Annotated in this window: 57 protein-coding genes and 1 tRNA gene (1 of these 58 cut by a window edge); 27 read left to right on the forward strand and 31 right to left on the reverse strand. The window is 65.5% G+C overall.

Annotated features, from left to right (window positions below; genetic code table 11):
* The first annotated feature begins 146 nt into the window (after positions 1–146).
* The 4 genes from E1261_RS02000 (at position 147) to E1261_RS02015 (ending at position 8,853) form a co-directional block, all read left to right on the forward strand.
* Positions 147–509, forward strand: coding sequence for a hypothetical protein (locus E1261_RS02000; protein ID WP_132400832.1), 363 nt, complete (start codon positions 147–149; stop codon positions 507–509).
* A 353-nt stretch (positions 510–862) separates the two neighbouring features.
* Positions 863–7,390 carry an RHS repeat-associated core domain-containing protein gene (locus E1261_RS02005; RefSeq protein WP_238175949.1) on the forward strand — a complete coding sequence of 2,176 codons (6,528 nt, stop codon included), beginning with the start codon at positions 863–865 and terminating at the stop codon, positions 7,388–7,390.
* 6 nt (positions 7,391–7,396) lie between these two features.
* Positions 7,397–7,981 (forward strand): hypothetical protein, encoded by a 585-nt coding sequence (locus tag E1261_RS02010; protein WP_132400838.1) that lies wholly within the window; start codon positions 7,397–7,399, stop codon positions 7,979–7,981.
* Between the two features lie 92 nt (positions 7,982–8,073).
* Positions 8,074–8,853 carry a hypothetical protein gene (locus E1261_RS02015; protein WP_132400841.1) on the forward strand — a complete coding sequence of 260 codons (780 nt, stop codon included), beginning with the start codon at positions 8,074–8,076 and terminating at the stop codon, positions 8,851–8,853.
* Between the two features lie 305 nt (positions 8,854–9,158).
* Here E1261_RS02015 and mobF read toward each other — a convergent pair whose 3' ends face one another.
* Positions 9,159–12,782, reverse strand: a complete 3,624-nt coding sequence (mobF, locus tag E1261_RS02020; protein ID WP_165952318.1) for a MobF family relaxase — start codon at positions 12,780–12,782, stop codon at positions 9,159–9,161.
* Between the two features lie 245 nt (positions 12,783–13,027).
* Between mobF and E1261_RS02025 the strand changes: the two genes are divergently transcribed.
* From E1261_RS02025 to E1261_RS02045, 5 genes are all read left to right on the forward strand, one after another.
* A complete protein-coding gene (locus tag E1261_RS02025; protein WP_132400847.1) occupies positions 13,028–13,366 on the forward strand; it encodes a hypothetical protein in 339 nt (112 codons plus the stop codon).
* Positions 13,350–14,660, forward strand: coding sequence for a hypothetical protein (locus tag E1261_RS02030; RefSeq protein ID WP_132400850.1), 1,311 nt, complete (start codon positions 13,350–13,352; stop codon positions 14,658–14,660). Before E1261_RS02025 ends, E1261_RS02030 begins: the two co-directional genes overlap by 17 nt.
* Positions 14,657–15,178, forward strand: a complete 522-nt coding sequence (locus tag E1261_RS02035) for an ImmA/IrrE family metallo-endopeptidase (protein ID WP_132400853.1) — start codon at positions 14,657–14,659, stop codon at positions 15,176–15,178. The genes E1261_RS02030 and E1261_RS02035 overlap by 4 nt, the downstream gene beginning before the upstream one ends.
* Before the next feature lie 134 nt (positions 15,179–15,312).
* Positions 15,313–15,519: a hypothetical protein gene (locus tag E1261_RS02040; RefSeq protein ID WP_132400856.1), complete on the forward strand. Its 207-nt coding sequence runs from the start codon at positions 15,313–15,315 to the stop codon at positions 15,517–15,519.
* Positions 15,506–15,715, forward strand: a complete 210-nt coding sequence (locus E1261_RS02045; RefSeq protein WP_238175950.1) for a helix-turn-helix transcriptional regulator — start codon at positions 15,506–15,508, stop codon at positions 15,713–15,715. Before E1261_RS02040 ends, E1261_RS02045 begins: the two co-directional genes overlap by 14 nt.
* A gap of 385 nt (positions 15,716–16,100) precedes the next feature.
* Here the strand turns inward: E1261_RS02045 and E1261_RS02050 are convergent, their stop codons facing one another.
* Both E1261_RS02050 and E1261_RS02055 read right to left on the reverse strand, forming a co-directional pair.
* The gene (locus E1261_RS02050; RefSeq protein WP_132400859.1) at positions 16,101–16,385 is read right to left on the reverse strand and encodes a hypothetical protein; all 285 of its coding nucleotides are present in this window, start codon (positions 16,383–16,385) and stop codon (positions 16,101–16,103) included.
* 91 nt (positions 16,386–16,476) lie between these two features.
* Positions 16,477–16,656, reverse strand: coding sequence for a hypothetical protein (locus E1261_RS02055; protein ID WP_132400862.1), 180 nt, complete (start codon positions 16,654–16,656; stop codon positions 16,477–16,479).
* A 225-nt stretch (positions 16,657–16,881) separates the two neighbouring features.
* Between E1261_RS02055 and E1261_RS02060 the strand changes: the two genes are divergently transcribed.
* Entirely contained in the window at positions 16,882–17,523 is a 642-nt protein-coding gene (locus E1261_RS02060; RefSeq protein WP_238175951.1) for an XRE family transcriptional regulator, read from the forward strand.
* Positions 17,524–17,610: 87 nt separating this feature from the next.
* A complete protein-coding gene (locus tag E1261_RS02065; protein WP_132400867.1) occupies positions 17,611–18,153 on the forward strand; it encodes an HD domain-containing protein in 543 nt (180 codons plus the stop codon).
* Here E1261_RS02065 and E1261_RS02070 read toward each other — a convergent pair.
* Both E1261_RS02070 and E1261_RS02075 read right to left on the reverse strand, forming a co-directional pair.
* Positions 18,150–18,626, reverse strand: coding sequence for an NUDIX hydrolase (locus E1261_RS02070; protein WP_132400870.1), 477 nt, complete (start codon positions 18,624–18,626; stop codon positions 18,150–18,152). The two genes, E1261_RS02065 and E1261_RS02070, sit on opposite strands and share 4 nt — an antisense overlap.
* Positions 18,626–19,369 (reverse strand): helix-turn-helix domain-containing protein, encoded by a 744-nt coding sequence (locus E1261_RS02075; RefSeq protein WP_132400873.1) that lies wholly within the window; start codon positions 19,367–19,369, stop codon positions 18,626–18,628. The genes E1261_RS02070 and E1261_RS02075 overlap by 1 nt, the downstream gene beginning before the upstream one ends.
* 128 nt (positions 19,370–19,497) lie before the next feature.
* Here E1261_RS02075 and E1261_RS02080 point away from each other — a divergent pair, with 128 nt between their 5' ends.
* From E1261_RS02080 to E1261_RS02095, 4 genes are all read left to right on the forward strand, one after another.
* Positions 19,498–19,851, forward strand: a complete 354-nt coding sequence (locus tag E1261_RS02080) for a hypothetical protein (RefSeq protein ID WP_132400876.1) — start codon at positions 19,498–19,500, stop codon at positions 19,849–19,851.
* The gene (locus E1261_RS02085) at positions 19,844–21,283 is read left to right on the forward strand and encodes a helix-turn-helix domain-containing protein (protein WP_132400879.1); all 1,440 of its coding nucleotides are present in this window, start codon (positions 19,844–19,846) and stop codon (positions 21,281–21,283) included. Before E1261_RS02080 ends, E1261_RS02085 begins: the two co-directional genes overlap by 8 nt.
* A complete protein-coding gene (locus tag E1261_RS02090; protein ID WP_132400882.1) occupies positions 21,270–21,758 on the forward strand; it encodes a PPC domain-containing DNA-binding protein in 489 nt (162 codons plus the stop codon). The genes E1261_RS02085 and E1261_RS02090 overlap by 14 nt, the downstream gene beginning before the upstream one ends.
* A gap of 137 nt (positions 21,759–21,895) precedes the next feature.
* Positions 21,896–22,789 (forward strand): hypothetical protein, encoded by an 894-nt coding sequence (locus tag E1261_RS02095; protein WP_165952319.1) that lies wholly within the window; start codon positions 21,896–21,898, stop codon positions 22,787–22,789.
* Positions 22,790–23,342: 553 nt separating this feature from the next.
* Here E1261_RS02095 and E1261_RS02100 read toward each other — a convergent pair.
* The gene (locus tag E1261_RS02100) at positions 23,343–24,095 is read right to left on the reverse strand and encodes a hypothetical protein (RefSeq protein ID WP_132400888.1); all 753 of its coding nucleotides are present in this window, start codon (positions 24,093–24,095) and stop codon (positions 23,343–23,345) included.
* A 152-nt stretch (positions 24,096–24,247) separates the two neighbouring features.
* On the opposite strand from E1261_RS02100, the gene E1261_RS45050 reads away from it, so the two are divergent.
* A tRNA-Thr gene (locus E1261_RS45050) sits at positions 24,248–24,341 on the forward strand.
* A gap of 583 nt (positions 24,342–24,924) precedes the next feature.
* Here E1261_RS45050 and E1261_RS02105 read toward each other — a convergent pair.
* Together E1261_RS02105 and E1261_RS02110 are read right to left on the reverse strand one after the other, a co-directional pair.
* On the reverse strand, positions 24,925–25,530 hold the full coding sequence (locus E1261_RS02105; protein ID WP_132400891.1) for a TetR/AcrR family transcriptional regulator: 606 nt from the start codon (positions 25,528–25,530) through the stop codon (positions 24,925–24,927).
* A gap of 32 nt (positions 25,531–25,562) precedes the next feature.
* Positions 25,563–27,008 (reverse strand): MFS transporter, encoded by a 1,446-nt coding sequence (locus E1261_RS02110; protein WP_238175953.1) that lies wholly within the window; start codon positions 27,006–27,008, stop codon positions 25,563–25,565.
* A 103-nt stretch (positions 27,009–27,111) separates the two neighbouring features.
* Between E1261_RS02110 and E1261_RS02115 the strand changes: the two genes are divergently transcribed.
* From E1261_RS02115 to E1261_RS02125, 3 genes are read left to right on the forward strand one after another with little or no spacing between them, the layout of a single operon-like run.
* On the forward strand, positions 27,112–27,951 hold the full coding sequence (locus tag E1261_RS02115; RefSeq protein ID WP_165952320.1) for an alpha/beta fold hydrolase: 840 nt from the start codon (positions 27,112–27,114) through the stop codon (positions 27,949–27,951).
* Positions 27,948–28,373, forward strand: coding sequence for a hypothetical protein (locus E1261_RS02120; protein ID WP_132400897.1), 426 nt, complete (start codon positions 27,948–27,950; stop codon positions 28,371–28,373). Before E1261_RS02115 ends, E1261_RS02120 begins: the two co-directional genes overlap by 4 nt.
* Positions 28,374–28,422: 49 nt before the next feature.
* Complete coding sequence (locus tag E1261_RS02125; protein ID WP_132400900.1) at positions 28,423–29,556, forward strand: FAD-dependent monooxygenase; 1,134 nt, start codon at positions 28,423–28,425, stop codon at positions 29,554–29,556.
* A gap of 7 nt (positions 29,557–29,563) precedes the next feature.
* Here E1261_RS02125 and E1261_RS02130 read toward each other — a convergent pair whose 3' ends face one another.
* The gene (locus tag E1261_RS02130) at positions 29,564–30,046 is read right to left on the reverse strand and encodes a hypothetical protein (RefSeq protein WP_132400903.1); all 483 of its coding nucleotides are present in this window, start codon (positions 30,044–30,046) and stop codon (positions 29,564–29,566) included.
* Positions 30,034–30,714 carry a hypothetical protein gene (locus E1261_RS02135; protein ID WP_132400906.1) on the reverse strand — a complete coding sequence of 227 codons (681 nt, stop codon included), beginning with the start codon at positions 30,712–30,714 and terminating at the stop codon, positions 30,034–30,036. The genes E1261_RS02130 and E1261_RS02135 overlap by 13 nt, the downstream gene beginning before the upstream one ends.
* 289 nt (positions 30,715–31,003) lie before the next feature.
* Between E1261_RS02135 and E1261_RS02140 the strand changes: the two genes are divergently transcribed.
* Together E1261_RS02140 and E1261_RS02145 are read left to right on the forward strand one after the other, a co-directional pair.
* Positions 31,004–31,387: a BlaI/MecI/CopY family transcriptional regulator gene (locus E1261_RS02140; protein ID WP_132400909.1), complete on the forward strand. Its 384-nt coding sequence runs from the start codon at positions 31,004–31,006 to the stop codon at positions 31,385–31,387.
* On the forward strand, positions 31,384–32,322 hold the full coding sequence (locus tag E1261_RS02145) for a M56 family metallopeptidase (protein ID WP_132400912.1): 939 nt from the start codon (positions 31,384–31,386) through the stop codon (positions 32,320–32,322). The genes E1261_RS02140 and E1261_RS02145 overlap by 4 nt, the downstream gene beginning before the upstream one ends.
* 43 nt (positions 32,323–32,365) lie before the next feature.
* On the opposite strand, the gene E1261_RS02150 is transcribed toward E1261_RS02145, so the two are convergent.
* The 3 genes from E1261_RS02150 to E1261_RS45055 all read right to left on the reverse strand — a co-directional run bounded on the left by E1261_RS02150 (position 32,366) and on the right by E1261_RS45055 (position 33,540).
* Entirely contained in the window at positions 32,366–32,767 is a 402-nt protein-coding gene (locus tag E1261_RS02150) for a four-helix bundle copper-binding protein (RefSeq protein WP_132400915.1), read from the reverse strand.
* A gap of 63 nt (positions 32,768–32,830) precedes the next feature.
* Complete coding sequence (locus E1261_RS02155) at positions 32,831–33,367, reverse strand: DUF2269 domain-containing protein (protein ID WP_132400918.1); 537 nt, start codon at positions 33,365–33,367, stop codon at positions 32,831–32,833.
* Between the two features lie 2 nt (positions 33,368–33,369).
* Positions 33,370–33,540: a hypothetical protein gene (locus tag E1261_RS45055; protein WP_165952317.1), complete on the reverse strand. Its 171-nt coding sequence runs from the start codon at positions 33,538–33,540 to the stop codon at positions 33,370–33,372.
* Between the two features lie 167 nt (positions 33,541–33,707).
* Between E1261_RS45055 and E1261_RS02160 the strand changes: the two genes are divergently transcribed.
* Entirely contained in the window at positions 33,708–34,295 is a 588-nt protein-coding gene (locus E1261_RS02160; RefSeq protein WP_132400921.1) for a TetR/AcrR family transcriptional regulator, read from the forward strand.
* A 38-nt stretch (positions 34,296–34,333) separates the two neighbouring features.
* Here E1261_RS02160 and E1261_RS02165 read toward each other — a convergent pair whose 3' ends face one another.
* Together E1261_RS02165 and E1261_RS02170 are read right to left on the reverse strand one after the other, a co-directional pair.
* On the reverse strand, positions 34,334–35,518 hold the full coding sequence (locus tag E1261_RS02165) for an MFS transporter (RefSeq protein ID WP_132400924.1): 1,185 nt from the start codon (positions 35,516–35,518) through the stop codon (positions 34,334–34,336).
* Position 35,519: 1 nt separating this feature from the next.
* Positions 35,520–36,956 (reverse strand): MFS transporter, encoded by a 1,437-nt coding sequence (locus E1261_RS02170; protein ID WP_238175954.1) that lies wholly within the window; start codon positions 36,954–36,956, stop codon positions 35,520–35,522.
* A 54-nt stretch (positions 36,957–37,010) separates the two neighbouring features.
* Between E1261_RS02170 and E1261_RS02175 the strand changes: the two genes are divergently transcribed.
* Positions 37,011–37,592 (forward strand): TetR/AcrR family transcriptional regulator, encoded by a 582-nt coding sequence (locus E1261_RS02175; protein ID WP_238175955.1) that lies wholly within the window; start codon positions 37,011–37,013, stop codon positions 37,590–37,592.
* 6 nt (positions 37,593–37,598) lie between these two features.
* Here E1261_RS02175 and E1261_RS02180 read toward each other — a convergent pair whose 3' ends face one another.
* The 6 genes from E1261_RS02180 to E1261_RS02205 all read right to left on the reverse strand — a co-directional run bounded on the left by E1261_RS02180 (position 37,599) and on the right by E1261_RS02205 (position 43,493).
* Complete coding sequence (locus E1261_RS02180; RefSeq protein ID WP_132400927.1) at positions 37,599–38,237, reverse strand: VOC family protein; 639 nt, start codon at positions 38,235–38,237, stop codon at positions 37,599–37,601.
* A gap of 140 nt (positions 38,238–38,377) precedes the next feature.
* Positions 38,378–38,596 (reverse strand): heavy-metal-associated domain-containing protein, encoded by a 219-nt coding sequence (locus E1261_RS02185; RefSeq protein WP_165952321.1) that lies wholly within the window; start codon positions 38,594–38,596, stop codon positions 38,378–38,380.
* Positions 38,597–38,601: 5 nt separating this feature from the next.
* Positions 38,602–39,627 (reverse strand): urease accessory protein UreH domain-containing protein, encoded by a 1,026-nt coding sequence (locus E1261_RS02190; protein WP_238175956.1) that lies wholly within the window; start codon positions 39,625–39,627, stop codon positions 38,602–38,604.
* A gap of 548 nt (positions 39,628–40,175) precedes the next feature.
* A complete protein-coding gene (locus E1261_RS02195) occupies positions 40,176–40,961 on the reverse strand; it encodes an alpha/beta fold hydrolase (RefSeq protein ID WP_132400932.1) in 786 nt (261 codons plus the stop codon).
* Between the two features lie 86 nt (positions 40,962–41,047).
* The gene (locus E1261_RS02200; RefSeq protein WP_132400935.1) at positions 41,048–41,317 is read right to left on the reverse strand and encodes a heavy-metal-associated domain-containing protein; all 270 of its coding nucleotides are present in this window, start codon (positions 41,315–41,317) and stop codon (positions 41,048–41,050) included.
* Positions 41,318–41,354: 37 nt separating this feature from the next.
* Positions 41,355–43,493 carry a heavy metal translocating P-type ATPase gene (locus tag E1261_RS02205; RefSeq protein WP_132400938.1) on the reverse strand — a complete coding sequence of 713 codons (2,139 nt, stop codon included), beginning with the start codon at positions 43,491–43,493 and terminating at the stop codon, positions 41,355–41,357.
* 239 nt (positions 43,494–43,732) lie between these two features.
* Between E1261_RS02205 and E1261_RS02210 the strand changes: the two genes are divergently transcribed.
* Positions 43,733–44,029, forward strand: coding sequence for a metal-sensitive transcriptional regulator (locus E1261_RS02210; protein WP_132400941.1), 297 nt, complete (start codon positions 43,733–43,735; stop codon positions 44,027–44,029).
* Positions 44,030–44,046: 17 nt separating this feature from the next.
* On the opposite strand, the gene E1261_RS02215 is transcribed toward E1261_RS02210, so the two are convergent.
* The 3 genes from E1261_RS02215 to E1261_RS02225 form a co-directional block, all read right to left on the reverse strand.
* Positions 44,047–44,790 (reverse strand): M28 family metallopeptidase, encoded by a 744-nt coding sequence (locus E1261_RS02215; protein ID WP_238175957.1) that lies wholly within the window; start codon positions 44,788–44,790, stop codon positions 44,047–44,049.
* Between the two features lie 299 nt (positions 44,791–45,089).
* The gene (gene murJ / locus E1261_RS02220) at positions 45,090–46,727 is read right to left on the reverse strand and encodes a murein biosynthesis integral membrane protein MurJ (RefSeq protein WP_132400947.1); all 1,638 of its coding nucleotides are present in this window, start codon (positions 46,725–46,727) and stop codon (positions 45,090–45,092) included.
* Entirely contained in the window at positions 46,724–48,007 is a 1,284-nt protein-coding gene (locus tag E1261_RS02225) for a lipid II:glycine glycyltransferase FemX (RefSeq protein WP_238175958.1), read from the reverse strand. The genes murJ and E1261_RS02225 overlap by 4 nt, the downstream gene beginning before the upstream one ends.
* A 737-nt stretch (positions 48,008–48,744) precedes the next feature.
* Between E1261_RS02225 and E1261_RS02230 the strand changes: the two genes are divergently transcribed.
* Positions 48,745–49,812: a hypothetical protein gene (locus tag E1261_RS02230; protein ID WP_132400950.1), complete on the forward strand. Its 1,068-nt coding sequence runs from the start codon at positions 48,745–48,747 to the stop codon at positions 49,810–49,812.
* A 34-nt stretch (positions 49,813–49,846) separates the two neighbouring features.
* Here the strand turns inward: E1261_RS02230 and E1261_RS02235 are convergent, their stop codons facing one another.
* From E1261_RS02235 to E1261_RS02255, 5 genes are all read right to left on the reverse strand, one after another.
* Positions 49,847–50,791, reverse strand: coding sequence for a M56 family metallopeptidase (locus tag E1261_RS02235; RefSeq protein WP_132400953.1), 945 nt, complete (start codon positions 50,789–50,791; stop codon positions 49,847–49,849).
* Positions 50,788–51,168, reverse strand: coding sequence for a BlaI/MecI/CopY family transcriptional regulator (locus E1261_RS02240; RefSeq protein ID WP_132400956.1), 381 nt, complete (start codon positions 51,166–51,168; stop codon positions 50,788–50,790). Before E1261_RS02240 ends, E1261_RS02235 begins: the two co-directional genes overlap by 4 nt.
* 54 nt (positions 51,169–51,222) lie before the next feature.
* Positions 51,223–52,131 (reverse strand): WD40/YVTN/BNR-like repeat-containing protein, encoded by a 909-nt coding sequence (locus tag E1261_RS02245; RefSeq protein WP_238175959.1) that lies wholly within the window; start codon positions 52,129–52,131, stop codon positions 51,223–51,225.
* A gap of 130 nt (positions 52,132–52,261) precedes the next feature.
* Complete coding sequence (locus tag E1261_RS02250; RefSeq protein ID WP_132400962.1) at positions 52,262–52,732, reverse strand: DUF2752 domain-containing protein; 471 nt, start codon at positions 52,730–52,732, stop codon at positions 52,262–52,264.
* Between the two features lie 90 nt (positions 52,733–52,822).
* A complete protein-coding gene (locus E1261_RS02255) occupies positions 52,823–53,506 on the reverse strand; it encodes a methyltransferase domain-containing protein (RefSeq protein WP_238175960.1) in 684 nt (227 codons plus the stop codon).
* A 224-nt stretch (positions 53,507–53,730) separates the two neighbouring features.
* On the opposite strand from E1261_RS02255, the gene E1261_RS02260 reads away from it, so the two are divergent.
* Positions 53,731–54,300 (forward strand): DUF6153 family protein, encoded by a 570-nt coding sequence (locus E1261_RS02260; protein WP_132400968.1) that lies wholly within the window; start codon positions 53,731–53,733, stop codon positions 54,298–54,300.
* A gap of 98 nt (positions 54,301–54,398) precedes the next feature.
* Positions 54,399–55,043 carry a DUF305 domain-containing protein gene (locus E1261_RS02265; protein WP_132400971.1) on the forward strand — a complete coding sequence of 215 codons (645 nt, stop codon included), beginning with the start codon at positions 54,399–54,401 and terminating at the stop codon, positions 55,041–55,043.
* 82 nt (positions 55,044–55,125) lie between these two features.
* Here the strand turns inward: E1261_RS02265 and E1261_RS02270 are convergent, their stop codons facing one another.
* Together E1261_RS02270 and E1261_RS02275 are read right to left on the reverse strand one after the other, a co-directional pair.
* Positions 55,126–56,403 (reverse strand): MFS transporter, encoded by a 1,278-nt coding sequence (locus E1261_RS02270; RefSeq protein ID WP_165952323.1) that lies wholly within the window; start codon positions 56,401–56,403, stop codon positions 55,126–55,128.
* Positions 56,400–56,470, reverse strand: partial view of a PLP-dependent cysteine synthase family protein gene (locus E1261_RS02275; RefSeq protein ID WP_132400973.1) — the 3' end only. 1,111 nt of this gene lie beyond the right edge of the window; only the last 71 of its 1,182 coding nucleotides appear in the window; its start codon lies beyond the right edge, outside the window; it ends in the stop codon at positions 56,400–56,402. The genes E1261_RS02270 and E1261_RS02275 overlap by 4 nt, the downstream gene beginning before the upstream one ends.

Raw genomic sequence — 56,470 nt, forward strand, 5'->3', positions numbered from 1 at the left:
CCCGACATCATCCGCACCCTCCCCTTCGGCACAGGCATCCTCCTAGCTCGCACAGCCCCACCCATCCTCCTCAACATGACCCCTTGGACCGCCCGCGCCGACGCCGACGCCATCCGCCTCAGCATCGCCCGAGCTACCGACCTGCCATGAGCCGAGACGATGAACTCGGCCGCGCCTTCGGGCTCCCAGCAACAGACCCGTACGTCATCTGCTGGCGTGATCTTGACGAAAGCAGCACGGCCGAAGAGCTGGATCGGCTCAAAGACTGGGTCGACTGGGTGACGAGTCGGTACGACCTCGACCACAAGGTCGTCCCGCCATGCTGGGCTGCTCACGGTGCCGTGGTCGAGGAACTCTCCGCGCTCCGCACGCTCTGGGAGTCTTGCTACCAAGACGACGCTGCGCCAACCGATCCCGTCGCATTCCACCGCGACCTGACGTTGGCGATGCGGCGCCTGAGGGACTGGACGTCAATGCTTGGTTGCACCAGGACCGTCCACCGTGGGTAGCCGAGCCCTCACAGCAGTTGCTGTCGGGTGGGTGTCTGTGTAGGGCAACAGGTATGGCGTTACGGAGGGGCGATTGCAGCTTGATGCAATTTCTGTAACGTGGCGCGGTCGCTTCGCGATGGTGGGGTTGCTGGCCGCCCTTCGGATGTCCCTCCGCGGGTGCTGTCCCTCTCGGCCGGCGTGAGGTGGGTCTGCCCATGTATGTCCTGGATCGTTCTCAGCGTGCCCGAGTTCAGCGTTTCCCGCGGGTTGTCGCAGCATTCGTGGCTCTTTCGCTACTGGTGACTGGCTTGGAAGCCGAGCAGCCGGCCCAGGCCGTGCCTGTGGCCGATCCGGTGCCGCCTGCTACGAAGGTGGCATCTCGACCGGACCTGGTGTCTGCGGTGGTGACTGCGCGGTCGCAGGGCGCGAAGGTCGAGGTCGAGTCGATGCGCACCGAGACGGCGACGACCTGGGCGAATCCGGACGGCACGATGACGACCGAGGCGCACATGGCGCCGGTCCGATTCAAGAACGCGTCAGGGCAGTGGCGGTCGGTCAACCTGGAACTGGCCAAGGGCACGGACGGGACGGTCGCGCCCAAGGGACATCAGTTGGGGTTGCGGCTGGGGAAGCGGACGACGGGGACCGGTGGGGTGTTCGCGTCGGCTGCTTCGGCTAACGGTGGGTTGATGGAGTGGCTGGCACCGTTCGGTCTGCCGGAACCGTCGGTCGGCGGGACGAAGGCGACGTACGCGGATGTCCAGCCTGGTGTGGACTTGGCGTTGGATGCCCGGCGTAGCGGGTTCGAGGCTGACTTCGTCGTGAAGTCGCGGCCGGAGTCGGCGCCGGTGTGGCGGCTCCCGTTGCGGACGAAGGGTTTGACCGCCCGTACGGCGAAGTCGGGTGTGATCGAGTTCGTTGACGCGGGCAACGTCGTCCGGGGCCGGATCCCGGTGGCCTACATGTGGGACGCGGCGAAGAACCCGGTGACGGGTGAGCCGGCCACGAAGACCGTCGTGAGCGTGTCGGTGGAGCACGTGTCGCCGGGTAAGGCGACGCTGGTGGTCGCGCCGGACCAGGCGTGGTTCATGGACCCGGCGCGGGTGTTCCCGGTGACGGTCGATCCGACGTACGTGGCGGGGACAGCGTCGCCGTCGTTCGACACGTTCGTGCAGACGAGTGTGGGCACGGATTTGTCGTCGACGACGGATCTGCGGGTGGGGAAGAACGGGACGCATCAGGAGCGGACGTTCTTCAACTTCGGCACGGGGCCGTTCCAGGGCAAGGACATTGTGTCGGCGACGTTGTCGCTGTATCAGGACGGCGCGACGACCTGTACGCCGACCGCGGTGAACCTGTACGGCGCTGGGGTCGCCTCGAGTTCGACGACGTGGGCGAATCAGCCGACGATCTCGTCGACCCTGTCGGGTACGGCGTCATTCGCAAAGGGCTTCTCGGGTTCCTGTGTGGCCGGCCGGGTCGGGATTCCGATGACGAGCTTGGCGCAATACTGGGCCACGACCCAGGCTGGCACAGTCGGTGTCGCGCTGAAGGCAGCCAGTGAGTCGGATGCCAGTTACTGGAAGCGCTTCAGGTCGATGGAGTCGTCGACCGATCCGTTCGTGTCGTTCACCTGGAACCGCAAGCCGAACGCTCCCGCGACGGTCGAGCCCAGTGAAGCCGTCGCATACGCCGCTCCTGGCGAAACCAGCTCATCGCTCTATTCTGCGTCCCTGCGACCATGGGTACGTACCAAGGCCACGGACCCGGACGGAAACACGGTCAAGTACATCTTCGAGTTCTACACCGGCTCGGGCTCGACGCTGAGCGTTAAGGGCACCTGTACGTCGTCGGTGTACGCCTCGGGTACGACGGCCGGCTGCCGACCGGCGACCGACCTGCCCGACAACACGCTGCTGTACATCCGGGCCAAGGCCAACGACGGCCGACTCGATGGTCCGTGGGTGAGCTACAACCAGCGGCTGCGGACCGGTGCGCAGACCCCGGCACAACCTGCCATTTCCTGCCCTGCGCCGCACGGCAACAACACTTGGCAGGACACCGCACCGACCGTCGACGTCAAGTGCACGATCACCGCGACCGGCACCGGCTACAACGCCCCCGGCTACTTGCGCGTGATCATCGATGGCAAGCGTCCGGCCGCTAACCCCGCCGGGGGAGCGGAAGGCCAGATCAAGATCACACCATCTAGCGACCCGACGGTCGCGAAGTGGGACGTGACCTTCCCGAAGGACAAAGCGGGTCTGCACACGATCGTGACCCAGGCCGAGACCCCGGCCGGACGGTTCTCGACGCCGAACAAGACCCACGCTTTCGGCTGGGGCGGCACGGCGCTCACGTCACCGACCGCCGATCCGCGCATCACGACCGCAGACAACATCCGGGTCACCGCTGCCGGCCCGCCCAAGGGGACCGCCTCAAACGTCTCGGCGCGGGTCAAGTGGCGCATCTCCGGGTACGGCGGTGCCGACGACCTGGTGGGCTGGAATGAGGACGCCACCGACCTGCCGGTGACCGACAACGGCACGGGTGGTGTCACGGTCAACACGCTGTGGGACACGAAGAAAGCGACCTCGGACGCGAACCTGGACTCCGACCCTGACGCGGCTGGCGTGCAGCCGACTGTGCTGAACGAACGGGTCCCGGTGAAGCTCGACATCCAGGTCTGCTTCAAGTACGGCTCAACTGAACAGTGCACCTGGTCGCAAACTCCCGACACCACTATCCAGCGTGTACCGCATGCCTTCGGCAACGGCTATCCGACGGCCGAGGCAGGACCAGGCCAGGTCGCCTTGTCTACAGGTGAGTTCAACATGTCGGCGACCGACATCTCGGTCCCTGGCTACACCGGTGACCTGTCGATCTCGCGGTCACACATGACGTACGAGACGCCGCGAACTCCGCTCGAGAACCTCTTCGGTGATGGCTGGAGCACACAGTTCGACGGCGCCGACGCTGGCGCTGCCGGCATGCAGGTGGTCGACTCCACCAGGACCGACGGCACTCTCGTTTTGATGGACGGTGACGGAACGACGCTGGTCTTCGAGACGCCCAACGCCCAGCGTCGCACCACGGCCGCTTTCGCGACCGGCAACTGGGTTCCGGTGGATGAGGACACGCAACTCGACGGGTCACGCCTGACCGTGTCCGGTTCGGGTGCGTCGACACTGCTGTCCTACACCGAGGACGACGGCACCATCACGACCTGGACGCTCCCCGCCGCGCCGACGGCCAACGCCGACGCCCAGTTCCGCCCGGCCGGGATTGCCGAGCCAGGGATTGCTGGCAAGACGACCTTTTCCTACGACGGGACCGGGCGGGTGGCCCGGGTGATCGCACCCGCGCCGCCCGGTGTCACCTGTGGCGCCTTCAACCCATCGGCGCCCCTGACGGGTCTGAACCCTGGTTGCCGGGCGCTCCGGCTTGCCTACGACACCGTCGGTTCGTCCATGGTCCGGATCGGCGAGGCGTGGCTGGACATCTACAATCCGGACAAGTCCGGTGGCGCCGGGATGGACTCCATCAAGGTCTCTACCTATAGCTACGACACGCTGGGGCGCCTGATCAGGGTCACCGACCCGCGGTCGAACCTGTCCACGGAGTACGGCTACAACGAAGGCAACGATCTCATCTCGGTGAAGCCCGCCGGCCAGATCGCGTACCAGCTGAACTATCTCACCGTCGACCAGCGCCAGAAGCTTGACTCCGTCAAGCGTGACCGCCCTGCCGGCGACCCGACGGGCGGTACTGCGACTCTCGGGAAGTTCGTCTACGACGTGCCGTTGTCCGGCCCGGGCCTCCCCGACCTGTCGGCAACCTCGGTCGCACGCTGGAACCAGAAAAGCAGCCCGGCCAACGGTTATGCGGTCTTCGGGCCTGACCGCCTAATCTCCGGCACACCAACTACTGACGACTGGCAGTACGCCGACCTTCAATACACCGACGCCGCCAACTACACCGTCAACACGTCCCAGTACGGCGCCGGAGACTGGCAGTACACCTCGACCGACTACAACGAGGAGGGCAACATCGTCCGAGCACTCGACGAACGCGCCCTGCGGTCGGTGATCGACGGGTCCATGCCGCCCGGTGCGTCGGTCGATCAACTGGCTTCGCTGACGGTCTACAACGCCGACATCAAGAACGCCGCCGGCGACACCATCACACCTGCAGGCTCCATGGTTACCGACGCCTATGGCCCTGCGCGCTATGCCGCCCTGAAGGACGGCACTGTCACCTGGATCCGCCCGCACTCCCGCACCACCTACGACCAGGACGCGCCAAACGCGGGCATCAACCCCGACACATCGCTGCCCTACCGGCTGGCCACCAGCGAAACCTCCTATGCCCACGACCCCGGTACGGGCACCGACCTCGAGATCACAGGCCGAACCCTTACTGACTACGCAGCGCCCATCGCTGGCGATACCGACGGCTGGGCACAGAGCCGGCCGAGCAAGACCATCGCTGATCTAGATCTCGACGGCATCAACAGTGCCGGCGACATTGCCAAGACCACGCGGTACGACGCGGAGGGTCGTGTCGTCGAGACCCGGCAACCGGCCTCAAATGGTTCTGATGCCGGTACGACGAAAACCGTCTACTACACCACGGTCGCCAACAGTCAGTTCGCCGAGTGTGGAGGAAAGCCACAATGGGCCGGGCTGGTCTGCAAGACGTATCCGGCTGCCCAGCCGAACTCTGCCGCAGGATCGACGCCGACCCTGCCCTCCACCACGACGAGTGCGTTTACCTACCTGCTCGCGCCGAAGACCGTCACCGAAACCTCAGGGCCGGTAACACGCACCAGCACCACGTCGTTCCTCCTCGACGGCCGCACCGCCTCCACCAAGACGACCGTCGACGGCCTGACTGGGTCGAAGGCGATCACGGAAAAGATCCCGACCTACGACACAGCCACTGGGCAGGCGATCCTGACGACCGCGAAGAACTCGAGCGGTGAAACCGTCGGCACCGTCACGACTGGCTATGACACCTGGGGCCGGCAGACCACATACCAGCCATCCGGCGAAACTGCCTCCACTACGGTTTACGACGCAGCAGGCCGAACCAAGACGGTTACCGACGCCAACGGCTCCACCACTTACACCTACGACGGCACTGATGCCGTCGGCAACTCTGAGCACCGCGGCCTGCCGACCAAGGTCGAGGTCACGACGGCCGGATCCACTTGGACATCGGTGGGCGCTTACGACGCCGACGGTGCCCAGACGATCCAGAAGCTGCCGGGCGGCATCACGCAGTACAACGACATCGACAACGCAGGCGAAGCGGGCGGCCGACGCTACACCGGGCAGGTCACCTCGCTGAACGCGGACGGTTCGACCACCGTTGACCCGAACGGCCCCTGGCTGTCCTGGTCAATCGAAAACGATGTCGATGGCCGTGTCGTCCGCGAGTGGACCCCCGACGGCGCTGCGTTCACCGGCCCAGCCGGCGATGCCCCGGGCGATGCCATCCCCTACGACCGTGCCTACACCTACGACAACGCCGGCCGCCTGACCCAGGTCCGCGACCGCACTGCCGCGGCCACCGGCATCGACGTCACAGACCCGTCCGAAATACCGTCTTGCATCACCCGCAGCTACGGCTTCGACCGCAACGACAATCGCCTCACAAAGGCCACCGCCCCAGCTGCAACTGACGGCGCCTGCACCACGACAGGCGCCACGACAGTCACTCATGCCTTCGATACCGCAGACCGCCCAACCACCGGTGCCAACGGCATCGGAACCTACAGCTACGACGCCCTGGGCCGCACCACGAATCTGCCAGCCGCGGATGCTCCACATCCGACCGACGGCGACATAACCCTGTCCTACTACGACAATGACCTGCCAGAGTCCATCAGCCAGGGCGGTACCACGACGTCGTTCACCTTGGATGCGGCTGACCGACGCTCCACAGAATCAGTCACTGACGCAACCGGCACCAAGCAGACAGTCCGTCACTATGCAGACAGCTCCGACAACCCCACCTGGGTAACCCAGGGCAGCGTCACCACCCGCTACGCTGAACTCATCGGTGACGACCTCAACCTCACCGTGGACCAGACGGGCGCCGCCGACCTCACGATCGCCAATCCTCACGGCGACGTGGTCACCTCTGTCGAGTTGCCCGCCGCAGGCACAGCGGCAACCTCGATCGGCGGCTGGAACGGCTATGACGAGTACGGCAACGCGGCCGCAGCCAATGCCAACCACACCGGCACTGTCAACTACGGATGGGTAGGCGCCAAGCAGCGAGCAACCTCAGGCGCAGGCCTGGTCCTGATGGGGGTTCGCCTCTACAACGCAGCGACCGGGCTCTTCACCTCGCTGGATCCGGTCGCGGGCGGCAACGCCAACGCCTACATCTACCCGGCCGACCCGATCAACAGCTCCGACCTCGACGGCCAGTGGAAGAGGCCCAAGTGGCTCAACTGGAAGAACGTCGCCAGGGTCGCCACCGTCGCTGCGTTCGGCGCCTGCATCGTCGTCTCGGCCGGCGCCTGCCTGGCCGCCGGAGTTGTCGCAGCCGGTCTCTCCGCCCGCGCGAAAACCGGCACCTTCAAAAGCAGGAGGTTCCTGAAGGCATGGGGCGTCGGCTCGCTGTGGGCCCTGGGAGGCGGCGTCGTAGGCAAGGGCATCGGTAAGATGTACGGCGAGCGAGGCGTCCGGTACGCCAAGCACATGCGGATCGGGAAGTGGCGATCGCGCTGGCTGCGGAGGGTACGAGGGTTCAACGGCAGGCCGACCACACCACGCCGGGGAATGTACTACGTGCACCAGGCAATGACCGGTGGCTACATGAGCGCCGCACAGGCAGTCAATTGGAAGAAGAAGCCGCGGCGCAGCCGCGCCCAGTACATCGATTAAAGGTTGATGAACCTCACCATGAACACCTCCGGAGCGGAGCCGACCGTCTTTCGTAACAAGACCAACCGTTTTTGGGGTGCCGGGCTGATCGGCATCTTCGCGGTCGGCTGGCTCCTGAGTGATCCGTTAATGCTTCGCGGTGTGCCGCTTGATGTGCCGCCTGCGGATCGCATTACGTCTCAAGATGCCGCAGTCTTCTCGTGGGTGCTGGCAGTTGTTTCTGGTCTGGTTCTGGCGCTGCTCTGGTACCCATGCGTGGAAGTGTCGGATGAAGAGGTGGTCATCAAGAATCCATTGCTGACAACGAGCATCCCGAAAGAAACCATCACGGCCGTGGACGAGTCGAAGACCTACCTGCGAGTCATTGCAGCCGGCAAATCCTACATCTGCATCGGCTTGGAAAAATCTCTGGCCATGGCAGTCCGGGATGCCTCCGACTCGTCCACAGCATTGGCGACTGCCGCCATACCTGAAACACCGACGCCAACTAGCGAGGAGCCGAGCAGGTCTTTGCGGCGGCCGACAGTTGTTGAAATCGTCGTCATCTTGGTTTGGTTCTCCCTCGGTGCGATAGCGCTGGTCAAAGGGTAAACATCCCGTCACCGGCTGCCTTGAGGCTAGCGCCATGCTATTGCTCGGCCTGTGCACCGTGGGTGTTTCCGCAAGAGTTTCTAGGGATTGTCATGCGACGAATGTTCGGCACTTTCGTACCGGAATATAGAAAGATCGATGGCGTCAGGTACCGTGTCACGTATCGGCCCGAGATCCCAGTCGGCGTCCGGGCGATACAGGTTGACGAATTCGATAGCGGCCATGCTGAAGACTCTCTTGACTTCCTCGAACCAGCTCAAGGCACCCTCACGCACCTCATCGTCACCAACGGCCAAATCCGAGATGTCTCTGTCCTGGAGCGTTTGCCAGCTCTCCGCAACGTGACGTTGAATACCGGAAAGATTCGCAAAGGGGTGGAGGCTCCGATACCTGGACTCGAGGAAGTGGGTCTTGGATGGTCGGAGCGAGTCCGGGCACTGCTGGCAGGCCCTCGGCTAACCAAGGTCGTGCTGGACTCCCCTCCTAAGGAGGTGCCGGTCGCGGGGATGAGTCTGGAGAAGTTGAGGCTGACCGGCGTGGGGCATACATGTCTGCCGTCAGTCCGGGTGCGCGACCTATGGATTGCTAGCGGGATCCGTCGCGGCACTATTGAAGGCCTGCGACAGGTCGCCGGACTCCGCGAACTCTGGCTGGACAATGTCGTCCCTACAGATCTGGGAACAAGCCCAGACCCCGCTTTCTCGCAACTGCGGAGCCTGGCGCTGGAAGATTGCCGGAACATCCCGAGCCTGCTGCCTTTCGCCGAGACTCAGCTTGATGAGCTGATCGTGATCGGCGATGTTTCGGTGCAAGATGGCACGCTCGCTGGTCTGAACGCCAGGAAGCGGCGATTCCCGCCGGGCTGGGCGTAGCGGTTCCAGAGCGGAAGGGTTTCGCTGTGGGGCCTGCGCCCACAGCGCCGAGGATCCAAAGAACAATATTCATGCCCGCCCCAGGCAGGACGAGGAGGTAGCCCGGGAGCTGAAGGGGTCGTTGGTGGCGCCGGCATTGTCGCGAACTGGCCGGGCTCCGCACGGGCGGCCTGCTCGCCCCTGGCGTCAGTTGGTAATACCGGCGTCGAGGACGGCCAGCGTCATGAGGATCGATGTTCTCCCAGGCGCTGGAAATCCATCCGGCACGCTCCAGCCAGGCAAGAACTGGGGTGCAACCTCCCGCCTCAGCCCCGCGTGAGCGGCGGACTCGCAGCAGGGTCATCGACTCCGGCGCCGTCATGGTGCTGGATCGCGAACCCCTGGCCGGACTCGGGGGGAGCGAGGTGGAGTGCGGTGGTGAGGCGGCTGTAGGCGGCGTACTGGGCGGCAGCGGTTGGCTGCGGAGGTTCACCAAGTGGGTCGGCAGTGTGGATGCCGTACCGCTCGCGATAGGCCACGATCTGGCGAAGCCATTCGGTGCGCTGTGAGGCGGATTGGTCAGAGACGAAACGGTCGAAGGCTTGGTACCAGGGAGGCGCCTCGTGAATCGCCTGCTCTGTCAGCCAATCAACGCGTTGCACGATTTGGTTCTCGATCTCGCGGAGCGGTGCAACCAACAGGGGGTCGCTGGTCTGACGAGCCGGACTGACCATCCCGGCGATCAGGATCGGCTGGCGACCTGTCTGGCGAGCGGATCTGTGGAGTAGGCGCAGCGCCCTGGTGTGGAGGACTGCGGCCAGGTCATGCGCATCCGTCAGGGGCGCCTGGTTGACGGCCATGCGAAGGAAGTCTGCGACGTTGAAACCGACGCTCTCGGCACGTCGCAGCGCCGCGGTCAAGGCGCCATACGCCGCAGATGCCTGAAGTGCGGCCTGGTCGGCAGAGTCCAATCCGCTGGTGGCGATGGCACCCGCGTAGCGGGTGCGGGCGTCTAGTTGGCAGAGGTGTTCGTGGATGGGGACTAGGCGGTCGAGGCGGGTGGCGTTGTCTAGCTCTTGACGCATGACTTCGTGGGCGGAGAGTTCTACGCCGGGGTTGTCGAGGACGGCTTCCAGGACGTCCTGCATCGTTTGCTCGAGCTGGGGTTCGTGGAGGTCTGGGGTGGGTTGGTGGGTGGTGATGTAGGCGTGGTTGGAGTGGCGGCCGCGGGTTAGGCCTACGTAGAGGAGGGCTCGGGTGAGGTGGTCGGTGACTACTAGGTGGGCGGTGTCGACTGTGGCGCCTTGGGCTCGGTGGGCTGTGGTGGCGTAGGCGAGTTCTACGGATTCTTGGACGTAGGTGGTGGGGAGGGTGACGGTGTCGTTGTTGTGGTTTTGGACGGTGAGGGAGCCGTCGGGCCAGCGGTGGATGACGGTCCAGTGGTCGCCGTTTTGGACGAAGCCGGTTTGGCCGTAGCGGAGGCGGCGGTTGTTGAGGCGGGTGACGATGTGGTCGCCGAGGCCTACGGCGGTGCCGTCGTGGAGTTCGACACCGTCGGGTTCGACTTCGCCGGTGGTGATGCGGTCCAGGCGGGCTCGGGCGTTGAGGCGGGCGACGGTGGCGTTGTCGGCGGCGATGAGGAGGCTGATTTTGCCGGTATGGATGTCGGCTCGCCAGGCTTGGTAAGCGGCGTCTTCCATTTCGTCTGCGGGGCCGGCTGCCAGGCGATCGTGCTCGTCATACGCGTCGATGACATCGAAGTGGCCGGCGCGGAGGGCGAGACTGGCATCGCGTTCCCAAGGGTTGGTGAAACGCCAGACATCGCTGAGTTCAGCGGCGTCGGTGTCGTTGGCGACGAGGCGGAAGGCGCCGCCGGTGTCGGCCGCTCCGAGTTGGGCGTCGTCGCCGATGAGAAGGAGTTTTGCTCCAGCCGCATCGGTTGCGCGGGCGAGGGTGGCGAGTTCCATGGTGCCGGCCATGGAGGCTTCGTCGATGATGACGAGTTGGTTCTTGTGGAAGGTCCATCGGTCGTCTTCGGCGCGGAGGCCGGCCAGCTGCGTGATGAGGGAATGGTGGCGGAGTCGGCGCCGACTGCGGTGGGCGAGGTGGGCGGCGTGCTCGGTTTCTTGGATGCGTTGTCGGCGGATCTCAGCGCCGAGGCCGGCGGATTCGTAGATCCATTTGGCGATGTTCTCGGTTGGAGCTCCGATGGCGTCCGAGAGGATGGTGGAGGCGGCTGATGACGGAGCTAGGGCGATGATCGAGCCTTCGCCGTGGGCTCTCTGCCATGTGGAGCTCAGGGCGGACAGGAGGCTTGTCTTGCCGGTTCCGGCTGGTCCGCGGAGAGCTTCGACCTTCTGTCCGCTGGTGGCGATGCGGTGAAGTGCCCGGACCTTATCGGCGCTCAGGTTGTCTGCCTGGACGAGTCGATAGCTGATCTTCGGGCCGGCTGCGTCACGTGCCAGATCGAGGAGCACGGCCTCGGCGCCGAGGATGACGGGTGAGGTGTAGATCTGGCCATTGTGGATGGTGAAGACGCTCTCGCCGCTGGCGCGAGCTATCGGGACGGCGACCAGCTCTGGTGCGGTGAGACTGATGGAGTGCTGTTCGGCGCGCTCGACAATTGCCTGGAGTACGTCGAAGCGATCAGTCGACGAGATCAACCGAAGTAGCCGGGTTTGGCGGGCTGCCTCGGCCATCAGGTTCCAGCGGGTCCATGTGGCGCGCTTGTTCTGGAGGGTCAGAACGGTGGCCGCGCCGTACGCGTCGATCGTCTCCGGGCTGAGATCTGCGGCGGCGAGTGGTCGCTCACCTTGGTGTTCGAGAGACTGCTGAATCGTGGCCAGGACGTCGGCACCGACGGCTCGATGCGCGCGGTTCTTCCACTCGGCCATCATGGCTGCGAGCGGTCGCGCCTGGTGCTTCGGTGGCCGGTTCAGGAGTGTTGCCTGCTGTCTGAGGACGTACATCTCGCGGCGGCTGGGCGGGTGGGACCGGTCGCTCCGTTGTTCGAGCAGGGTGGCGAGGTTGGCCTCGATTTGCTCCGTTCTGGCTGAGAACTCGTTGATCAGTTCGTCTGGGATCACGTCGATCTCGAAGGCTGGATTCCGACTGGATCCGCGCTCGCGCAGCTCCCATCCGACGCCGAGTCGGCGGGTCAGATTGTCGGCCAGGAGGACGTTGTGGATCTCGGACATCGCTACAGTCGCGCGATGGAGTACGCGGCTGTCGAGCGTCCGCCAGACGCCGTCCTCGCGGCCCTGAACGCGGTTGGCGACGACCACATGTGTGTGAAGTTGTGGGTCGCCACTCCGCGTGTCCCAGTGGTCGAACGTTGCCGCGATGACGCCGCGGATGTCGAGTTGCGCGATGCCGTGTTCGCCGGACCGGGTGAAGGCTGCGTGCTGTTCGATCAAGGTGACTACGTCGTGGACGGCCTCGTGATGGGCGGCGACGATCTGCTCCTGGACGCCGACATCGGTCGTCGCCCAGAGGGCTGATACCGACTTGACGGGGGAGAACGTGAAGTCGAAGCCGGCCACGGCATGTTTCGTCTTCTTACGCATCTCGGTCTTGCGGATCTGCGCAATAGCGGCTTGTCGCTGCACGTCATCCAGGCTTGGTGAGAGGCGGCGGATCTCAGCTCGAATCCGCTCGGACGGGGACGGATATGTCGGATACGGGCGCCCGAGAATTCGACCGTTGAGCGGGTCCTCGCCGCGGCCGAACAGAGCTGCCATCGAGTCTTCTGTCACCTCGGTTCCGGGCAGGAGCAGGCCGTCGCCGAGGCCGGGTAAGCCGCTTCCGATCCACCGGCCAGGTGGGTATCCGGTGGACGTGTAGTAGGCCGTCAGAGGGGTTGCCATCCTGCGGTCGAGGTCGCCGGACGCGATGTGCTGCAAGAGGTATTTGTAGCCGTCTCCAGCTGTCAGTCGATGGATCGTCAGCATCCGGAGCCGCCCTGTGAACGGCCTGCAGGACGTTGTCGGGTTCGCGTCATAACCACTCAACGGCGCAAGCGCCGTACCTCTGATTCCTGCCGTGCAGGCAAGGCCTGCTCCTTGCGTGCCAGATGTGTGACGGTGCTTGCCCTTGCCGCGAAGGGCAAAAAGTTGTCCTCGGCATCCGTTGAGTGGCGGTGAACCCATCGGCCAGTCCTGAAGGCGGCACTCAGGACTCCAACGGAAGGACGCAGATGAACACACACGATGATCCGGTACGACGACGTCTCGTTGACCTGGTCACGCGCGCCGAGGCGATCGTCGAGGCGATGGAGTCGACCACACTGGATGGCCGGTGGGCGATGACAGCGTTCGGTCGCTACCGGCTATGCGCTCTGCTCGGAATCGCGCCGTACGGAATCTACGAGGGCGACCTTGAGGCGGATCCCGTCGCGCTCATCGAGGAGGCGGCCGGACTCGCAGACGTGCTGGAGGTCTCCCTCGAGGAAGTCAGTTGGCGGCTGGCGCTTGGCGATGCACTTCGTACTGCGGCCACGGACATCCGGATGGTGCGCGATGCGCACGACGTATGAGGACCTCTTGCGCGCCGCTCGCCGGTCCGCGGTCGAAGCGGCACAGAGTCGATACAAGAATCGGTCTGAGGCCGTAGACGACTGGAGGGCCGTGGTCGCGGCGTCTGCGGTCCATCTCCGCTGGCTGCGGCATCGATTCCGCGCGGCTGACCTGTACGACGAGCCCGCCGTACAGTCTGATCGCCCGCTGGGGCGCTTAGCTCAAGCGATCGGCGCTGGCAGCGATCTTCTGGCACTCCAGGACGCATCGAACGCCAGCCTCCTTGATGATCCTTGGCGCCTTCGGGCTGCGCGAGCAGAAGTCGCGGCCATCGCTCTGACCGGCGCTGACTGTGTCATCGGCCATACCCGAAGTCGGACACCCGAGCGGCGTTTGGCGGAACTGGCCAGTGGAGAGCTCGAGAAACTCGCCAGACACGGCGAGCCCAGCAGCGGACTGGGGGAGCTCGGGTTGCTCTCAGCTGGCGGACCTGTCAGCTCCGACGACGAGCTCTCGATGTTGCCACGGCGCGCCTCGCGCTGGGAACGCGCCGACGACGACATCGCTGTGGAATCACTGCTAACCCGCGATCTGCGATCTACAACAGCGCAGATCCGATGCGTCTGCGGATACGTCTGGCATTTGGCATGCCACCTGCTCGCATCCTCTCAGGCTGAGCTGAGCGCCGTACGACGCCTGGAGCTCGGCGTACTCAAGCAGGCCGTGCGATCAGCCGAGGCAGGAGCCCTGCGCACCGCGGAGTCCTGGAGACGACGACTCTCCGATCTGGACGGGCACACCGGTACGCCGAGCGAGGTGATGTTCCTGGATCTGAGAGCTGCCTTGGATCAGTTCGTGCGTCCGGAAGGCCGGCTACTCGAACCTGATGTGCTGGTGCCGGATCACGCGACTGCTGTGCGGGTCCTGGAGGTCGTCGACGAGATCGTTTGGTCTGCGGAGCAGGTAGCACGGCGGCAGCAGCGCGCGGCTGCAGTCTTGGTGAGCCAGGGGCGCTTGTTCGTTCCACGACAAGACGTCAGTAAGCAGGATCCGAGGTACTTGAACAAACCGAACAACACCAAGCTGCTTCAAGGGCGGTGGCTGCGAACCACTCGCCCGGAGTTCTTCGCCGCATTGACGGCGTGCCTGGCATGGAGTGCCGATCATCTGTCGGTCGCTTCCGACGTTGCTCGTCGGCTGGCGGGCACATCACTGGAGCGCCGCCCTAGCCACGGTCAGCCTCTGCGTAAACCAGCGCCGGATTTCGAGCTGCCAGAGCTTCTGGACGTCCAAGATCAAGGGAGGTTGCCATGAGCAAGGAGTCGGAAAAGACGCGCCGCCTGTGGGTTGCGTTGAGGCATCAGGCACAGCTCAAAGGATTCCGCGTTGTCGTGCGATCGATGGAGGCTACCGCGTCTGCCTACTGTGACTACGGCACGAAGAAGGTTGTGATCTCCGATCGTCTCAATCCGGCAGATGCGCTTGCCCGATTAGCTCACGAGGTTGGGCACGTGTACCTCCACACGAATCTCTCATTACAGGATCGCGGTATCCGCGAGATTGAGGCTGAGCTCTTCGCATACGCCATGCTGGCTGATCACGGGATCAGGCCTGATGATTCGTTGCTTCACTACATCGCGAGCTGGGCGATGCGGGTCGCACCGCATGCACCGGAAGATCTGGTCGGGACAATCTCCGAACAGCTCGTCCCGGCGACCAGACAGGTCAGCGTCCAAGTGCACAGGTACCTGCGTGACCACATGCAGCCGGCACGATCGGGCCCAGCTGAGCCGCCCTTCCTGCCATCCGACCATGACGGCCCGGTGTTGTGACGGTGGGCGCCAGCGAGAGAGCCGCTGCTCTGCGGCGTGCTCGAGAACGGCAGGCGAGGATCGAGGCCGCGACCGCCAGCGCGGTTGCGGCGCAGGGCAACGTCGTACGGGCCAGCGAAGCGAAAGCTCAAGCGATGGAACGCCATGATGAGCGCATCGCCGCGACTGAGTTGCTGTGCCAGTCAGAGATCGCCCGACTGACGAAGGCCTGCGGATCGGCCGAAGCTGCTGCGGAGATCCTTGGGGTCTCGCAGAGGGAGGTACGGCGGGTGGTCAAGGCCGAGCGCACCCGCCTGATGAATCGAAGTCCCAGGACGGAGCTGCGCGATGACGATGTCTGACGCCGATCCGCTGTGGGACATCGATCAGGTCGCGGCTTACCTGAAGGTTCCGAAGCGCACCTTGTACCGCTGGCGAACGTATGGCTACGGCCCACCGGGCAGGCGCGTGGGTCGCCACGTTCGTTACCGCGCGAGCGAAGTCATCGCCTGGTTCGCGGGTCTGAGCGACCATGATCCCAAGGAGAGCTGGGAGTAGCTTCTCTGCGGAACTGCATTGCTAATAGGTACAAGCGATCTCTGTCGATCGCTGGCCCATTCTGCGACTCGAGTAGGTCGTCGAGGCGCCGCAATGCTTCTCCTAACCCGTCGTCCCAGCCGCTCGCGTAGCCGCGCTCCCAAGGCCAGCGGAGGACGTGGCGGATCTGGAAGCGCAGACGCCTGCTGGTGAGGTTTCGTGCTGTCACGTTGGTCCGATCGGGCTGAGCGATTCAACTTTGGGGCAAGGGTTCCTGCCACCGACAGGGGAGACGGCGGCAGGAACCCTGGTTCCCCGTGATCTCCACCGCACGGTGAGGCGCGTGGTGGAGTTGGAAGGCGTGACCGACGCGGAGACCGCTTCTCGACACGTCAGCCACGCCGGATCAGGTTCGCTGCAAGCGAGTGGGGTCGGCGACGGGGATCTCGTCCGGGTCGAAGGGGTCGGGATCCAGCCAGCGGATGTCTGCAGCACCGAGATGCGCATGCACTTCGAGCAGATCGCCGATGCTCGGCCAGAAGGCGATCCAGGGGTGCGGCCCAAGCCAGCTGACAGCGACCCACTGCCGGCCATCATGGTTCGGTGGAAACTCGACGAGCAGGGCGACCACGCCTGTTCCACCTGCGCCTGAGGGATCGCGGAACTGGTAGAGCTCGCCGCGCCGCATCATCTACGGCCTCGGCCGAGATCGTAGATGACATCGACGAGCATGACGGCTGTGCTGGCGGTCGCGATGGCCAGCAGCACATGGAATGCGATGTTCACAGTCTGTTCCGTTCGTCGTTGGCTGCATCGATGGTGACCGGCAGGCTCGCGAAGCGACGCCTCATGGCCGTCGCGAACGCCTGAGCGTCCGCGGATGTCGTCGACCGATCGACGATGGCGAACTCTCCGAACCAGACGCGAACCCGCTGCTGCTCCGATGCAGTTGCCTCGTGCATCTTCGGCACCCCTCCATCGGCTTGGTTGGTCGCTCGACGGCACTGCCGAGCGTGTCCCAAGCCTGTCGGCGACAGGCCGGACAGCAGAACCCTGTCCTCAGACATTTACGGACATTTCGTGCTACTGTCCTATCAGACATTTACCGACATCTACCCATGAGTAAGGGTTCGATTCGAGTGAACGAGGTGCTCCGGCGCGCGATGTACGACGCAGGCTTCACCGAGGTGGACCTGTCGGTCGAACTCTCCGTCGATCCGAAGACGGTTCGGAACTGGATGCGAGGTCAGGTGCCTCACCCGGGTAGTCGTATCGCGCTGGCTGCTGCGTTGGGTGTCGAGGCTGAAGTGCTGTGGCCGCGGCTCGATGCAACGCTGCCCGGCGCCGGCAAGCCGTCGGATCTGGCTGCGGTGTACCCGAGGCGCTCCGGTATCACTCGATCGGACTGGCTGGCATTCTTCGCTGCGGGTAGAACGGACATCGCTTTGCTTGCCAGCGCTTCGGATCTGCTGCTCCAGGACGCCGAGGTCGTCCAGCTCCTTGCGGCCAAGAGTGAAGGCGGTGCCCGAGTGCGGGTCGTGCTTGCGTCGGAGCAACCGGGATCCTCAAGCTCCTTGAGGCGTCTGCATCCCTTGATGCAGGCTGGGATCGTCGAGTTGAGGTTGCACGACGACGCAGGCATGTACAACTCGATCTACATCTCGGATGACCAGTTGCTCGTCAACCAGCGTGCATATGGCGTGTCGGACTCGGAGTCGCCGGTCTATCACTACCGCCGCTCCGAACATGGAGAGATGTTCGGCACCTACGTGAACAGCTTCGAGATGATCTGGTCGGCTTCTCGGGAAAACGTGAGTGCGAGCGGCTGATCGTCGGACATCTCCCGACAACTGGCTGCCCGGAGATTTCGGCAGATGTGGTTCTGATGTCCGGCCGGTACGTCGTACTGTCGAATGATGATCGATGTCGAGGAAGCGACGGCCTTGGCCGGGCGATTGCTCCGGGAGTATCTGCCGCGGCGCTGGGCGCACACACAAGGAGTCGGAGCTCGGGCTGAGGGGCTGCGAGACACCCTGGGGGAGCGAGCCCGAGTGGTCGAGGTGGCTGCATGGCTTCACGACATTGGATACTCACCAGTGCTGCGGTCGACTGGTTTTCATCCGCTGGATGGTGCGCGGTACCTGCGAGATGTGGTGGTGGCCGACGACATGGTGTGCCGCCTGGTTGCGCATCACAGCGGCGCTCTTGTTGAGGCCGATGAGCGTGGCATCTCTGAGCTGGCCGATGAGTTTCGGTTGCCGGATGCCGAGCTGCTCGAGGCGTTGACGTACTGCGATCTGACGACGGATCCGGATGGTTGCCAGGTCAGCGTCGAGGAACGGCTGAGCGAGATCCTGATGAGGTACTCGAGCGAACACGTCGTGCACAGGTCGGTGGTTCGCTCCGCGCCCTCGCTGCGGAGAGCAGCCCTCAACGTGCAAAGGCGGTTGCATCGCTAGTCGAAGTAGATGGTCTCGCCGGGTGTGAGGTAGTGCTCGATTCGGCGGCGCATCGAGCGGTCCATCTGAAGGTCCGCGAGCTTGGATCGCGGAACCCAGTGGACCTGGGTGCTCTCGCTGCTCGTGGTCAGGTCTCCGCCGGTGGCGCGTGCACGAAGTAGGATCGAGAACTCTTGGCGGGCCTCGCCGTTGCTGGTGTAGAGGATGACGTGTTTCGGGTCGGTGTAGATGCCGATCACGTCGACGATCTCGCAGTCGACGCCGGTCTCTTCCTTGGTTTCGCGGACGCCGGCCTGCGACATCGACTCGCCTAGGTCGATGCCTCCGCCCGGGAGGGCCCAGTTACCGTTGTCTGAGCGCTCGATGAGCAGGATGTCACCTTCGTCGTTCTCGATCACCACGTTGACTGACGGGACCATGCTGTTGACCGTGGGCGCGTTCGGGTCGTCGTAGTAGTCGATGCGTTTCGGCATTAGTCCTCCGTCATCGGCGTCGCATCGGTCCAAACCCGTTCGAAGCTCTCGAGGTAGTGCCCTGCGAGTTCGCCGCCCGGAATCTTCCGTAGGTGCCACACCGGGGCCTGAGCGGCTGGAAGGCCGTACACGTGGGTGTTGACGAACAGACGGTCGTCAGCGCGGTAGATCGAGTTGTACAAGACGGTCCTGTGGATCCTGAACTCGACGCCGGCGGTGCGCGAAAGATCGCCGTACAGGGCGACTGCGTTACGAATCTTGGCGGCCACCGCATCGCCGATGCCTTCTTCCCGGCCCCGGCTTGCAACGCTCGCGTCATCGGGATCGCCGATCAGGATCCGGACGCGGGCGCCGGCCTTGGCCTGCTTCCGGAGGATGCGCTGGAGGCCGGCGTCCTCGGCCAGGAAGAGGCCGGCGTAGACGAGGATCCCGATCTCTTCGGTGCCTGATTGGAAGAGATGGCGCCATTCGTCGGCGGGTACGTCGGATCGTCGTGGGTAGACCTTGACGATCTCGCTCTCGGAGATCGCGGCCGCCTTGTCGCGGGGGAGCGCGTCGGGCCACAGATAGGACTCGTCGCGACCGAGACGAGCCGCCACGGCGTGCCTGTTCCGCGCGAATGGGAGATAGTCGCCAACGACCCACCGTTCAATGGTCTTGACGTTGACACCAAGCTCCTCCGCGAGGGCATGATGGGTGAGGCCTTGCTCCACCATCGCTGCTCGCAGTCGTTCGTTAGGCACGAGACCTAACCTAAGACATTTCGGGACATTTTGAGGCCAACCGAGACATCCCGGAGATGTCGGCCGGTGCCGTGTCGCTGTCCGGCGGTTCTGATGCATCCTGCCTGCACGAGCCCGAGGAGGGTGACATGCGAGGCACGAAGATGTACGCGTTCGAGATTGCCACGCGCGGTAGAGGCGGCGAGTGGGTGACCGTGGCATCCGGCTTGGGTGTGTTCAGCCGGGCACCGAAGCCGACCGTGCGCAGCATCGCCGAGAGGTGGATCCACGAGCAGACCGGCCGCCTCCGCGGTGGCCGACTGATCGTCGTTGGGCGACGGCGGGCAGCTCCCCGCGGCTTCGTGCCCAGCGTGCGTATCAGGCTGACGGATCGGGCCGGCGATCGCCCGCTGGCTTCGGCGTACATCGGGGTCGACCGCCGAGACGTCGTACGACGAGATGGCTACGAGCTGCCGACTCCAACGGGTGCTGATCGTGGGTGACCGTGGGCGGAAACCCAACAAGGTGCTCCGCAACGCTCGCGGGCCGCTGTCGCAGGAGGTCCTGGCCGAAAAGCTCAACGCATCGATCTACCGTGCTACCGGCCAGGTCGCGGAGATCTCGTCGAAGGTGATCTCGGATTACGAGCGCGGGTGGTACCAATGGCCTCGGGAGCCCCTGCGGAGCGCATTCTGCGAGGTTCTCGGAGTGCGGACGCCCGAGGAGCTCGGATTCCAGAATCCCCGGTCGGGGCCGCGGCCATCAGCGCCCGCGTCCGTCGACCTGCTGGCGCTCGCCGGGACGAGGAGCGCGTCGGGGCCGGTCGAGTGCGTAAGGGTGCCGGGTGGACGGTCGTACTTCGGCGCCGACCTCTCTGCGCACTACACCACCGCGAACCGGCAAGGCAGCGAACTCTTCTTGGTCGAACCTAGCGAGGAGATGTTGGCGGGACTGGTTCGGCCCGACCGACGATCCCTGGTGGTGGCTGTCGATCGTGATCGACGTAGTTACGTCGCCGATGGCCGTCGATTCATGGACCGAGCCGGGCGAGGTATTGGTCCGCAGGCAGTGTCTGCTGCGAACGTCGTCGACGATCTGACCCTCGGCGTCATCTGGGCGACGACCAATGCCGATTCGTCGTTGCTTGCTGATGACGGCCACCTTGAGCGAAGTCAGGCGTATGTCACCGATCAGGAGAGTCGGTCGGTCTCACGTGGTGATGTCGAGGAGGTGCCGCTCCTGAACCCGGTGGCCGGCCAGTGGCTGGGTTCACAATTCTGCTCGCGGCACATCCTGCGCAACCTGGACCAGCTAGGCGAGGAGCCGCTGTTTTGGACGCGTGAGCAGCGGGGCGAGGAGGCGGCGGCCTGGTTGCTGTGGTCGCACAAGTTTGACTACCTGCGGCGTACGTCGCGAAGGTTCACGACTCTGCGTCGCGGGTTCTGTATCCCGGAGAGCGAGGTCCAGGCCTCTCCAGGCTACGAGCGAGTCTTGCTCCTGCTCGCGATGGCACTGATGGAGGGCTTCGGTATCAAGGTGGAACTCAGCGTGGAGCCCGAGCATGCTGAGGTGGAAGGCTTCGTACTGGCAGGCCAAGCGGTCGTCGCCAACTGGCTGGGCAGTCCGGGCTTGTGGTGCGTCGAGGCCAGCGCCCCAGCGTCCCGCCTGGTTACCTATCGGGAGCTTGCCGGGCAGGTGAGCGGCGAATCGTCGCTGCCTCAGACGACCCCAGCCGGACGACTGGAAGCGTTGGCTGACCACCTGCAGGTGCCGTGGGGATGGTTCCGGCGAAGGTGCACAGAGCTTGCAACCGTGGGTGTCGACGACGTCTGTCACCCGCGCAGCCGCCTACTGTCGACCCGCGGGCTGAACACAGCCATCAGTTTTGTGTCCTACATCGACGTCCTCGAGGGAGAAGACTTTGCGCGCCGCTGAACTGACCATGGGCCGGACCTTCGCGGTCCACTTCGATCACGGCGACGACTTCTACACGGCTCTGGCCGAGTTCTGCGCCGAGCACGACGTACGACAGGGCTTCATCCCGATGTTCATCGCAGGCATGCGTGAAGTCCAACTCGTCGGCACCTGCGAAAAGCTCGAGAACCCCGACGCCCCCGTCTGGAGCTCCGTACACCTCGAGAACGTCGAAGCCGTCGGCGGCGGGACACTGGCGTACGACGAGGAGTCTGCGACCGTGCTCCCGCACATCCACGTATCCGTGGGCTTGAAGGCCCAGTCCGCCGCTGCCCACACCAGCCATCTGCTCGGCGCCAAGATCCAGTTCCTTGCGGAGATGTACGTTGTCGAGGTATCGGGACCGCAGTTCTCCCGCCAGCGAAACCCCGACCTCTACGACGTACCGCTGTTGAACTTCGGATCCACAGAGGTTTCACCTCGTCCGAACCAGTAGCGCCGGTATTCCAGGAGTCCTGGACTGACAAATCCGGGTTCTGAAGGAAAGCCTCGGCCTCGAACGTCGAGGCTGTGGATCACCTGGAAGCATGGAGAAAGGCCTCAGAGGCCAACTCAGTAAGGGAAACTGCCCGCTTGGAGGAATCGAGGCGGGAACGGCTGATCGAGGTTCACGGCGCCGCCGCACGGTTCTACCGGCGAGAGCTATTGCGAGACAAGCACGCGTCGGCGCGTCAGCACCTTGAGTCCGCTGGCGTCAGGGAGTTGCTTGATCCCGGCTCGCACTGGTCGGTGGGGTACGCCCCCGACAGTCGAGCGCGCCTCACGAACCATCTCCGATCCCGCGGCTTCGACTTGGCAACGGTTCGCGACGCCGGCCTGTGTCTCTTGGACGCCGACGGTCGAACCGTCGATCGATTCCGGAACCAATTGATGCTGCCAGCAAGGAACTATCGCCTGCAGATCACCGGATTCGTCGGCGTTCGAGAGGGCGACAAGTCGCCGTACTACACCGCGACCCTCGACACCCTCATCCATACGCGCTCATCCAGCCTGCTCGGCCTGGCCGAGCAACTAGACCTCCTGGACGGCGAAGCCACGCCCATCCTGGTCAACGACCCAATGGACGCTTTGGCCATCGAGCGCCTCAGCAGACTGAGCGGCGGCCGCTGGGTCGGCATTCCCCTCTGCAACATGCCACTATCGGGTCAACAGGCAACGATGTTAGGTGTCCGTACGCTGACGGACACCGTCGTCGTCCTAGTCACAGATAGGCGGCAGGCACGACGCATCCTGTCCGAGTGCCTCCCGGAGCTGGCAGGCTCGTTTCGCCGTGTCCAAGCAGTGGAGCTCCCAAGCGACCAAACTCCCGCGGTCCTGGCGCAGGCGCCCGATGGCCTGCAACGTCTGCACGACGCTCTCCTCCTCACGCGGCCGCTCAGCGACTATCAATCGCATCGTCGAGAGCGGTCACGAGGAGCCTCGCCGACCGCGGTCAGTATCGAGGACCAACCGGGACCATGTTTATGACGGGGAGCGCGCCAGGTACCGAGCAGCCGCCACGCCGAATCTGCGTGTGGTTCGGCGAACACGTGACCATCGACCACGTCTCCGATCCGACGAAGAAGGACTGGTGCGAGCCGCCAGCCGTGCCGAACCTGCCGAGACAAAGGCTGGCCACTCGCGCAGACCCGCATCACGAATGGCAAAGTCGTGACCGAGTCAGAACATGGGCCATGTTGGACCTGTGCCGGATCCGGCTGGGGCGATCAGTGACCCGGTGTCAGAGCCTCTTTCTGTGGAGGTGGATGACAATGGAACCAGAATGGGGGACGGTGCTATGAGGCGTCCCTTCGGCCATGGAGCGGATTGTCGAAGACGGATCGAGTACAAGCTGTGCGCTTCGCTTGATCGGCAGCCGCCGTGGCAACGTACTCGCGCGGAGGTTGTCGAAGCAGGCAACGCGCTCGAGGCCAAGAAAGCAGCAGATCTATCGGGCGAGGGAGGCTCCAAGGATTAGCGGCTGAGAGGGTGTCAACTGGCCCTGGTGTGCTGGCTGCGTAGGCGCGGGGGATGCGGGATATCAGTGTGACGAAGGCGGCGTTGCGTCTAGTAGTTCACCGGTCGGTACGGCCTTCTGCGCCATCGCCCAGCTTTCCAGCGAACGTTCCGCCGCTGCGAGGAGCACTAGACGCCTGCTGCGGTAGTCGGACATGTTGGTCTGGAAGGTCTTGACCGTTTCGTCCAACTCCCTCATTCGGCCCGATGCTTGTTCGTTGAGCTTCGAAATGATTGGCCGTAGCTCGCGAATCTTGTTGAGTTGAACCTCGCGGATCTGGGACTCCTCTCGTTGAAGGAGCGCTGCTTCCCAGGTGTCGAACTTCGCTAGCGTCGTCGTACACCACTCATGGAGTGGCCGCATCTTCCTCCGGAGCCGACGTACCTTCGGCGTGAACTGGATGCGCGAGAGCGCAGCTAACCAATGGATCTTGAGGTTGCTGGGCGACATCCGCGCTACGGTTCGCGCGTTCGCTCGTACGAGCAGTTCGAGTGCTGGAGCAACGACGAGCGTTGTGATCCCAACCTGGATGCCTAGCTCGATCACTAAGGGCCAGCCAGACCAGACCGCCTCTTCGGCCAAGGCGCGGAAACAGGCGGGTACAGCGAACGCATAAGACAGCAGCGAGAAGGACCATAGGAAACCTTGGAGGCTCTTGAAGAACCGGTCGCGGCCAGGAATCCAGCCGCGAATGATAACTCTTGCCTCGACGACGAGAGCCAGCGCCAGTACGGGCATTGTCTGAGCGCTCGTGGTCCAGAAATCTGGTGGCGGCATTGAGCAAGTATCGACTCACCCCCTGACAGATTCATCCGTGCGGCCGTGTCGGGGAATCATCAACGGGGACACGGTGTCCATACGGCTGCTAACAGGTCTGCTAGCAGCCGTATGGACAGATGCAGACGGCGGTGGATCGTTGGGCTGACTGCGCCGCCTGATCGCGAACTGCTGGAACGGCTGTAGACCCTTTTGGCGGCACTCGTAATGAGAAGGTCGTCGGTTCGATTCCGACAGGCGGCTCCACGAAAGGCCCTCTGACCAGGCAAAACGCCGAAGTCAGAGGGCTTTCTTCGTGCCCGGTAGCTGCCAGGTACGGGCCAAAAGTACGGAAAGTGCAGCGAGCCGGTGTGCGGAGCAGAGTTTGCCCTGACCGGCGCGCGCGAGCGCGTCTCGCTCGCCATCGGATGCGAGCCCCCGGGATGAGAAGAACCTCGCCGTCGTCGGCCTGTGCAGGGGCAGCTGGTGGTCCATCGTGGGACCTCCGTGCGTCAGGCTCCGGATGGAGACCGAGGAACGACGTTCTCGCCTCACGAAGGGATCTCATAGTGTCGAATCCGCGGGAAGGAAGACCCGCGCTGGACGTGGACGCTGAGCGGCCATGCATCGCATGACGCGTTCCGGCACAGTCACCGGGCACCGCTGAATACTGCTCACACCGTGGCGGTTATGGATCTCGGTTGCCCTCTGCTGACGCTCACCGGGTGCGAGGCGGACGTACCGCGCCTACGTCGACCGCCCAAGACAGCGGCAACGGACGCACCGGAGCCATTCGGCAATCAGCAACCGACGATGACCCCGAGGGTTGTTGTCGGTGGCCGAGCCGTGGCTAGCTCGACTTCGGCGTGGGCCTCTGGCGCGCTGGGCGCAGGGTGGCCAGGAGGGTTTGTATCAGCGAGTCGGCGGCTGCGTCTGAGGTCAGTCGGCCGGCGTCGACCTCGTCTGCTGCGGCGTGCAGGATGGCGTAGAACACGGCGGTGAGCCAGGCGCGAGAGAGATCGCTGCGGAAAGCTCCGGTGTCTTGTCCGCGAGCGATCAGTTGGTCGACGTGGCGGAATGCGGGATCGTGGTGGGCGCGGAGTGCCTCGTGCCCGATCGCTGTGAGGGCGACGGTTCGGACTTTGCGGTGGCGGTCAAGGATCGGCCACGAGGTTCGCACCAGTCGCTTGAGGGCGTCCTCGACTGGGCCCGTGTCGAGGCTGAGTTCGGAGAGGGCGTCATCGGTATCGGCGATCGCGCGGCGTACGACGGCCTCGAGCAGTACTTCGCGGGTCGCAAAGTGCTTGTACAGCGTGACCCGGCCAACCCCCGAGGCGGTGGAAACCTCGCTCATCGAAGGGAGTGTTCCTTGGGCGAGGAATCCCCGGGCGGCGGCGAGAATCGTTTCGGTGTTTCGCTCGGCGTCCGCGCGTCGGCGTGGTTGGTCGGGGGCCATGGTAGGAAGCGTACGGACTGCTCGTATTCGGTTCAGTGACCGTGCCCGTGGCCGACAACGGCCGTAGGCTTTCCGCCCGGCACCAGGACGAGCGCCACCAGCGCCGCTGCACCCGCAGCGATAGCGCAGGCGAGATATGCGTCGGCGAAGCCTTCGACACCACCTGACGCGCTGTCGGGTGTGGACAGGCTCGCCGCGGCAATCGTCGAGACAACGGCAACCCCGATGCTCCCACCTAGCTCGTGGAAGGTGTTGACCACACCTGAGGCGACGCCGGCTTCCGGCGTAGGCACATTGGCCAGCGTGGTGGTGGTCGCCGTGACAAAGACCGGACCGATGCCGATCGCAGCCAGCAGGAAGCCCGGCAGGACCGACGTGGTGACGCTGTCTCCCGGGGAGACCTGCGTCAACAACGCGGCTCCGGCTGCCACCATCAAAAAGCTGGCGACAGCGATGACCCGGCCACCAACACGGCTGATCAGGTGCGCGGCTACTTGAGCGCCGATGGTGATGGCGAGCGCAACAGGGAGGAACAGCAGCCCTGTCTTGAGAGGGCTGAACCTGAGCAGATGCTGGAAGTAGAGCGAGGTGAGGAAGAACAAGCCAAGGAGCAGCCCTGTCGCCACCAGCATGAGAAAGGTACCGGATAGAACAGGGCGGCGGATCAGTGTCTGAATGCGCATCAGCGGAACCGCAACTCGTGTCTCGACCAGGACGAACATGCCGTATCCGATCGCGGCGCCGGCGAGGGCGGCCAAGGTCCCGGCTGAGGTCCAGCCTGCCTCGCCTGCGTGGACGAGGCCGTAGATCAGCACTGCGGTTGCCGCGGTGACCAGCATGGCGCCAGGTACGTCGACGCTCTGGCGCTCTCTGTCCGCGTCTGGTGCCACGAGCCGGGGGATGAGCGCCAGAACCAGGACGCCGATGGGCACGTTGATGATGAACACCCATTGCCAGCCTGGGCCTGCTGTCAGCAGGCCGCCGAGCAGTACGCCGATCGCGGCGCCGGTGCCTCCGATCGCTGCCCACACCCCGAGTGCCCGAGTTCGGTCCTTCCCGTGGAATCTGGTGGTGATGATGGACAACGCCGCGGGGGACAGCAGTGCGGCACCGATGCCTTGCGCTGCCCTGCCTCCGATCAACAGGCCTGCGTTGGTGGCCAATCCGGCTGCCAGTGATGCCAGCGTGAAGATGCCGAGTCCGGTGAGCAGAGTGCGACGCGCGCCGAACACGTCGGCAAGGCGTCCACCGAGGATCATCAGGCCGCCGAAGACGAGGGTGTAGGTGGTTACCACCCAGGTCAGGGATTCGCGGCCCAGGCCGAGATCGTCGCCGATGCTCGGCAGAGCGACCTGTACGACGGTGATGTCGACGATCAGCATGAATTGGGCGAACGCCAGCAGTGTCAGCGTGATCCACCGGCGCGGATCAGAGCGATTGGCGACCGGATGTGCCTGCTGGTGTGGTTGGTGCGTCATGTCTTGGCTCTCCTCCTGCGTGATAGAAAGTGAACACGAATGTATAGTTTAAATACTGTACCCGGGTATGGCTAGTGATGACGAGTTGGGGAGATCCGTTCTCATGGGTGAAGGTCTCGCGGCCGCGGTGGTTTCGACGGCTCAGGTCCGGTTCAGCTATGTCCGGGCGGGTAGCGGGCCGCCGGTGGTGCTGTTGCCCGGTGCCGGTGGATGGCAGCTGACCTTCGACGCGTTGGTGGCTGAGCTTGCCGCCAGTCATGCGGTGTATGCGGTGGACCCGCCCGGTCAGGGTGGCACTCGGGTTCTTGACTCGGACTATGGGTACGACGCGGATGCGGTTGCTAGTTCTATCGCGGACTTCCTGGATGCCGTTGGCCTGTCGTCGGTAGCAATCGTGGGTCATTCATGGGGTGGCGGCTTCGCGTTGCGGCTTGCTGAGTTGCGGCCTGAGCTGGCCGGTCGGTTGATACTGCTGGCGCCGGCAGGGCTTGATGTGCCTGATGTCTGGGAGTTCCGCCTGCTCAGGCTGCCGGTCTTCGGTGAGTTGGCCGCCCGCTTCACCTCGGTTGCCTCGCTGCGGCACATGCTGCGCAAGTCCTTTGCTCGGCCTGATCGGATGCCGTCCGACGAGGTACTTCGTTCCGCGGCTACTGCTCTTCGGCACGAGCCCTCACTGCGACGAGACATGCTGCGCGTCGAGCGCGGTGTGCGATGGCGCGACACGGAACGGGATCTCGGCCTGATCGGATGCCCAGTACTGATCCTCTGGGGAGATCGCGACCGGTACTTCCCTGTAAGACTTCTTGATCGGTTTGCTCACCGGCTCCCTGGTGCCCGAACGCGAATACTCTCCGGCGCAGGTCACTCGCTACACGACGACTGCCCCGCGCAGACCTACCCCCTCCTGAAAGCCTTCCTCGACTCACCCATGGAGGACCTATGAGCTCGCGCCGCGAAGCACCTGCAGTCAATGGCCTGGTGGTATCCGGACTGGCGCAGATCGCAGTCGGCGCGTTGACCGGATTCCCTTACGCAGCAGCCGTCTACAAGCCGGAACTCCTGGCGAAGACCGGCGTGCAAGCGCCGGGCCGCATCCGTCAGCTTCACCTCGACCTCATCATCATGGGCGGAGTCGTCACGGCCACCGGTCTTGCCCTGCCGCGTCTGCCGCGTGCTGTCTCCGTGCCCCTGGCCATCGGCTGCTGGACCAACGCATTGGCCTTCGCGCCGGTCGCCATCCGGCCTTCGATCGAGCAGGCGAAGCCCTACCGTGCGGCGGTCACCGCCTCGTTCGTCACCACGACTGCCAGTTGGGTGGTGGTGGCCGGCATCGCCCTGCACCGCTGGTCGGAACGCCGCAGGTAGCAGTCGCTGTCCTGTTCGGCGAGGAACCACCGAAGGAGAGGAGTGAAGGTTGAGTAAGAGACGAGCTGTCATCGTCGGGGCGGGGATTGGCGGTCTAGCTGCTGGAATCGCTCTGCATCGGCGTGGCTGGGAGATCAGCGTCCTCGAACGGGCCGCCGAGTTGCGCGAAGTAGGAGCCGGGATCTCGCTGTGGCCGAACTCGGTCCGAGCGCTGGATCTGCTCGGGGTGGGCGATCAGGTCCGCGACCTGGGTGGGATCGAGGCTGCCGCGGGATTCAGGGACTCCACCGGCCGGTGGTTGTTCCGGTCCGACATCGCCGCAATCCGTGAGCGCTATGGCGACACGCTGATGATCCGCCGGCCTGATCTTCTCGACATCTTGAGGAGCGCGCTCCCGGCCGAGAGCGTCGTACTGGATGCAGAGGTCCACCAGGTCAGACCTCTCGGTGGGCAGATGGCCGTTGTGCACTCTCGAGGTGAGCACATCGGCGACGTCATCGTCGGCGCGGACGGCATCCGCAGTACGGTTCGGGCACAGCTCTGGCCGACCGCCAAACCACCGGTCTATGCCGGCTACACCACCTGGCGACTGATGACTCCGCCCCTGCGGATCCAGGTCGAGGCCAGCGAAAGCTGGGGCCGAGGAGAACGGGTCGGGATCTTTCCACTCAGCGATGGCTCCATCTACTCCTACCTGACGGCATCCGTGCCGCCCGATCACCGTCACGCCGACGACCACGCCGAGTTGCAGCGGCGATTCGGGCGCTGGCATCAGCCGATCCCAGCCATGCTCGAAAGCGTCAGAAACGCGGAGATCCTGCGTCACGACATCTATCGACTCCCGCCGTTGGATCGCTATGCCGTCGGCCGCACCGTGCTGGTCGGTGACGCCGCCCATGCCATGACGCCGGACTTCGGTCAGGGCGGCGGGACCGCGCTCGAAGACTCTGTCGAGCTCGCCGAAGTTCTCGATGACATCGCAGACGTCGCAACCGCCTTGCTTGCGTACGACCGCCGCAGACGCGCTCGCACGCAGGCAATAGCGCGTCAGTCAGCCTTGTTCGGTTCTGTCGCGCAGTGGTCATCGCCACCGCTGGCGCTCTTGAGGAACGCCCTGCTCGGCGTGCTGCCGCCTGCCGTCCTCCTCCGCTCGTTGAAGTCGATGCTGAGTTGGCACGCCTAACCTCGTCTCAGCGCGCGGCCTTGATCGCACAGCCGCCATCGGCTTTGATCTGAGCCGTTGCCTGCAGCTTTGCTCCCGGCGTCAGATCGAGCTTCGCGCCGCAGACCTGGCCGAGCGGCCCGAGGCCGTCCTCGCCCACCGTCGGGCACCTGCCAGTACAAGGACGGTGCCAGACAACCACGCGATAGGCACCTGGCGGCAAAGTCCGGGTGACGGAGATCGGCTGACCAGGGTAGGCCTGCTCCAGTACCGGTTTGGCGGCCGTGTCCTCGATCCTCAAGTACCACAAGGTGTTAGGGGGCGACTGCCCTTCCTGTGCGACCGTGATGGTACTTCCGCCGACAGCCGCCGATGCCGCAGTGGGCAGAGCTGTCGACGTGACCGGCTCGCTGGCGCCAGTGGAGGGCGAAGAAGGCGGCCCGCCGCAGCCGCCCGTGAGGAGGACGGCTGCGGCGGAAACCACCAGGGCGAGACGGTTCACTTCGCCCAAGTGATCATGGTGACGGTGCTGCCGGTCTTGATCGTGGTGACGCCCTTTGTGCCGGACGCCGCGGCGGCCTTGTCGGAGTGGGAGTAGATCGAGGCCAGCTGGTTGAAGTCGTGGCTGTTGGGGTGCTGGTTGGTGCCCCAGTTGTTGGTGTAGTCCATGCAGGTGCCGAGGTTGGGATTGTTGAAGTTCTCGTCCTGGTGCGCCAGGCCGTAGGTGTGGCCGACTTCCTGGCACATCACGCCCTGCCGCTCGGCCGCTGGGGCGCCGGACTCGTAGGTGTCGTTGAGCTTTACGCTGCCTCGGCTGATGTGACCGCCGGACAGATTGATCGATGCCAGGCCGGCCCAGCCGTTGTTTCCGTAGGTGTAGTTGCAGACGCGGATCTGGCCGGTGGCCATCGGGCAGGAGCTGCGCGTGCTGCTGGATGTGCTGCCGGCGACGACTCCGCTTTGGATGTAGGGGCTGGAGTTCCAGTCGTTCTTGGCGACGGTGAGGTTGCCGGACCAGTCCGAGGTCACGCTGGAGATCAGTGGCGCGGTGACCTGGCCGCTGCGCGACCAGTGGTAGCTACCCCAGGAGTGGCTGGCCTGCGCGGGGAGCGTAGCCGCGGCGGCCGTGACGGCGAGTAGCGCCGCGGCAGGGATGGTGAGGATGCGAAGGAGTTTCATTGAGCGGTTCTCCTTTGGACGGTTCTCGCGATGGGCGGTGCGAGAGTGTCCAGGAAGCTACTACTAGCGAGCATAGTAGAACAGAGCGCAGAGCAAAGGTTCTCCCTAAATGTCGGCGGTGCCGGCGAAGGGATGCCCTCGTCTGCGGCGGGATGCTGCCATTGGCGCGTCCGTGCCAGGCGATGCGGGCGAAGTTGGCGTCTACTACGCCGCATCGTTGAGAATGGACCCTCGATGCCCACGGTCGCCGGTAGCAGAGCCGGCGCGGGCAATCAGGAGACAATGCCGCATGCGTGGATTCGGTGATCTGGAAGCAGCCGTGATGGATCTGCTGTGGGGCAAAAGTGCTCCGGCTACCGTCAGGGCGGTCCTCGATGACTTGCAGACCGCTCGCCCCCTCGCCTACACAACGGTCATGACGGTGATGGACAACCTGCACCGCAAAGGATTTCTGGATCGTGAGCTCGAAGGCCGGGCACACCGCTACTGGCCGACCAGAAGTCGCGCGGAGTACGCCGCGGAGCTGATGGGCGAAGCCCTCTCCGCCAGCGGTGACTCAACCGCCGCTCTGCTGCGGTTCGTTGAGCAGATGCCGGCAGAAGAAGTCGACCGACTCCGCAATCTCCTCGATGACGGTGGCCCCGACGACCGCACGGCCGGGAGAGAGCCGTGACGATCGCTCTCGCCTTGTTCGGCTACGCCGTTGCCATGTCCACCGTCGGAGCCGCAGCCTTGGAGCGTGCCTCCTGGCCTGGCCGAGCGCCACAGCTAGGAGTTCTCGCCTGGTTGTCTGCTATGGGGTCGGTGGTCGCCGCGGTGATGCTGGGCGGTTTCGCCGCGGCAACGCGGCTGCATGTGGCGAGAACAGATCCTGATGGCGCGCTGCGCGTTTGCCTCGATGAATGGGGAACGGCTTTCGCCACTCCCGGGGACGTTGTCATCACCACCCTGGCAGTTCTTGCATTCGCCCTTGTTGCCGGACGGGTCGTTGGGGGAGTCGTCACTGCCGCCCGAGGCGCCCGGCGGCAGCAGCGACGGCAACTCCAGTTGCTTGGGTTACTTGCGCACCGTGATCACCACCTCGGCGTACTGGTGGTCGATCATCCGACTGCCACCGTCTACTGCCTCCCAGGGCGGCGTGGCTGCGTAGTGGTCAGCAGCGCGGCTTTGAGTACCCTCGAGGCCGGCCAGCTCGCCGCAGTTCTGGCTCACGAGCACGCGCACCTGCGCGGTCGTCATCACCTACTCGTTGCTATCAGCAAGGGTCTGGTGAACGCATTCAGCGCCGTGCCCTTGTTTGTCAGGGGTGATGAGCAGGTGCGTGACCTGGTCGAGATGGCTGCTGATGATCACGCCTGCCGGCAGTACGGGCCATCGACGCTGGCCCGCGCACTGCTTGCCCTCGTCGACCAGGTACCTCCGGCGGCCGCCTTGGCGGCTCGGGGAGGACGGACCGAACGGCGATTGCAGCGTCTGTCGGTGAACCGCAGTCGCATGACGCCGGTTTCGTACGGCGCCGCCGGGGGAGTGGTATTCGCGATAGTTGGTGCGCCGCTCGCAATCGCAGTCGCTACAGCCCTCATCGTCGTCAGTGTGAATTACTGCTGACACGTCCGCGACCATCTGAGAGCGACTCAGGGTGCAACCGAGGTCAGTTGATTGAGGACAGGAGTGACTGGCATGCGTCGCTGCAGCGCTGGCACGCCTCGCTGCAGATCCGGCAATGCTCGTGCATCTCGGCGTGATGCCGGCACTGGTCGCCGCACGCCGTACAGGCCTGGATGCAGGTCTGGAGCAGAGCTCGGGTGACGACGGCGTCGTATGCGGTGTGGCGTGACACTACGCGGGCCGTGGTCTCGCAGATATCGGCGCAGTCGAGGTCGGTACGGATGCACTTGCGTAGCGGATCCACCTCCTGCTCCGAGAGGCACGCATCCGCGCACGCCGTACAGGCTTGGGCGCATTCGAGAAGGGCTTCGACCGCATCGGCGAGGAGATTCCGGTCGAGGTTGATCTGTGCTGGGTAGGACTCGATCATTTCCTGTACGGACATGGCTCCTGCGCCTCTCGAGTTGGTGGCAAACGTTCGGTACCCCCGGCGGAAAGGTGGTATTCGTCAGCCGACACTGTCGCGCCGGAGACTGGCTCCAGTGCGCCGACTGCGCGACTGCCGGTCTTGCCGCCGCCATTCGTAGCGGGTCAGGCCCTGAGGTTTGAAGACCGACAAGATCAGGATGACCAGGAGCATCGTCAAACCGCCGATGGAGTGCGGGAGCGTGCCGGGGAGCTGACGGGGATCGGCCGCGGATGCCGCTGTCTCACCGAGGTAGCGCACGGTCTGGGTCTCGATCAGCAACACCGCCGTGGCGATCAGGGTCAACAGGAGCTTTGCCAGCACCCAGTAGTGCCGGATCAGACCCCACGGCGTACCGAGCGCGTTGACGATCCCGATGACCACCGACGCAAGCGCGAGCGGTACGACGACATACATCGCCACCAACGCCATCGCCGAGTAGGCGCCGCGAACGGCATCGACGTCCTGGCTTGTCGCAGCGGTGACATCCAGTGCGAGGTACGCGACCACTGAGCCTAGCCAGCCGACCGACGTGGCTACGTGAGCTGTCAGTACGACCTTCCGTAGCCTCGGGGACATGGTCACCGCTCGGCCGGGCCGGCGTGCCCATCCGTAGCTGAGTGGATCGCCGTGACGCCGAACGGCGCGGTGCCTGTGTGTCGTCCGGGGCCGTGGCCGTCTCCTGCGCCGCTGAGCTTCAACGCGATGGCCGCAAGGATCAGGATGGCCACCACGATCGCCGAAATCTTCACCCAGCGCGGCGCCCTCGGTGGTCCGGCGGCAGGTCGAGGGCGAGAAGCGGCGCCGCCGGGATCGGGGTGCTGGGTCGGTTCGGCCATCAGATTGCTCCAATTTTGCGAGACAGTATGTCTGTATAGAATCATACTGTCACTCATGAGTCGTCCTGTATGCTTCAAGGGTGCCGAAGCTGTGGAGCGAGACGATCGATGCGCATCGCCGTACCGTCCGGGACGCGATCTTGGAGGCCGGTTGGGCGCTGGTGACCGAGCGCGGGCTGATGTCTGTGACGATGACGCAGATCGCGGCGAAGGCCGGTATCGGCCGCGCAACGTTGTACAAGTACTTCCCGGACGTCGAAGCGATTCTGGCCGCTCAACACGAACGCCATGTTGCTGCTCATCTCGGAGAACTCACAGTGCTTCGCGAGCAGCCTGGCGCGGCAGGCCAGCGGCTCAAGGCGGTTCTCGAGCGCTATGCACTCATCTGCTATCACCGCGGGCGACATGGCACTGAAGAACTCGGGGCCCTGCTGCACAGGGGTGAACACGTTGCCCGTGCCGAGCAGCAACTGACCGCGCTGTTCGGGGAACTGCTGGTCGAAGCTGCTGCTACTGGTGAGCTGCGAGACGACGTCCCAGCCGATGAGCTTGCCAGCTATTGCCTGCATGCGCTGGCCGCCGCCGGCGGTCTCCCCACAGAGGAGGCGGTGGATCGGCTCGTCTCGATCACGCTGGCCGGGCTGGGTCTGTCTGACAGCGCTACGTAACTGCTGCCCGCCGCTGGATTCGCAGTCGAGCAGGGTCTTTACTGCAGTCGACTTCTCCAGCGGGGCATGGCAAGGGAGAGGGACGCGATGATGGTCGCGGTGGCGGCGATGCCGGTTCCGATCCAGAGGGGTCCGCGGTCTATGGCGGCTCCGGCGCCCGCGCTGCCGGCGGCGAAGCCGAGCCAGTTGGCTGTCGTCAAGGCGGCGAAGGCCTGGGATTGTGCTTGGGGAGGCGTGTGGTTGGCGATGAGGAGCGCTTCGATGGCGTCTGCTGGTCCGGTCGCTGCGCCGGCCAGGAACAGCAATGCGATGGAGATCGCGACGCCGGGACCGGTGCCGATGGCAACGATGAGAACGCCGTACAGCGCGAGCGCGATGGAGAGTTGTGCTGGCAGCGATCGGGGCAGGGCCAGGCCGCCGTAGGTGAAGCTGGCAAGTACTCCGCCGCAGGCTATGGCCGCAATGAATGGCCCCGGATTGATGCTGAGGTGAGCGGCGTGGGCAACGACACTGACCTGTAGCGCTCCAATGGCGACTGCGCCAAGGACCACGACGGCCAGCACGTGCAGCTGCCGACTGTCCAGGGTGGTACGGCGGGCACGCTCGGCTCGAAGGCTGTCGCGATTGATCGCCTCCAGGGACCGGACGGCCGGCGCCGCGCGAAGCCACCAGAAACCGGCCAGCGCGACGACGGCCGTGACCGCTACAGCAAGGATCGGCCGGGTGACGGCGACCACGCCTCCGACGATCAGTGGACCGACGACGAAGACCATCTCGGCGAACAGTCCCGAGATGGAGAAAAGCGCCCGGCGGCTGGCCGGGTCGTCGTACATCGCGAAGACCTTCTTCGCGATTGCCGACGCAGGCGGCGTGCAAGATCCGGCAGCTGCGGCGGTCGCGATGAGGACAAATGCGGGAGCGTCGACAAGTGTGGCAGTGATGTAGCCGGCGAATGCGGTGGACTGTGCGGCGCTCGCGACACCGAGTGTCCACAGAGGGCCGCGGTGGTCGACGGCGCGGCCCCAGACGGGTGCGGTGAGGGCGACCGCGACGGAGTAGGCGCCAACGACGGCGCCAGCGATGCTGTAGCTGCCGGTGCTGTGCATGGTGCTGGTGAGCAGGGATAGATTCACCATCCCAGCCAGCAGATAGCAGACCAGAACGGCCGCGACCACGCGGGCGACACCGGGGATGGCCAGGGCGCTGCGGTAGCTGGCCAGCACGTCATTGCCCGTCGGTCGGCTGCGCGATCGGCTTGATCAGCACGGCTGCCAGGGCCGCCGCCACGCCGGTCAAGGCGGCAGCAACGAGCAGCGCCAAGCCCCAGCCGTTGGTGGTCGACTCAGGGGATGTAGGGCCAGTGGCTGCTGCGGCGCTGATGGTGGTCAGGACCGCCAGACCTAATGCTCCTCCGATCTGTTGGGCGGCGTTGAACAGCGCGGAGGCGATACCGGAGTCGGCGGGTCCGGCACTGGACATCGCGGCCGTGGTCAGCGGGACGAACGTCAGCCCCAGCCCGAGGCCGGCAACGACCAGACCGGGCAGCAGGGTCGTCGCGTAGCTGGACGCCGGATCGATCCTGACGAGCGCTAGCAGCCCGAGCGCCACCAGCGCTGCTCCGGCCGCAGACAAGTGACCTGGCCTCACCCGGTCGGCCAGCGCTCCGGAGATCCGCGCAGCGACAGCGATCGCGACAGTCATCGGGACGAACGCCAGCCCGACGTAGACCGGATCCCTGCCCTGAACGGTGGACAGGAACAGGCTGACGAAGAAGAACAGCGCGTAGATCGCGACACCCAGGATCAGCCCCACGCAGTCGGCAACGACGACGGTTCGGCTGCGGAGGATGCTGGCGGGCACGAGCGGCGCTCGGCGAGTGGCCTGCAAGATCACGAAGGTCGCAAGAAGCAGGACCGCAGCGAACAGGACCAGCAAGGTCTCGGTCGCCCACCCATGGTCGGCAGCGCTGGTCAGGCCGTAGACCAAGAGGATCAGACCTGCGGTGGCCATGGTCGCGCCAGCCACGTCGATCCGCGATGTGCGCGCTCCGCTGGACCGGGGCAGTACCAAGAGGCCGAGCGTCACGACGACAGCGACGATCGGAACGTTGATCCATAGCACCCAGCGCCACGACAACGCCTCGGTCACTACCCCACCCAGCACAGAGCCCAGGGCTGTGCCGCCGGCCGTCACGCCGGCCCAGATACCGAATGCCAGCACCCGGCCGCGACCCGGCGCGAACACATCCATCACCAGGGCCATCGCCGCCGGTGCCATCATCGCCGCGCCGGCGCCTTGAACAGCCCGCGCACCGACCAGGACCAGTCCGTCTCCGGCAGCCCCACCAGCCAGCGACGCGAAACCGAACGCCAGCGCGCCGAGCAGGAACATCCGGCGGTGCCCGAACCGGTCCGCGACTCTGCCGCCGACAAGCAGCAGCCCACCGAAGGCCAGCGTGTAGGCGGTGATCACCCACTGCAGTTGCGCGTCGGTGAACCCCAGTCCGTCACGAATAGGGCCTAACGCCACGTTGACGATCGTCGCGTCCACCACGATCAGCAGCTGACTACCCGCCAGCACACCCAGCGCCACCGCCGCGCGTGCACCGATCCGGCCCGGCGCTGCCGCGCTCGCCACCGCATCCACTCCTCGCTTGTTCACTCAACGAGCGTAGAGCGAAGGCAGGTGTTCGGTCAACGCGTGTAGAGTGAACGTGTGGTGGAGGACGAACGGATCTCGCGCGCCGACCGGCGCCGTCGTACGGAAGAAGCGATCGTGACGGCGGCGCGCCGCCAGTTCGGCGAGCTGGGCTACGAGCGGACCAGCATCCGCGGCGTCGCCGCTGAGGCGGGAATCGATCCCGCGCTGGTGATGCAGTTGTTCGGGAACAAGGAGGCGCTGTTCTCGGCGGCTGCCTCCGCCGGTGTGGGCCTGGAGGCGCTGACCGGCGCGACCACCAGCGAGCTGGCGCGGGCGGCAGCTGCGCATCTGTTCGCCGACTTCGAAGATGCCGAGCGGCGCGGAGGCGCGGAGGCGTTACTGCGCAGCTGCCTGACCCATCCTGCGGCTGGCGCCGTGCTGCGTGATCAGGTGATGGCGCCGACGCAGGCCGCAGTGGCCGCGACGATCGGTGGTGACGACGCCGAGCTTCGCGCCGCCGTCCTGAATGCCTGCACGCTCGGTGTGACGATCGCCCGCTACCTCCTGGAAGATCCAGTCCTGGCTGCAGCCGACCGTACCGATGTGGAGCGGATCCTTGGACCGGCACTCGAGGCCATCGTGTCGACTGGCGCCTAGCGGCGCCTAGTCGGTCAGGCCGAACGTATGAGGTGGGCCGTCCGTGAAGGCGACTTCGACTCGCCGCGGTCCCGCCGTCCCCGGCAGCGCATGCAGACCGCTGGGGGGTCCCCCGCACCAGTCTTCAATCTGGCCGGCTGGGCCGGCCACATCGATGCGAGTGATGCCGACCGGGTCGCGCCGGTGCGCGGCGGTGAGAATCGGCTGTCCTTGTGGCCAATGGATGAGGCACGGCAGGAAGCGCCGCTCGAAGTTCGCACCGAAACCGGCCAGGATGTACGGCGGAAAGCCCGGACCCTCGGCGGGCGCATCGAACACGGACATCTCGTGGATCGCTGCAAGCTCGCGCAGTCGCTGCTCTTCCTCGATCACCACCAACCAGGCCATCGGTATCAGCTCGTCCGCCGGATGTGCGTCCAGCGCCTCCTGATCGAACGCGAGGAGCGGTGGGGCGCCGGCCGCCGGTGCGTCGCCATTCGGGTAGTGGATCTCCAGCAATTGGCCGTGCCGCAGCGGCACCACCAGGTTCGACAGACCAAGTCCTGGAATGGTCCGGCTTCGGGCAACTGCCAGCCCGGCCCGCTCGAGTACCCCCTCCGCTGCTTCCCGGCTGCGCGCGGCCAAGACGACATGATCGATCTCCATGATCTCGAGGCTACTTGCTATTGGAATCGATTTTCAATAACAAGCCGCCCCGACTGCAGAAACTGCGAGCTCCGTGATCCCGTCCTCGCCGATGCTGACCGCGAGGATCTGGAACGGCTCCTGCGACCAAGACCTTCGGGCTAATCGGTGAGGCGGCGGGCGGTGTAGCCGGTGCTCGTGATCGCATCGTGGATGGCGGATGGATCGATACCCGCCGAGTCGACCTCGACGGTCGTGCGGCCGGCTCGGACGTCGGTGGTGGATGAGGTGACGCCGGGGACGTCCTCGACGGCGTCGTCGACGAGGAGTCCGCAGCTGGAGCAGTGCATTCCGGTGACTTCGAAAATCAGTTCAGCCATCACGGTCACGCTCCCTGGAAGACGACGCGGCCGCCGTACATGCCCATCCCGCAGCTGTAGCTGAGGGTCCCGGGCTTCGGGGTGCCGAGGTCGATGGTGGCTTCGCCGGTCGGCTCCAGGACGAGTTGCTTGTCCAGGTCGGGGACGACGAACGATCGCACGCAGCCGCCGGTCCTGTTGGTAGCGACAACCAGGGTGGTGGGGATCCCGGCCTTGGCTGTGACGATTTCGGGCTGGTATCCGTCGCTGCGGGCCTGGATGGTGACGAGCTGTCGGCCGTCGGGCGCGGACCGGACAGCGTCTGCCGGTACTGCGCTCGCCGCCGCAGAGGTAGATCCATCTGGCCACCAGCCGCCGAGCCGGATACCGGAGGTGACAGTCCAGAGCGCTACCGCGAGGATGACGACGCCGGTGGCGATGCTGAGCCTGCCCTGCCAGAGGCGAGTGGCCGAGCGCAGTACAACGCCGATGACGGCGAAGAGCGGCCCGGTGCCCAGGACGAATCCGGCCATGACGGCCGCGCCGGCAACTGGTGAACCGGAGGTGATAGCGACGAGCTCCATGCTCAAGGTGACGCCGCAGGGGATGAGGATGGTGAGGAAACCCAGGATTGCAGGGGCGGTGGCGCTGCTGGACTTTGCGGATCTGCGGACGCGCTTGCCCCATGCTGCTGGGGGATGCGGGACGAGGCGGCGTACGGCGGCGACTCCGAGCAGGTCTAGCGCGAACAGCACCATCAGTACGGCTGCCGCTATCAGTAGCAATGCCTGGAGGTGAGGACTCGGCTGGATCGCAGCTCCCACGATGCCGAGTGCTGCGCCCAGCAGGCTATGGGAGATGAGCTTCGCGCCGAGGAAGGCGCCTACGGGAGCGAACGGGCCGACGTGCCGGTGGTTCTCGTCGGACAGTGCGTCGTGGCGGCGCGTGACAGCACTGGCGAGCAGACCTCCTTGTACCGCGGCGCAGGAGGCGCCACCGGCGAGGAGACCGGTGGTGAGGCCAGTGAGGAACAAGGTCATGGAACTAGCCATCAAGCAGGATCCTTCTGTGTGCCGCGGGACCTGGTAGCCGCGGAGATATCGAACGAGGCAGGCGAGACAGCACCCACGAGGGATGCTGAGTCACCTGCTAGGTCCGATTCACACAGAGCTGATGGATGTCGGGCGGTCTAGCCGCCGATTGGTCAACACACACAGGACACGTGGCGGCCAATGGCCTGGCGAAAGTCGCGTTGACGGAGACATCCCCGAGCGGGGCAGACGCAGACCCGCTGTCCGGTGTGGCCGGGTGGCACTGCTGGCGCGTGTCCATGCAGTGGCCGGTGGTCTCCTGGCCGTGATGATCGGGGAGATCCGTCGCCGGTTCGCCGTGCTGTTCCATCACAGCCATTGTTGCCATGGGCGCCGAGGACTCTTGGTGCGAGGGCGACCAGCCGATACCCGCAAAGCAGGCCAGAGTCAGCAGACAGGCCGTGATCGCCCAGCGAGTCTGAGCCGATACCCTCGCCGCCGCCGACATGCCCCAGATCGTAGATCAGCCGGATGCATCGGCCCCAACTGGTCCCTTCGATCTGAGGCGGTCAAGCGAGGAATCCGGTGATGCGCCTCGTCCAGGTCCTCACGTCGTCGGCGCTGGTGGAGACGTGAAGTTCGGCGTTGGGCAGCAGATCGTGAAGCTTGTGAGCAGTGGACACGGGGTGGAGCGGGTCGGTGTCCCACGCCAGGATCAGGGTCGGCTGCGTGATTGTTGCGACCATGTCTTGCGCGGGAAGGTCGGATCGGCTGATGCCTGTGAAGACGCTCGCGAGCAGTTCGTCGTCAACAGCCGGCGTAAGTTCGAACTTGGGGTAGTCGGCGAAAATAGGTAACGGGTCCGCGGCGGCCCATTGCTCTCGCCAAACTGCGGGGCCTTGTGACTCGATCGTGCCGGCGATGTCGGAGTAGACGTGCTGAGCGAGTGGCGCGTCGTCCCAGGCGGCGGGCGGGATCATGAGCACTAGCCGCCGGAACAGATCCGGTTGGGCGATCGTGGCGCGCAGGGCGGTGTCTGCTCCCAGCGACGATCCAGCGAAGTCGATCGGCTCGTCGATGCCGATCGCGTCGACCAGTGCCAGCAGGTCTCGGCCGAAGTTGTTGAAGGTGTAGTCGGCGGCGATCGGTCGGCCGGTGGATTCGCCGTGGCCGCGGGCATCGTAGGTGAGCAGGCGCCTGCCCTCACCCAAGGCATCGAGGTCGAGCAGCTCGAGACGCCTCACGGCGTCGCGACTCAAGGGCACTCCGTGCGCGTAGGCAAGGGTCAACCCGGTCCCGAAGTACTGGTAGGCGATCGTTGCGCCGTCGCGGTCGAAGTAGCTGTCGGTGGGCATCTCGTCTCCTCGCTGACGCAGGTGATCGGGGTGCGCCCCGGCCCGGCTGCGCGGTGCGCGAGCCGAGCCGGAGCAGGTAGTGCGGTTCAGGCGTGGGCCAGTTGGTAGCCGGCGTCCTCGATGGCGGCGCGGACCTGGTCGTCGGCCAGCGGGGTGCTGCTGTGGACTGCGACCGTGCCGGTGGCGACGTCGACGTCGACGGAGGTGACTCCGTCGAGCTTGCCGATGCTGGTGCTGACCCGGCCGGCGCAGCCACCGCAGGTCATGCCGACGACGTTGTAGGTCGCGGCGGTGTCATGAACGCTCGGTGGTGCGGCCTCGATGTCGACGGTGCCGCAGTTGCAGTCGGTGCACATTGTGTTCCTTTCCTGAATCCATCGGTCGGGGAGTGGGTCAGCGGTCCGGTGTCAGCCGGACCCGGCGCAGGAGCTGGGCATTGGCGGCGACGACGATGGTCGAGGCCGACATCAGTACTGCGCCGATGGCAGGGCTGAGCGTGATACCGGCCCAGGCCAGCACGCCGGCGGCGAGCGGGATGGCGACGACGTTGTAGCCGGCGGCCCAGGCGAGGTTCTGGATCATCTTGCGGTACGACGCCTTCGACAGCCGGATGATGCCGGTGACGCCGCGCGGATCGGATGAAGCCAGCACGACGCCGGCCGATTCGATGGCAACGTCCGTGCCGGCACCGATCGCGATCCCGACATCGGCACGAGCCAGCGCGGGTGCGTCGTTGACGCCGTCGCCGACCATCGCCACCGTCAGGCCGCGGGCCTGTAGTTCGATGACCGCTTTGTCCTTGTCGGCGGGCAGTACTTCGGCGAAGACCTCATCAATGCCCTCGCGGAAACCGAGATCCGCCGCAACAGCCCGGGCGACCGGCTCGGCATCGCCGGTGATCATGACGATCTTGCTGACGCCGATCGCGCGGAGCTGCTCGACGGCCTCGCGAGCTTCAGGCCGTACTTCGTCCTCCAGCGCGACCGCGCCCGTCGCCACCGACGTGGAGCCCTCGACCCGCAGCAGATAAAGCACCGCGGCTCCGCGTCCAGACCATTCCTCGGCCTTGTCCCGCAGGCCGCTCGGCACCGTTGCATCCAACTCACGCAGCAGCGCGGGCCCGCCAACCGCGTAAGTCGCACCTTCGACCGTGGCCTGAACGCCTCGACCGGTGAGCGACTTGAACTCGCTCGCCTTGGCACGTCCGCCGCGCTGGTCGGCAGCCGTGACGATCGCGCGCGCCAGTGGGTGCTCGCTGTCGGCTTCGACGGCACCGGCGATGCGCAGTACTTCCTGCTCGTCGATGCTGTCGCCGGCGACGCCGGAGACGACGTGCTCACCCTTCGTCAGGGTTCCGGTCTTGTCGAACAGAACCGCGTTGACGGTGCGCATCCGCTCCAGTGCCATCCGGTCCTTGACCAGGATGCCCGCCTTCGCGGCGACCGCGGTGGACAATGCGATCACCAGCGGAATGGCCAGCCCGAGGGCGTGCGGGCAGGCGATGACCAGGACGGTGACGGTCCGTACGACGGACTCGTCGAGGTCGCCGAAGGCCCACCAGGCGACGAAGGTGATCAGCGCTGCGGCGGTGGCAATGTAGAACAGCATCGCGGCGAACCGGTCGGCCAGGACCTGGGCGCGTCCGCTGGACTGCTGTGCCTCGGAGACGAGCCGCTGGATTCCCGCCAGGGCGGTGTCCTCGCCGACCGCGTCGACCCGGACCCGGATCGCGGAATCGGTCGCGACCGTACCCGCGACCACCCGATCGCCGGTCGACTTGGCGACCGGCCGGGACTCGCCGGTGATCATCGATTCGTCGAGCTCTGCGGCTCCGTCCACGATCTCGCCGTCGGCCGGGACCCGGGCGCCAGACCTCACCAGGACGACGTCGCCGACACGCAGGTCGGAGACCGAGACGGTCTCGACGCCGTCGCCGGTGACCCGGTCGGCGTCATCGGGCAGCAACGCGGCCAACGCCGCGAGCGCTCCTTGGGCCTGGCCGATCGCCTTCATCTCCTGCCAGTGACCCAGCAGCATGATCGTGACGAGTGCGGCCAGTTCCCACCAGAAGTCCAGGTCGAATACACCGAGACTGGTGGCGAGCGAGGCGACGTACGCGACGGTGATCGCCATCGAGATCAGCAGCATCATGCCCGGGGCCCGGTCGCGGGCCTCGCGGACGCCGCCGACCAGGAACGGCCAGCCACCGTAGAAGAAGACGAACGTGCCCAGTACCGGCCCGACCCAGCTCATGCCGGGGAAGTCCAACGTGTAGCCGAACCAGCCCATCACCATGTGGCTGGTCGCCACGATCGGCAGCGTCAGCAGCAGGCTCAACCAGAACTTCTGCCGGAACATCTCCGGGTCATGACCGGCGTGCTTGTCATGCCCGCCGTGGGCGCCGTGATCTGTGTGCTGACCAGACCCACCGTGGTCGACGGCGGTGGGCCCGGTCGTCGCCGTGTGCGCGTCGTGATGGTGTTCATCGCCAGGGTGCTGGTGATCCTGGCCGGATGGAGTGGCCTTCACCATGATGTGTCCTCTCAGTGTCCGCGTCGGTGTGACAGCAGTTGCCAAGTCGCTGCCACCACCTCTGAACAATATACCCCATAGGGGTATTCCGGATTGGCGTGTCGCTCCGTGCCGCAAGTGCGCTGCGGGCTTCCAGGGACATTAGCAGATACCCTAGGGGGGTACGATCGCCCGGCGGAATCCCGCCGTAGCGGATTGGCGGTAGTGTGCGCGGCGAGGTCAGGGAGGAAGTGGTGGGAATGGCGCAGCAAGCGCAGCACGGTTACATCGGCGACAAAGAGGCATATCAGCGTCGGCTGAAGCGGATCGAGGGCCAGGCTCGCGGCCTGCAACGGATGGTCGATGACGAGCAGTACTGCATCGACATCCTCACCCAGATCTCGGCCATGACGAAGGCGCTGGAATCCGTGGCGCTCGGGCTGCTGGACGATCATCTGGCGCATTGCGTCGTCGACGCGGCGGCTGCCGGCGGCCCAGAGGCGGACCGCAAGCTCAAGGAAGCCTCCGAAGCGATTGCCCGCCTCGTCCGCTCCTAGCGCTGGGGCGAGCCGGTTCACCTCATGACCGCCCAGGTCAGCCGTACCGCGGCGGCGATCGTCTCGAGCCTGAGCACGGAGGGCCGGTCCCGGATCGTGTGGTACTGGCTGTAGGGCCGGCCGCCGATTACCACGGCCGGCAGGTCCACGTCCTCGAACGACAGGTGGTCGCTGGCGCGGCTTGTGCATTCGGTGACAGACACCGCGACTTCCTTGGCCCGCCGCACGACAGCCGCGCTGAACCGATCGGAGAGCCGGCGGCCCCGGCAGACCGGCAAGATCGACCCGGTGCCGACGGCATCGAGCGAGATCATGCCGCGATATGTCCTGCGGGCAGTGTCGTCGAGGGTTGCGGCGTAGGCCTTGGATCCGAAGTGGCTGCCACGGGGACGACGTGGTTCTTCGCCGCCGAAGACGATGAACACGATGGCTGGTTGCGACCGGGATGCTGCCGCCAGCCGAGCGAGTTCGAGCAGAGCCGCGACACCAGAGGCGTTGTCGTTCGCACCTGGTGAGTCCGGAACGGTGTCCAGATGTGCACCGACCAGAAGGCGAGGCTGAGTGGAGGAGAGGGTGGGGAGCGCGGCAACGAGGTTCGTCGTCGTGCCGGCGCGAAGCCGGAACGACTGCCATGTACCGGCCGGCACCGGCACCGATTGACGGCGTACCTGGTAACCGAGTGCCCGAAGCCGGGCTTCTGTGTAGTCGGCCGCTGTTGCGTAGGCCGTGGAGGTTGCCTCCCGCGGTCCGATCCGGGTCAAGGCTTTGATTGTCGCGGCCATCGCCACCAGATCTGCTGTCGGTGGGGTGAGTGCAGACGGAGTCGGCCGGCGCGTCACAGGCGACGGCATCGGTGTTCGCGGTGACGGTGGTGCCGACGAAACCGTCTCGTCGATCGGTGTGGGCGTGGTCGGCCGTCCGGGGGAAGGTTGCGTCGCGGAATCGGCGCAGGACGTTCCGATTGCCAGCGCCAGTGTGGCGGCGAGCGCGGACGTCGACCGGCGAAGAGACATTGTGTGCACATCCTTTTCAGTGACCGGCGAGCGACGGGACAGGGCGTTCAGATCAGGCGCCGGACACGTCGTCGCGCCGTTTCGGTGAGCATGGCGATATCGCCGATGTGCAGGACGCGAGCCGAGATGGCAAACAGGACCAGGAACCCGATCGACCCAGCGACGACCGCCATCAGTGACGCCGAGGCGCCATAGCCGACCAGGGCCGCAGTTACCCGGCCGATGGCGTACGCCGCGGCGGCGGGCACGATGCTCGCGAGTAGGAGCCGCGCATGGTGACGCACGGCATCGCCGGCTCCGAAGTCACCGATCCGTGCGTGCAGTTTCCGGGCGGTGACCGCCAGTCCAACGGCGTTGGCGATCCCGTAGCCGGCGGCCATGCCAGTGACGGCCCAGCGAGCCGGCAGCGTCATGAAGGCGCCGATCGACAGCCAGCCGTGAACACATGTCGTCACGACCGCGATCGCCAGGGGCGTCTTCGTGTCGTGGAACGCATAGAACACCCTCACCAGAACGTACTGCGCCGAGAACGGGATCAGCCCGAGCGCGAACGCCATCAGCATGTACCCGATCGCCAGAGTGTCCTGGAGGGCTACGTTGCCTCGCAGAAACGCCGCCGTTGCGATCTGGGGACCGAGAGCGAGGAACAGCAGGGCCGTCGGCACGATCACGGTGGCGCTGATACGTACGACGTACGCCACATCAGCGCGGACCGCCGCGAAGTCGTGGTCGGCGGCTGCACCGCTCAATCTGGGCATCAATGCGGTCAGCATCGACACGGTGACAACCCCCTGAGGGATGAGCCAGAGCAGGTGCGCGTTGCTGTAGGCGGTGTAGCCGACGCCGTACGGGATACCTTGCCGGTCGGCCCCCACGGAGACGTTCGTGGAGAGCAGCGTGACGACCCAGTACCCGATCTGGTTGACGATGACGACCAGCACGGTCCAGACGGCCAACTCCGCGATCCGTTGGATGTCCTTGTCGCGCCAACGCACCCGAGGCTGCCATCTGAAGCCGGTCGCGCGGAGCGCGGGTATCAAGATCACAGCCTGCACGATGACGCCTGCCGTGGTCCCTGCACCCAGAAGCCGGATTTCCAGGGTTCCGAGTTCCGCGGCGGTGTTGCTGTCGCTCGCAACCACGAGATAGATGCACACGGTGACGATGACCACGAGGTTGTTCACGACCGGGGCCCACATCATCGGCCCGAACCGGCCGCGGACGTTGAGCAGTTGCCCGAGCATCGTGAACAGTCCGTAGAAGAAGATCTGCGGCAGAAAGAAGCGGGCGAAGGTGATGGTGAGGGTTCGCTGAGCGCCGGTGAAGTCCGAGTAGAGGTCGACGATCTGGGGAGCCAGCAGCCACGAGGTGACGGTGATCGTCAACAGGAAGAGCAGGGCTGCGTTCAGCAGCCGGTTGGCGAACTCAGCGCCGCCGTCGGGATCCCGCCGGGCCGCGGCGGTGAGTTGCGGGACGAAGACCGCGTTGAGTGCGCCGCCCAGAAGCAGGATGTAGAGAATGGTCGGCAGGGTGTTGGCCACGTTGTAGGCGTCCGCGAGCAGCGCTGTTCCGAGCGCCGCGACGAGAGCCGCGTTCCGCGCGAAGCCGGTGATCCTGGAGACGATCGTTCCTGCCGCCATGATCGCGCTCGAGCGCAGCAGCGGCGGGCCGTCGGTCGTCGTCATACAAGCCGCCGGGACGCCAGATAGAGGTTGAAGGCGTGGTACAGGGAACGATTGAGTGGGTAGTCCCACTCGCCGAGCAGTTCGACAGCTCGACCGCCAGTGCCGACCTTCCATCGGAGGAGCCCGCTGCGACGGTCCGTTGTGTCCAGGGTGGTGTTGAACCCTCGCATGTCGTACGTGGCACAACCCGCGCGGTGGGCATCTCGGATCATCTGCCACTGCACGGCGTGGCTCGGGCACAGTTGCCGGCGGTGGCTGGCTGACGCCCCCAGGTGGTACCAGGCGCGGTCCCCGACAATGTTCATCGTGTGTGCGGCCAGTGTCTCGCCGCTGTGGCGCGCCAGGTACAGCGCCATCCTTTCTGGATGCTCAGCGCTGAGCGCGTCGTACTGTCGTTGGTAGTAGCCAAGTGACCTGCCCAGGTCGAAGCCATCGCGTTCCTGGGTGACCTTGAGAAGCGTGTAGAAAGCCGGCAGGTCTTGACCGTCCCCGAGGGAAACCGCGACCCCCTCGCGCTCGGCTTTCCTGATGCTGTGGCGCCACTGCTTGTTGAATCCTCTCCAGATGTCGTCGAGCGAACGGTTCGCCAGGGGAAGTTCGAAGATGAGTGCCGGCTGCACGGAGGCGCGGGTCAGCCGGCCGCTGCTGCGCCATCCGAGGGACCGCAACTGCTCTGCGGCCGCAACCCCGTTGTCGTTCACCTCATCTGGCGCGACATCGCCAAGGTCGAGGACCTCATCATGACGCAGTGCCGACTTGAGGGTCGGCGCGTTCCATCGGTGCAGGTCGACTGCCGGTCCTATCCGGACCGCGAAGGCTCGCCGTTCGCGAAGATGCGAGACCAGTGGATCGAGCCACCGGGAAAGGTCGCCATCGCTCCAGTCGATCAGGGGGCCTTCGGGCAGGTAGGCGAATCGGTGTCCAGTCGCTCGAATGGTTCGGTAAAGCACGAGAGCCGACCCCACGATCGTTCCGGTTCGATCGGTCCAGCCGATCGTTTCGGATTCCCAGCCGGCCTTCACCTGCGCCCATGACGGGCACTGGAGGAAGCTGGCACTCGGCAGAGTCTGGATGTAGTCGGCGTGCAACTCGGGGGTGATGGTGAGGACCTCGAACGGATCCTGCTGCGGCCGCGGCTGCGGCGAAGAATGCGGCGATGACGGATGGCGCGAGATTTGGCCAGTCATGGGAGTACTCCTTGAAGGCTTCAGGCGTGACCACTCCCAGGGCTTTGCTCGACGTCGCTCAGACGCGTCGCTTGCCGCCGGTGAGTCGGCCACCAATGGATCGGAGAAGCCCGGGCTGCGTCGATCTACTGCGTCGGCAGGTCTACCTGGGGCCTTCGAGGCGTCTCAGGAACAAAGCAACTGCCACACAACCGGGCCGCTTCCGGGAAGGGGAGCGGAATCCATTGGTCGGCCTACAGCAACAGTCGTGACGAGAGGGCCAGCCGTCGGGCTGGCTGGGGGCATGCGATTCTCGCCCAGACTGCAGGGAAGGCGAGGAGCGGAGGCAGGATCCACCTTCGTGATGGCAGAGCTCGCAGGACAAGGGTGAGCAGAAGCCCGAAGGCCATCGCGATCAAGAAAGCCAAGCAGGCGCCAGGCATCGGATGGGGTTCGTGGCTCGCGGCGCTGCCCGACATATCGCCGGCTGCAGGCGCGCCGAACTTGCTCCCGACGGTGGGCCGATCCTCGCCGTGCTTGGCACGAAGGACGTCCGGCACTGATTCGAGCGTCGAGGTACAGCCATGCAGGGAAGAGCCAACCGAGCTGGACCGGCTCTCGGGGTGCGGCGAACTGTGGGTGATCAACGTCAGGAGACCCACGGCTACGGCGAACGCGATGATCGCCGGCAGACCGCCGTTCCTGCGCCTCACCTTGTCCATGCGCCTCTCTCAGAGTCAGCTGGGCCTCGATGCGTGTTCTACTAAGGAGCATAGTAGATGGAGGGGGTCGCCAACCGGCACCGCCCGGCACCGCGTCCAGATCGTCGAAACCAGGCAGAGGTGAGTGGGATGCGCGTACCAGCCAAACTGGCCGGCCATCGAGGGAACGCCGAGCAGCGCTCCAGCGTTGCGGACGATGGCATCGCCGCGCTACTGGGTGTCTGGCTGATCGCTGGCGTGTACGCCGACGGCTGGGCGCACCTGAACGTTGGCGGACTGGACAGCTTCTTCACGCCGTGGCACGGGGCCTTGTACGGCGGGTTCACGGCGTTGACGGCGTGGCTGGCCTGGATGACGTGGCGACGTAAGCAGCCTGGCCGCAGCTGGCGTGACGCGATCCCTGCCGGGTACCGGCAGGGGGTGGTGGGGGTTGCGGTGTTTGCTGCCGGCGGTGTCGCTGACATGGTGTGGCATCTGGTGTTCGGGGTCGAGGCCGGGGTTGATGCTTTGGTCAGTCCCACCCACCTGGTGCTGCTGGTTGGGGGCACCTTGTTGCTGTCGAGCCCGCTGCGCGCAGTGCTCCAGCGTTCCGGGGCGTTGCCGCGCCGAGTCACCGATGCCTGGCCTGCGGCCGTGTCGCTGGCCACGATGACTGCTCTGGCGGGGTTCTTCCTGAGCTATGTATCGGTGTTCGCTCAGCCGACCGCCACCATGCCACTGACCTCGATCCCTGAGGGAGCGCCAGGTCACCTCGAGGCGGAACTGCCTGCCACCGTTGGATTGGCCGGCTACTTGATCGGTACGGCGTTGATCGTCGTACCGCTGCTGCTCGCGCGGCGCCGGGGGCCGTTGCCGGCGGGAACGGTCGCACTCGTGGTGACTTTTGTCGCTGTCCCGGCCGCGGCCTTGTCCGAGATGCGCTGGGCGGTGCCTGCAATCGCTGCCGTCGGGGCGAGTCTGGTCGTCGAGCTGCTGCTGCGAGCCCTTCCGGCGGCGTCGGCGGTGACGCTGGCGGTTGGCGTGCCAGGCGCAGTGTGGAGTGGTCAGCTGATCGGCCTGGCGCTGGCGGGTGACCTGGGATGGGGTGTAGAGATGTGGGCTGGTGTCGTCGTCCTCACCACGCTCGCGGGATACCTGCTTGCTGTCGTTGCCGGCGCCAACGACCGGCCACGCACATCGGCCGGGATGGCCGGCTGACGAAAGCGTCGATGGGCTGCCGAGCTTCGGGAAGTCAGGTCAGTCCGCAGTAGTCCATGCCGGCGGCCACGAGTGCGGGGACGGCGATGACGACGGGTGCGATCAGTACGCCCGCGATCACGCCTGCGAGGGTGCTGTGCATTGCGCGGCGTAGCGGGAGCCGTCGGCTGGTGAGCCGCAGGAGGCGCAGTTCGGTGGCTTCGCCGCTCAGCGCGAGTGCAGCGGCGGGTGGTGCGGCGCCGGCCAGTAGGAGGATGGCGTTCGCCACGCTCGACGGCCGGTGGCGTCGGCAGGCTTGGTCGTCGGCTGCGAGTTCTACCAGTCGCCGGACCTGCTGGTGACCCCAGGTGAAGACTGGGATGCCGGGAAATGCGAGAGCCAGTCCTTGCGAGAACCCCACGAGCAAATGGTGGCGGCCGGCCAGGTGGGCCTGCTCGTGGGCCAGTACGGCTGCGAGTTGGCTGCGGCTGAGCAAGCCCAGTGCCGCGCTGGTCACCACGATGCGGTGGCCGCGGCCGGGAAGGCAGAACGCCGACGGTGCCGGGTGCTCGAGGACGAGGATGTCGAACTCGGGGTCATGGCAGGCGACGAGTTCGAGGATCTGGCGGTGCCGATGGCGCTGCCGCGCGGCGCGGCGCAGAACTGTCGTCACGCCCCACACGGCTCTGGCCGCCACGGCGATCATGACAACGATGGCGAGCGTGGTGGTGGCTGCTCCGCCGGGTGTCGCGTAGGCGGCGCGCAGGTTCGTTGCGCAGATGTGGAGTATGTCGGCCAGGTCGGTGCTGACCAGGTGCAGCCGCACCGCCAGTGCGGCGGCGCCGAACAGGACCGACGACAACACCGAGGCTGCCAGTGCGTGCCAGGTCGCGATGGCCAGCCGCGGCGCGTTGGCCGGCCATGCTGCTTCGCGCAGCAGCCATGCCCCACCGGTCGCCATCAGAAGTGCGTACCCGAACAGGGTCACGGCGATGATCATGCGGATCGTCCCTTGGAACTGCTGGTGTCGTCGTCGCGCAGCAAGGTGCGCAGTTGTGACACCTCATTGGGCGGCATCTGCTCGACGAACTGCAGCAGGGCGGCGACCGGGTCGCCGCTGTCGGCCAGTGCCTCGCCCATCAGTTCTGCGGCGTACTCGGCGCGGCTGCGCGTCGGCCGGTACCGGTGTGCGCGGCCATCACGCTCACGGGCGAGGAATCCTTTGCTGTGCAGGTTGTCCATCACGGTCAGGACCGTCGTGTAGGCCAGCGGACGGGTGGTCTGCAGGTGGTCGAGAACGGTCCGCACCGTTGCCGGGGTGTCCTGGGTCCACAGGTGATTCATCACCACTGCTTCCAGATCACCGAATCCGCGCATGGCTCATTCTCCCTCGATCCGTGTCCGCATGCCTGTGGCGTCGTCGACGAGCGGTCATGCGGCCGTCCAGGTCGATCCCGAATCGGTGCTGGACTGCAGTTGGGCGCGGTCGCCGGTCAAGGTGGCGGCCAGTAGTCGGCCCTGCTTGTCGAACGCGGCGGCCGCGGTGCCGGCGGGTGCATCGATCTTCTGCCACGACCGGCCGGCGTCGGTGCTGACCATCAGCCCGTCGGCGCCGACCGCGGCCATCCGGGCGTGATCATCAGGATCCCAGGCCACCGACATTGCGCCGCGTGGGCCTCCCAGAGATTGCCAGTTCCGGCCGCCGTCGCGGGTCTCGACCACGGTGCCCCCCATATCCGGTGCGATCGCGTGGTCGGGGTTGATGGCATCGACCAGGATCGTGCCCATGAACGACCGCCCGACCACGCTGCGCTGGATGAACGTCTTGCCGGCGTCGGTCGAGACGAACATGCCCGCCTGCGGCGAGGCCAGATAGACCGTAGACCCGGTGCCACCGAGGGAGTGGACATCGGTGACGGGCAGATCGACCGGTGCGGCCGCGAAGGTGGCCCCTGTGTCGGTCGAGACGTACAGGCCCTCGTGGCCACCGACGAGTATGCGGCCGGCAACGCTGGCCCAAGCCATTGCATCCTTGCCTTCCAGGCCGCGCACGGCTGTCCATGCGCCGGCGCCGTCGCTGTAGGCCGCTCCGGCGTGCCCGCTGACGAACCGGCGATCCCCGGCGACCATGACCGCATGCAGGTCGCCACCCACCAGCGCCTCACCGGCGGCCACCGCTCCCGGTCCGCTGGCCGGATCCTGGTCACGACCGCGCCACGACGCGACGCCGGCCACGACCACACCGACCGTTACCAGCACCGCCATCAGCGGGAGAATGCCGCGCCCGCGGCCGGAGGGCTGGACCATGGGCGACCGCGCCGCAGAGGTCTGTTTGGCCATGGCCCGGAGTTCTCCTGTCGACAGGGGGTGTCACCAACCAACAACTATCGTGCATAGTAGATGCCCTGCTGTCCCTGACCAATACCCCTGACCGCCACGGACATCAACCAGCTGCTGGTGTCCGCGATCGTCAGGAGGGGAGACCTGTCCAGGGCTCCATGAGCAGGTCGGCGTGCAGTTGCTGACGTACCTCGAGGGCTGCTATCGCGACGAGCAGCGCGATGATCCACAGGCGCTTGTGCGATAGGCGGAAGCCGAGCCACCGTCGCGTTGTCAAGCCGATCACCGTGCGGCACAACAGCACTGCGGCAGCGAAGGCGAGCGGAAAGATGATCGGATTGTACGTCCAGGCCGCAGTCCACTGGCCATGGGCGAACAGGTAGGTGGCGCGGGTCCCCCCGCAGAGCGGATCCATGATCCCGGCGAAGTGCAGCGGTCCGTGCAGATTCGCCCTCGGCACGCCGGCGACCGCGAGCACAACGGCAGTCAGCAATCCAGTCAGCGTCAGCGCGGTCAGCGAGCGATGCGGATCCCGCGACCGGATCGAGAGCCAAGAACCGGTGCCAGCCCTCGCCTGCGGCGGGTCCTGATCGACATTCATGACATCGCCATCGACTTCCCTTTCAAGGCTGTCGTGGAGTTCGACTCGTTTCCGGCGAGGCTGCAGGAGACGAGTGGCCGGGGTCGGGGATCAGTCTCGGCGCTTGCGGAACACGAGTAGTTCGGTGCGACCGCCGCTGAGGGGCTCGAAGTGGCTGCCGACGAGATCGAGGCCCCAGCGATCGAGCAACTGAACAGTCCAGTTGCGTGGCGTCACCATGTAGATGACAGCGTTCTCGGCCACCCAGGTCTTCGTCGCCTGCTCGTCCAGGCAGGCCTCCGTGACGATGTCGAAGGCGACGATCCCGCCTGGGCGGACCACTCGGGCCATCTCCTCCAGGTACCCGACAGTCGTCACGAACGGGATATAGACGAAGAGCTTGTGCGCTTGGACAAGATCGACCGAGCTCGTCGCCGTCGCTGACAAGGTGTGACCGTCGGCCGGATGCTCCACCAGGTTGGGCAGCCTTCGCAGGTAGGGAAGCCAGTCTGAGGCCGTCTCGTAGATCTCGTACGCCGAGGGCCGCAAAACCTCGATGATCTTCTCGGCGTACCGTCCTGACCCCGGACCGATCTCGCACACCCGGTCCACCTCGTTGCCTAGAGCACTCATCTGCAACAGCGCCTGCACTGCCGCAGCCGTCACCTGCGGCTCGGCACTGTACTGGTCGAGGTAGTCACCGACAGACAAGCCCGCGCGCTTCGCGGCTGCGATGGTCTGCCTGGCCGGCAAGAAGGCTTGGATTGCCCGATCGGTCGTGCGGGCACGGATCATCTGAACACCCAAGGGCCGCAGAACAGTGTTGATACCTTGACGTATCACGCTGGCAATCGCCATGTCGCTCCCCCGGACCACTGCGGCCGCCTCGATTCCACCCAACTACTATGCGAGATAGTAGTTGGGGTCTGTGCCCGGAACAAGAGGGGCGTGTCGGGCACCTCGCCGCGTGATGTCCGGCCAGCACATTCGGCGGGTTGTGGCCGGATCGACGTTGACCTGTGACCACGGCGTCGGGCGGAGGATGGCTATCGTGGGGTCTGATGAACATTCGGAGCTTATCGGGAGTGTCGGGGCTTACGCGGCGCCTGACGCTGCTCGGTGTGCTTGCCGGCGTGTTCGCGATGCATGCCTTGACGATGAATCACGATCCGGCCATGGCCGGCATGGACAGCATCGCCTCGATGACCTCCTCCGGTGCGGGACACACGTCTGCCGCGACCGGAGTCGCCGCAGTTGCCGACAACGGTGGAGCACCATCTGGTCACGTCAGGATGTCTGATCAGGTGACTGCCGAAATGGCGGCGGTGACCGAGTTTGCGTCGGCCTCGAACTTGATGGTGTCGGCTCACTCCAATGCCGGCAGCCATCAGATGAGCGACGTGTGTGTGGCCGTTCTGGCGGCGTCACTCGCGCTTGTGGGGCTGGCGTTGATGCTGTGCTGGCTGCGGTCTGCCCGGTTCGCGCCCTGGGCGTGGCAGCTGCTGCCGCTGCAGTTGTCACCACTGTCCGGGCGTTCTCCGCCTTGGCTGGCGCCGTCGTTGTCGAAGCTCTGCGTACTGCGGACCTAGGCCCACCGGCCTGTGGGTGACCGCATGCTGTGGCGTGCCGTCTACCTGTCTTCGCATACCCAGATCTCTTCAGGCAGTCGATGGAAGGAACAATTCTTATGAAGCACATCACCCGTGTCCACGTCGCGGCGACCCTCACCCTGGCGGCCGGTCTGGCCCTGGCCGGTTGTGGCAACAGCGACAACGCCCAGCCAGGCGGTTCGACCAGTTCGTCTTCGATGCCGGGGATGAATCACGAGACGATGGCGCCTACGACGGCGGCCACGATGACAGCGCCGGTGGACCACAACGACAGTGATGTCGAGTTCGCGACCGGGATGATCCCGCACCACCGCCAGGCCGTGGAGATGGCCGACATGGCGCTGAAGCAGGCCAAGAGCGCGTCGGTGAAGCAGTTGGCGACGGCGATCAAGGCTGCGCAGGATCCGGAGATCCAGCAGATGTCGGGTTGGCTGACCGGATGGGGCAAGCCGGTCCCGAGCCCGGGCATGAGCCACTCCATGCCGGGCGGCGGCATGATGACCGAGCAGGAGATGACTGATCTCGGTAAGGCCAGCGGGGCGGCGTTCGACCGGATGTGGGTGCAGATGATGATCAAGCATCACCAGGGCGCGGTCGCGATGGCCAAGACCGAGCAGTCCTCGGGCGAGAGCGCGAAGGCGATCGAGCTGGCCAAGAAGATCGAGGCGGCCCAGAACGCCGAGATCGCCACGATGCAGAAACTCCTCAACCAGCTCCCGTAACCAGCGACCGCGACTGCGGCCGGGATCATCATGGGTGATCCCGGCCGCAGGGCGCCGGCCAGCGGCGATGATTGGCGTGGTGCTAAGAGGTCGTGGTGACGGAATGGCTGGTGGAGGTGAGGCGTCCGGTCCGGTGCAGCGCGATGATCATCACTGCACTGAGGGCGCCGAGCGTGGTGAGGGCCAGCCACGGCAGCCCGGGCAGTCCGTGATTGCGGGCCGTGTCGAGGGCTGCTCCGGTGAGTAGGTTGCCGGCGGTGATGCCGATACCGCAGATGGTGTTGTAGATGCCGTAATGGGTGGCGACCAGGCGGCCACCGGCGAGATTGACGATGGTGTCCATCTCGAACGGGAACGCGAGCATCGTGCCGATGGCCAGCAAGACCGCGGCGGCCAGTGACGGTGTCACTGCCAGCGCCCACAGTGCAGCCGGGTTGCTCGGCCGGGGCAGTGCGGCGGTGGCCAGCAAAGGCAGGAAGGCCGCTGCCATTGTCGCGACACCCAACGCCAAGGCGTACCCGGCGGGAATTCTGGCGCGGCACCATGCTGTGAGCCTGGTCTGCGCAAGCACGGTCACCAGGCCGGAGGCAACGAACAGTGCCGCGACGCCCAGGGTGGCTCCGGTGTCGTCGCCGCCGATGCGCCGCACCTCGAGCGGGAGCGCGAGATAGACCTGGAAGGACAGTACGTAGGAGCAGATCATCGCGGTGGCGAACAGCAGGAAGGGCCGGTTCGCGATAACGACACGCCACTGGGCCAGGATGCCCTCGTTGCTGCGGGTGCCCGCTTGTTGTGGAGGCAGTGCCCGGATCTGGATGATCGACAGTACGGCGAACACAGCGGCGGCCACCGCGCAGGTGAGCCGGAAACTGGCACCCGTGAGCGCCAGTCCGACCAGTGGACCGGCGAGGATCCCGGCCTGGTAGAACACGTTGAACAGTGCGAATGCCTCGACGCGCCGCGGCCCTGCGTCGACGGCGAGGTAGGCGCGGACGGCGGGGTTGAACAAGGCACCGGCCAGGCCGGTCGCTGCCGATGCGATCACCAGGGCGGGGACGGATTCCACCATGGCAAGCATCGCGAAACCAAAAGTCCGCAGCACACATCCGGCCACGATGAGTGGCTTGTAGCCGAACCGGTCGGCCAGCGCGCCACCGAGGGCGAACAGACCCTGCTGGGAAAGGTTCCTGACGCCAAGTACCAAGCCGACAAGCCAGGCGGCCAGGCCAAGGGTTCCGGCCAGATGCTGGGCCAGGTAGGGCATCAGCATGTAGAAGCCGAGGTTGATGGTGAACTGGTTGACCAGCAGCAGCCGTGTCACAGTCGGCATTCCCCGGTACTGGGTGACCAGTTGTTTCATCGGCTGGTCACCGCCCCCGCCGGTTCGGCGCCGCGCCGGCCGGCCGGAGTTGATTCGGTGCGCGGGT

It is taken from the genome of Kribbella albertanoniae (assembly GCF_004348455.1).
Taxonomy (GTDB): Bacteria; Actinomycetota; Actinomycetes; order Propionibacteriales; family Kribbellaceae; genus Kribbella; species Kribbella albertanoniae.

Coding starts and splice junctions, on each gene's coding strand:
- E1261_RS02000 (WP_132400832.1), top strand. CDS start 147: ATGAGCCGAGACGATGAACTCGGCCGCGCCTTCGGGCTCCCAGCAACA.
- E1261_RS02010 (WP_132400838.1), top strand. CDS start 7,397: ATGAACCTCACCATGAACACCTCCGGAGCGGAGCCGACCGTCTTTCGT.
- E1261_RS02015 (WP_132400841.1), top strand. CDS start 8,074: ATGCGACGAATGTTCGGCACTTTCGTACCGGAATATAGAAAGATCGAT.
- mobF (WP_165952318.1), bottom strand. CDS start 12,782: ATGCTGACGATCCATCGACTGACAGCTGGAGACGGCTACAAATACCTC.
- E1261_RS02025 (WP_132400847.1), top strand. CDS start 13,028: ATGAACACACACGATGATCCGGTACGACGACGTCTCGTTGACCTGGTC.
- E1261_RS02030 (WP_132400850.1), top strand. CDS start 13,350: ATGCGCACGACGTATGAGGACCTCTTGCGCGCCGCTCGCCGGTCCGCG.
- E1261_RS02035 (WP_132400853.1), top strand. CDS start 14,657: ATGAGCAAGGAGTCGGAAAAGACGCGCCGCCTGTGGGTTGCGTTGAGG.
- E1261_RS02040 (WP_132400856.1), top strand. CDS start 15,313: ATGGAACGCCATGATGAGCGCATCGCCGCGACTGAGTTGCTGTGCCAG.
- E1261_RS02045 (WP_238175950.1), top strand. CDS start 15,506: ATGACGATGTCTGACGCCGATCCGCTGTGGGACATCGATCAGGTCGCG.
- E1261_RS02050 (WP_132400859.1), bottom strand. CDS start 16,385: ATGATGCGGCGCGGCGAGCTCTACCAGTTCCGCGATCCCTCAGGCGCA.
- E1261_RS02055 (WP_132400862.1), bottom strand. CDS start 16,656: ATGCACGAGGCAACTGCATCGGAGCAGCAGCGGGTTCGCGTCTGGTTC.
- E1261_RS02065 (WP_132400867.1), top strand. CDS start 17,611: ATGATCGATGTCGAGGAAGCGACGGCCTTGGCCGGGCGATTGCTCCGG.
- E1261_RS02070 (WP_132400870.1), bottom strand. CDS start 18,626: ATGCCGAAACGCATCGACTACTACGACGACCCGAACGCGCCCACGGTC.
- E1261_RS02080 (WP_132400876.1), top strand. CDS start 19,498: ATGCGAGGCACGAAGATGTACGCGTTCGAGATTGCCACGCGCGGTAGA.
- E1261_RS02100 (WP_132400888.1), bottom strand. CDS start 24,095: ATGCCGCCACCAGATTTCTGGACCACGAGCGCTCAGACAATGCCCGTA.
- E1261_RS02105 (WP_132400891.1), bottom strand. CDS start 25,530: ATGGCCCCCGACCAACCACGCCGACGCGCGGACGCCGAGCGAAACACC.
- E1261_RS02110 (WP_238175953.1), bottom strand. CDS start 27,008: ATGACGCACCAACCACACCAGCAGGCACATCCGGTCGCCAATCGCTCT.
- E1261_RS02115 (WP_165952320.1), top strand. CDS start 27,112: ATGGGTGAAGGTCTCGCGGCCGCGGTGGTTTCGACGGCTCAGGTCCGG.
- E1261_RS02120 (WP_132400897.1), top strand. CDS start 27,948: ATGAGCTCGCGCCGCGAAGCACCTGCAGTCAATGGCCTGGTGGTATCC.
- E1261_RS02135 (WP_132400906.1), bottom strand. CDS start 30,714: ATGAAACTCCTTCGCATCCTCACCATCCCTGCCGCGGCGCTACTCGCC.
- E1261_RS02140 (WP_132400909.1), top strand. CDS start 31,004: ATGCGTGGATTCGGTGATCTGGAAGCAGCCGTGATGGATCTGCTGTGG.
- E1261_RS02150 (WP_132400915.1), bottom strand. CDS start 32,767: ATGTCCGTACAGGAAATGATCGAGTCCTACCCAGCACAGATCAACCTC.
- E1261_RS02155 (WP_132400918.1), bottom strand. CDS start 33,367: ATGTCCCCGAGGCTACGGAAGGTCGTACTGACAGCTCACGTAGCCACG.
- E1261_RS02180 (WP_132400927.1), bottom strand. CDS start 38,237: ATGGAGATCGATCATGTCGTCTTGGCCGCGCGCAGCCGGGAAGCAGCG.
- E1261_RS02185 (WP_165952321.1), bottom strand. CDS start 38,596: ATGGCTGAACTGATTTTCGAAGTCACCGGAATGCACTGCTCCAGCTGC.
- E1261_RS02190 (WP_238175956.1), bottom strand. CDS start 39,627: ATGGCTAGTTCCATGACCTTGTTCCTCACTGGCCTCACCACCGGTCTC.
- E1261_RS02195 (WP_132400932.1), bottom strand. CDS start 40,961: ATGCCCACCGACAGCTACTTCGACCGCGACGGCGCAACGATCGCCTAC.
- E1261_RS02200 (WP_132400935.1), bottom strand. CDS start 41,317: ATGTGCACCGACTGCAACTGCGGCACCGTCGACATCGAGGCCGCACCA.
- E1261_RS02205 (WP_132400938.1), bottom strand. CDS start 43,493: ATGGTGAAGGCCACTCCATCCGGCCAGGATCACCAGCACCCTGGCGAT.
- E1261_RS02210 (WP_132400941.1), top strand. CDS start 43,733: ATGGCGCAGCAAGCGCAGCACGGTTACATCGGCGACAAAGAGGCATAT.
- murJ (WP_132400947.1), bottom strand. CDS start 46,727: ATGACGACGACCGACGGCCCGCCGCTGCTGCGCTCGAGCGCGATCATG.
- E1261_RS02230 (WP_132400950.1), top strand. CDS start 48,745: ATGCGCGTACCAGCCAAACTGGCCGGCCATCGAGGGAACGCCGAGCAG.
- E1261_RS02235 (WP_132400953.1), bottom strand. CDS start 50,791: ATGATCATCGCCGTGACCCTGTTCGGGTACGCACTTCTGATGGCGACC.
- E1261_RS02240 (WP_132400956.1), bottom strand. CDS start 51,168: ATGCGCGGATTCGGTGATCTGGAAGCAGTGGTGATGAATCACCTGTGG.
- E1261_RS02245 (WP_238175959.1), bottom strand. CDS start 52,131: ATGGCCAAACAGACCTCTGCGGCGCGGTCGCCCATGGTCCAGCCCTCC.
- E1261_RS02250 (WP_132400962.1), bottom strand. CDS start 52,732: ATGAATGTCGATCAGGACCCGCCGCAGGCGAGGGCTGGCACCGGTTCT.
- E1261_RS02255 (WP_238175960.1), bottom strand. CDS start 53,506: ATGATCCGTGCCCGCACGACCGATCGGGCAATCCAAGCCTTCTTGCCG.
- E1261_RS02265 (WP_132400971.1), top strand. CDS start 54,399: ATGAAGCACATCACCCGTGTCCACGTCGCGGCGACCCTCACCCTGGCG.
- E1261_RS02270 (WP_165952323.1), bottom strand. CDS start 56,403: ATGAAACAACTGGTCACCCAGTACCGGGGAATGCCGACTGTGACACGG.